General features: G+C 70.4%; 50 protein-coding genes and 1 pseudogene (1 of these 51 cut by a window edge). 36 read left to right on the top strand and 15 right to left on the bottom strand.

The window, feature by feature from the left end; all coding sequences use genetic code 11:
* Positions 1–401 carry the 3' portion of an ABC transporter substrate-binding protein gene (locus ABD932_RS01525; RefSeq protein ID WP_345008220.1) on the top strand. Its footprint begins 1,180 nt before the window's first position, so only the last 401 of its 1,581 coding nucleotides appear in the window; its start codon lies beyond the left edge, outside the window; its stop codon occupies positions 399–401.
* Positions 402–503: 102 nt separating this feature from the next.
* On the opposite strand, the gene ABD932_RS01520 is transcribed toward ABD932_RS01525, so the two are convergent.
* Both ABD932_RS01520 and ABD932_RS01515 read right to left on the bottom strand, forming a co-directional pair.
* Positions 504–1,175 carry a response regulator gene (locus tag ABD932_RS01520; protein WP_030946450.1) on the bottom strand — a complete coding sequence of 224 codons (672 nt, stop codon included), beginning with the start codon at positions 1,173–1,175 and terminating at the stop codon, positions 504–506.
* Positions 1,176–1,189: 14 nt separating this feature from the next.
* Positions 1,190–2,203 carry a RecB family exonuclease gene (locus ABD932_RS01515; protein WP_345008219.1) on the bottom strand — a complete coding sequence of 338 codons (1,014 nt, stop codon included), beginning with the start codon at positions 2,201–2,203 and terminating at the stop codon, positions 1,190–1,192.
* Between the two features lie 176 nt (positions 2,204–2,379).
* On the opposite strand from ABD932_RS01515, the gene ABD932_RS01510 reads away from it, so the two are divergent.
* The 3 genes from ABD932_RS01510 (at position 2,380) to ABD932_RS01500 (ending at position 5,955) form a co-directional block, all read left to right on the top strand.
* On the top strand, positions 2,380–4,137 hold the full coding sequence (locus tag ABD932_RS01510; protein ID WP_345008218.1) for a site-2 protease family protein: 1,758 nt from the start codon (positions 2,380–2,382) through the stop codon (positions 4,135–4,137).
* Between the two features lie 59 nt (positions 4,138–4,196).
* A complete protein-coding gene (locus tag ABD932_RS01505; protein ID WP_093909072.1) occupies positions 4,197–5,099 on the top strand; it encodes a tRNA (adenine-N1)-methyltransferase in 903 nt (300 codons plus the stop codon).
* A gap of 277 nt (positions 5,100–5,376) precedes the next feature.
* Positions 5,377–5,955, top strand: a complete 579-nt coding sequence (locus ABD932_RS01500; protein ID WP_345008217.1) for a hypothetical protein — start codon at positions 5,377–5,379, stop codon at positions 5,953–5,955.
* Positions 5,956–6,013: 58 nt separating this feature from the next.
* On the opposite strand, the gene ABD932_RS01495 is transcribed toward ABD932_RS01500, so the two are convergent.
* Complete coding sequence (locus ABD932_RS01495) at positions 6,014–6,319, bottom strand: ferredoxin (protein ID WP_345008216.1); 306 nt, start codon at positions 6,317–6,319, stop codon at positions 6,014–6,016.
* A gap of 247 nt (positions 6,320–6,566) precedes the next feature.
* Between ABD932_RS01495 and arc the strand changes: the two genes are divergently transcribed.
* The 6 genes from arc to prcA all read left to right on the top strand — a co-directional run bounded on the left by arc (position 6,567) and on the right by prcA (position 12,781).
* Complete coding sequence (gene arc / locus ABD932_RS01490) at positions 6,567–8,333, top strand: proteasome ATPase (protein ID WP_345008215.1); 1,767 nt, start codon at positions 6,567–6,569, stop codon at positions 8,331–8,333.
* A gap of 245 nt (positions 8,334–8,578) precedes the next feature.
* Entirely contained in the window at positions 8,579–10,090 is a 1,512-nt protein-coding gene (gene dop, locus ABD932_RS01485; protein ID WP_345008214.1) for a depupylase/deamidase Dop, read from the top strand.
* Between the two features lie 189 nt (positions 10,091–10,279).
* Positions 10,280–10,498: a ubiquitin-like protein Pup gene (locus ABD932_RS01480; protein ID WP_030955201.1), complete on the top strand. Its 219-nt coding sequence runs from the start codon at positions 10,280–10,282 to the stop codon at positions 10,496–10,498.
* Between the two features lie 49 nt (positions 10,499–10,547).
* Positions 10,548–11,153 carry an endonuclease VII domain-containing protein gene (locus ABD932_RS01475; protein ID WP_345008213.1) on the top strand — a complete coding sequence of 202 codons (606 nt, stop codon included), beginning with the start codon at positions 10,548–10,550 and terminating at the stop codon, positions 11,151–11,153.
* A complete protein-coding gene (prcB, locus tag ABD932_RS01470; protein WP_345008212.1) occupies positions 11,105–11,950 on the top strand; it encodes a proteasome subunit beta in 846 nt (281 codons plus the stop codon). The genes ABD932_RS01475 and prcB overlap by 49 nt, the downstream gene beginning before the upstream one ends.
* 60 nt (positions 11,951–12,010) lie before the next feature.
* A complete protein-coding gene (gene prcA, locus ABD932_RS01465; RefSeq protein ID WP_345008211.1) occupies positions 12,011–12,781 on the top strand; it encodes a proteasome subunit alpha in 771 nt (256 codons plus the stop codon).
* 81 nt (positions 12,782–12,862) lie between these two features.
* Here the strand turns inward: prcA and ABD932_RS01460 are convergent, their stop codons facing one another.
* The gene (locus ABD932_RS01460; protein ID WP_345008210.1) at positions 12,863–13,879 is read right to left on the bottom strand and encodes a LacI family DNA-binding transcriptional regulator; all 1,017 of its coding nucleotides are present in this window, start codon (positions 13,877–13,879) and stop codon (positions 12,863–12,865) included.
* A gap of 98 nt (positions 13,880–13,977) precedes the next feature.
* On the opposite strand from ABD932_RS01460, the gene ABD932_RS01455 reads away from it, so the two are divergent.
* The 11 genes from ABD932_RS01455 (at position 13,978) to ABD932_RS01405 (ending at position 25,408) form a co-directional block, all read left to right on the top strand.
* A complete protein-coding gene (locus ABD932_RS01455; RefSeq protein ID WP_345008209.1) occupies positions 13,978–15,237 on the top strand; it encodes an MFS transporter in 1,260 nt (419 codons plus the stop codon).
* Between the two features lie 9 nt (positions 15,238–15,246).
* Positions 15,247–16,608, top strand: a complete 1,362-nt coding sequence (gene pafA, locus ABD932_RS01450; RefSeq protein WP_067429457.1) for a Pup--protein ligase — start codon at positions 15,247–15,249, stop codon at positions 16,606–16,608.
* Positions 16,609–16,737: 129 nt separating this feature from the next.
* The gene (locus ABD932_RS01445; RefSeq protein ID WP_345008208.1) at positions 16,738–17,739 is read left to right on the top strand and encodes an FKBP-type peptidyl-prolyl cis-trans isomerase; all 1,002 of its coding nucleotides are present in this window, start codon (positions 16,738–16,740) and stop codon (positions 17,737–17,739) included.
* A 64-nt stretch (positions 17,740–17,803) separates the two neighbouring features.
* On the top strand, positions 17,804–18,175 hold the full coding sequence (locus ABD932_RS01440; protein WP_030053355.1) for an FKBP-type peptidyl-prolyl cis-trans isomerase: 372 nt from the start codon (positions 17,804–17,806) through the stop codon (positions 18,173–18,175).
* Positions 18,176–18,344: 169 nt separating this feature from the next.
* A complete protein-coding gene (locus ABD932_RS01435; protein WP_345008207.1) occupies positions 18,345–19,298 on the top strand; it encodes a helix-turn-helix transcriptional regulator in 954 nt (317 codons plus the stop codon).
* 18 nt (positions 19,299–19,316) lie between these two features.
* Complete coding sequence (locus ABD932_RS01430; RefSeq protein WP_345008206.1) at positions 19,317–20,345, top strand: helix-turn-helix transcriptional regulator; 1,029 nt, start codon at positions 19,317–19,319, stop codon at positions 20,343–20,345.
* Positions 20,346–20,410: 65 nt separating this feature from the next.
* Positions 20,411–20,671: a hypothetical protein gene (locus ABD932_RS01425; RefSeq protein WP_345008205.1), complete on the top strand. Its 261-nt coding sequence runs from the start codon at positions 20,411–20,413 to the stop codon at positions 20,669–20,671.
* Positions 20,672–20,691: 20 nt separating this feature from the next.
* Positions 20,692–20,886, top strand: coding sequence for a hypothetical protein (locus tag ABD932_RS01420; RefSeq protein WP_031486675.1), 195 nt, complete (start codon positions 20,692–20,694; stop codon positions 20,884–20,886).
* 260 nt (positions 20,887–21,146) lie between these two features.
* Complete coding sequence (tatA, locus tag ABD932_RS01415) at positions 21,147–21,443, top strand: Sec-independent protein translocase subunit TatA (protein ID WP_250085377.1); 297 nt, start codon at positions 21,147–21,149, stop codon at positions 21,441–21,443.
* 47 nt (positions 21,444–21,490) lie between these two features.
* The gene (gene tatC, locus ABD932_RS01410) at positions 21,491–22,441 is read left to right on the top strand and encodes a twin-arginine translocase subunit TatC (RefSeq protein WP_345008204.1); all 951 of its coding nucleotides are present in this window, start codon (positions 21,491–21,493) and stop codon (positions 22,439–22,441) included.
* Between the two features lie 114 nt (positions 22,442–22,555).
* On the top strand, positions 22,556–25,408 hold the full coding sequence (locus ABD932_RS01405) for a DEAD/DEAH box helicase (protein ID WP_345008336.1): 2,853 nt from the start codon (positions 22,556–22,558) through the stop codon (positions 25,406–25,408).
* A gap of 82 nt (positions 25,409–25,490) precedes the next feature.
* On the opposite strand, the gene helR is transcribed toward ABD932_RS01405, so the two are convergent.
* The 6 genes from helR to ABD932_RS01375 all read right to left on the bottom strand — a co-directional run bounded on the left by helR (position 25,491) and on the right by ABD932_RS01375 (position 35,803).
* Positions 25,491–27,683, bottom strand: coding sequence for an RNA polymerase recycling motor ATPase HelR (gene helR, locus ABD932_RS01400; RefSeq protein WP_345008203.1), 2,193 nt, complete (start codon positions 27,681–27,683; stop codon positions 25,491–25,493).
* A 107-nt stretch (positions 27,684–27,790) separates the two neighbouring features.
* Complete coding sequence (locus ABD932_RS01395) at positions 27,791–29,029, bottom strand: glycosyltransferase (RefSeq protein WP_345008202.1); 1,239 nt, start codon at positions 29,027–29,029, stop codon at positions 27,791–27,793.
* Positions 29,030–29,181: 152 nt separating this feature from the next.
* Complete coding sequence (atzF, locus tag ABD932_RS01390) at positions 29,182–30,843, bottom strand: allophanate hydrolase (protein WP_345008200.1); 1,662 nt, start codon at positions 30,841–30,843, stop codon at positions 29,182–29,184.
* Positions 30,844–30,861: 18 nt separating this feature from the next.
* Positions 30,862–34,374 carry a 5-oxoprolinase/urea amidolyase family protein gene (locus ABD932_RS01385; protein WP_345008199.1) on the bottom strand — a complete coding sequence of 1,171 codons (3,513 nt, stop codon included), beginning with the start codon at positions 34,372–34,374 and terminating at the stop codon, positions 30,862–30,864.
* Positions 34,371–34,982: an urea amidolyase associated protein UAAP2 gene (locus tag ABD932_RS01380; RefSeq protein WP_345008197.1), complete on the bottom strand. Its 612-nt coding sequence runs from the start codon at positions 34,980–34,982 to the stop codon at positions 34,371–34,373. Before ABD932_RS01380 ends, ABD932_RS01385 begins: the two co-directional genes overlap by 4 nt.
* Entirely contained in the window at positions 34,979–35,803 is an 825-nt protein-coding gene (locus tag ABD932_RS01375) for an urea amidolyase associated protein UAAP1 (RefSeq protein ID WP_345008195.1), read from the bottom strand. The genes ABD932_RS01380 and ABD932_RS01375 overlap by 4 nt, the downstream gene beginning before the upstream one ends.
* A gap of 495 nt (positions 35,804–36,298) precedes the next feature.
* On the opposite strand from ABD932_RS01375, the gene ABD932_RS01370 reads away from it, so the two are divergent.
* From ABD932_RS01370 to ABD932_RS01345, 6 genes are all read left to right on the top strand, one after another.
* Positions 36,299–36,934: a TetR/AcrR family transcriptional regulator gene (locus ABD932_RS01370; protein WP_345008193.1), complete on the top strand. Its 636-nt coding sequence runs from the start codon at positions 36,299–36,301 to the stop codon at positions 36,932–36,934.
* 349 nt (positions 36,935–37,283) lie between these two features.
* Entirely contained in the window at positions 37,284–38,879 is a 1,596-nt protein-coding gene (locus tag ABD932_RS01365; RefSeq protein WP_345008191.1) for a sensor histidine kinase, read from the top strand.
* Complete coding sequence (locus ABD932_RS01360) at positions 38,876–39,283, top strand: roadblock/LC7 domain-containing protein (RefSeq protein WP_031486688.1); 408 nt, start codon at positions 38,876–38,878, stop codon at positions 39,281–39,283. The genes ABD932_RS01365 and ABD932_RS01360 overlap by 4 nt, the downstream gene beginning before the upstream one ends.
* Positions 39,280–39,678, top strand: a complete 399-nt coding sequence (locus ABD932_RS01355; RefSeq protein WP_126390376.1) for a DUF742 domain-containing protein — start codon at positions 39,280–39,282, stop codon at positions 39,676–39,678. The genes ABD932_RS01360 and ABD932_RS01355 overlap by 4 nt, the downstream gene beginning before the upstream one ends.
* Positions 39,659–40,279, top strand: a complete 621-nt coding sequence (locus ABD932_RS01350; RefSeq protein ID WP_345008186.1) for a GTP-binding protein — start codon at positions 39,659–39,661, stop codon at positions 40,277–40,279. Before ABD932_RS01355 ends, ABD932_RS01350 begins: the two co-directional genes overlap by 20 nt.
* 184 nt (positions 40,280–40,463) lie before the next feature.
* Positions 40,464–41,957, top strand: a complete 1,494-nt coding sequence (locus tag ABD932_RS01345; protein WP_345008184.1) for a cytochrome P450 — start codon at positions 40,464–40,466, stop codon at positions 41,955–41,957.
* A gap of 482 nt (positions 41,958–42,439) precedes the next feature.
* On the opposite strand, the gene ABD932_RS01340 is transcribed toward ABD932_RS01345, so the two are convergent.
* Entirely contained in the window at positions 42,440–43,387 is a 948-nt protein-coding gene (locus ABD932_RS01340) for an RluA family pseudouridine synthase (protein WP_345008182.1), read from the bottom strand.
* Between the two features lie 67 nt (positions 43,388–43,454).
* Between ABD932_RS01340 and ABD932_RS01335 the strand changes: the two are divergent.
* Positions 43,455–44,035, top strand: a pseudogene (locus ABD932_RS01335) (GNAT family N-acetyltransferase).
* 21 nt (positions 44,036–44,056) lie between these two features.
* Here ABD932_RS01335 and ABD932_RS01330 read toward each other — a convergent pair.
* Positions 44,057–45,616, bottom strand: coding sequence for an amino acid permease (locus ABD932_RS01330; protein ID WP_345008180.1), 1,560 nt, complete (start codon positions 45,614–45,616; stop codon positions 44,057–44,059).
* Between the two features lie 234 nt (positions 45,617–45,850).
* Here ABD932_RS01330 and ABD932_RS01325 point away from each other — a divergent pair, with 234 nt between their 5' ends.
* From ABD932_RS01325 to ABD932_RS01315, 3 genes are all read left to right on the top strand, one after another.
* Positions 45,851–46,474, top strand: a complete 624-nt coding sequence (locus ABD932_RS01325; protein WP_345008178.1) for a PadR family transcriptional regulator — start codon at positions 45,851–45,853, stop codon at positions 46,472–46,474.
* 165 nt (positions 46,475–46,639) lie between these two features.
* Positions 46,640–47,707: an ATP-binding cassette domain-containing protein gene (locus tag ABD932_RS01320; protein WP_345008176.1), complete on the top strand. Its 1,068-nt coding sequence runs from the start codon at positions 46,640–46,642 to the stop codon at positions 47,705–47,707.
* Entirely contained in the window at positions 47,704–48,480 is a 777-nt protein-coding gene (locus tag ABD932_RS01315) for an ABC transporter permease (RefSeq protein WP_345008174.1), read from the top strand. Before ABD932_RS01320 ends, ABD932_RS01315 begins: the two co-directional genes overlap by 4 nt.
* Before the next feature lie 146 nt (positions 48,481–48,626).
* On the opposite strand, the gene ABD932_RS01310 is transcribed toward ABD932_RS01315, so the two are convergent.
* Positions 48,627–49,472 (bottom strand): siderophore-interacting protein, encoded by an 846-nt coding sequence (locus tag ABD932_RS01310; protein WP_345008172.1) that lies wholly within the window; start codon positions 49,470–49,472, stop codon positions 48,627–48,629.
* Positions 49,473–49,623: 151 nt separating this feature from the next.
* A complete protein-coding gene (locus tag ABD932_RS01305) occupies positions 49,624–50,553 on the bottom strand; it encodes a 5'-3' exonuclease (protein WP_345008335.1) in 930 nt (309 codons plus the stop codon).
* Between the two features lie 246 nt (positions 50,554–50,799).
* Here ABD932_RS01305 and ABD932_RS01300 point away from each other — a divergent pair, with 246 nt between their 5' ends.
* The 4 genes from ABD932_RS01300 (at position 50,800) to ABD932_RS01285 (ending at position 55,513) form a co-directional block, all read left to right on the top strand.
* Complete coding sequence (locus tag ABD932_RS01300; protein ID WP_345008170.1) at positions 50,800–51,876, top strand: quaternary amine ABC transporter ATP-binding protein; 1,077 nt, start codon at positions 50,800–50,802, stop codon at positions 51,874–51,876.
* Positions 51,869–53,695 (top strand): ABC transporter permease/substrate binding protein, encoded by a 1,827-nt coding sequence (locus ABD932_RS01295; RefSeq protein WP_345008169.1) that lies wholly within the window; start codon positions 51,869–51,871, stop codon positions 53,693–53,695. Before ABD932_RS01300 ends, ABD932_RS01295 begins: the two co-directional genes overlap by 8 nt.
* Positions 53,696–54,224: 529 nt before the next feature.
* The gene (locus ABD932_RS01290) at positions 54,225–54,794 is read left to right on the top strand and encodes a helix-turn-helix domain-containing protein (RefSeq protein WP_345008167.1); all 570 of its coding nucleotides are present in this window, start codon (positions 54,225–54,227) and stop codon (positions 54,792–54,794) included.
* Entirely contained in the window at positions 54,794–55,513 is a 720-nt protein-coding gene (locus tag ABD932_RS01285) for a helical backbone metal receptor (RefSeq protein WP_345008165.1), read from the top strand. Before ABD932_RS01290 ends, ABD932_RS01285 begins: the two co-directional genes overlap by 1 nt.
* Here the strand turns inward: ABD932_RS01285 and ABD932_RS01280 are convergent.
* Entirely contained in the window at positions 55,425–56,549 is a 1,125-nt protein-coding gene (locus ABD932_RS01280) for a TDT family transporter (RefSeq protein ID WP_345008163.1), read from the bottom strand. The two genes, ABD932_RS01285 and ABD932_RS01280, sit on opposite strands and share 89 nt — an antisense overlap.
* Before the next feature lie 70 nt (positions 56,550–56,619).
* On the opposite strand from ABD932_RS01280, the gene ABD932_RS01275 reads away from it, so the two are divergent.
* Positions 56,620–57,543, top strand: coding sequence for a LysR family transcriptional regulator (locus tag ABD932_RS01275; RefSeq protein WP_345008161.1), 924 nt, complete (start codon positions 56,620–56,622; stop codon positions 57,541–57,543).
* Positions 57,544–57,671: the final 128 nt, after the last annotated feature.

Below are 57,671 nucleotides of genomic sequence, written 5' to 3'. Positions count from 1 at the left end.
GCGGCCTGTTCGACGCCGACGTGCAGTCCGTCGCGTTCGACCAGTACGAGAAGGACATCGCCGACGGCAAGTACGGCGTGTACGTCAAGGGCTGGATCCCGGACTACCCGGACGCCGACAACTTCACGTCCCCCTTCTTCGGCAAGGGCAACGTGCTGAGCAACAACTACAGCAACAAGTCGATCACCGGCACGCTCATCCCGCGCACCGCCGCCGAGAGCGACCGCTCCGCCACGGACGACGAGTTCGGCCAGCTCCAGGACATCGTGGCCAAGGAACTCCCCGTCCTCCCGGTCTGGCAGGCCAAGCAGTACGCCGTCACGCACGAGAACGTCTACGGCCTGGAGTACTGCCTCGACGCCTCCACCGTGTTCCGCTTCTGGGAACTCAGCAAGGACTGACGGACGGCCCTACTCGCCGCACATGCACAAGGGCGCCCCTTCTCGGGAAGGGGCGCCCTTCGCGTCGTGACGCGGGCTGCCGGCCGTGACGCGGGCCGCTGCCTACTGCGCGCCGGGGCGCACCAGTCCGCTCTCGTACGCGTACACCGCGGCCTGCACCCGGTCCCGCAGCCCCAGCTTGGTGAGCACATGCCCGACGTGCGTCTTCACGGTGGTCTCGCTGACGAACAGATCCGCGGCGATCTCCGCGTTGGACAGGCCCCGCGCCACCAGCTTCAGCACCTCCACCTCACGCTCGGTGAGCGTGTGCAGGGTGTCCGGCACCGGCTCGTCGCCCGACGGCAGATGCGTGGCGTACTTGTCGAGCAGCCGGCGCGTGATGCTCGGCGCGAGCATCGCCTCACCGGCGGCCACCACACGGATCGCCTGCACCAGCTCGTTGGCCGGGGCGTCCTTCAGCAGGAAGCCACTGGCGCCCGCCTTCAGCGCTTCGACCACGTACTCGTCGAGATCGAAAGTCGTCAGCACCAGCACCTTCGCCGGGCCGTCCCGCCCGGGCCCGGTGATCTGCCGCGTCGCCTCGACCCCGTCCATCCGGGGCATGCGGATGTCCATCAGGACCACGTCGGGCTGCAGGGCCCGCACCTGGTCGAGGGCCTGGAGGCCGTCACCGGCTTCGCCCACGACCGCAATGTCCTGCTCGGCCTCCAGGATCATCCGGAAGCCGGTGCGCAGCAGCGGCTGGTCGTCGACCAGTAGGACGCGGATGGCCACGTAAGTCTCCTTCGCTAGTCCGGCCCCATTCTGCCCTGCGGGCCGCCACCCGACTCGGCCACCCTCACCGGCAACGGATAGGGCGGGGGAGTGCCGCCGAATTCCGGGCAGTGGGCCTGGTGGTCGCACCAGCCGCACAGCTTGGTCGGCCGGGGACGCCACTCGCCCGTCCGAGTCGCCAGCCGGATCGCCTCCCACAACGCGTGCAGCTTGCGCTCGACCCGCTCCAGATCCGCGAGGACGGGGTCGTACGTCAGCACGTCACCGCTGCCGAGGTAGACGAGCTGGAGCCGACGCGGGACGACGTTCTTCAGCCGCCACACCACGAGCGCGTAGAACTTCATCTGGAACAGCGCACCCTCGGCGTACTCGGGCCGGGGCGCCTTGCCCGTCTTGTAGTCGACGATCCGCACCTCGCCGGTCGGCGCCACATCGACACGGTCGATGATGCCGCGCAGCCGCAGCCCCGAGTCCAGCTCGGCCTCCACGAACAGCTCACGCTCGGCGGGCTCCAGCCGGGTCGGATCCTCGAGACCGAACCACCGCTCGACGAGCTGCTCCGCCTCCTTGAGCCACGTCGCCAGCCGCACGCCCTCGGGATCGTCCGCGAACAGCTCCACGACCTCCGGCCTGCTCTCCCGCAGCCGCTCCCACTGGCCGGGCACGAGGGACTTCGCACGCGGAGCCGTCCGCTCGGCCGCCGGCGCGTCGAAGAGCCGCTCCAGCACCGCGTGCACCAGCGTGCCCTTGGTCGCCGCCGCACTCGGCTTCTCGGGCAGCCGGTCGATCACCCGGAACCGGTAGAGCAGCGGGCACTGCATGAAATCACTGGCACGGGAGGGCGACAGCGAAGCCGGCGGTATGGCCGCCCTGGCGGCGCCGTCGGCCGCCGTGACCGCGCCCGCACCCGCCTCGACCGTCGTCACCGTACTGTCCGCCCCCGCCGGGTACCCGTCCGCCACCGGCCCGCTCACCGGCGCGACGTCACCGCCGCGGTCCCCCGCGGCACCCTCCGTGCTCGTCTCCATGCCCACAGACCTTACGGCCCGCCACTGACAGTGACCCAGCCGCCGCCGTTCACCGCTGCGACGGAGGGGAAAACAGAGGGGGTGCCGGGGAGAAACGCGCCACCACGGCCGCATACCATCGACCCGAGACCCTTCCGCCCGCCAGGCGCGGATGACGCTTCGAACGAGGGGACACCGTGGACGAGAGCGGCAGCGGGCAGCCGCGGTCCGGCGACGAGGAATCGGCCGAGCGCCACGCACCACCTGCGACCCCGGCCGCGGGCCCCACACGCCCCGGCACCCCTCGACGCGCCACAGGCACCGACAAGCCCTCGACACCGCCGACCGACGAACCGACCATGGTGGTGCGGAGGTTGGACCTCTCCCAGAAGGACACCACCGGGGACGCGCCGGACGGACACGGGGGAGAGGCGCACGCGCCGAAGGCGAAGGCAGCGAAGGGCGAGGAAGCCAAGGGGCAGCAGCCCCGGCAATCCGATGCCGACGGCCCGGAGCCCGGGGCCGCGGACTCACGGGACCGTGACGCCGACGGCAACAAAACCGGGCAGGAGAACGCCGCCCGGCATGACACCGACGCCCGTACGCCGGCCGACACCGCCCCCCACTCCGACGTCCGCACGACGCCGGGCACCTCGCCCACCCCCGACTCCGACCACGCCGTACCGACGACGAAGAGCGCCTCGCAGGACACCGCGACCGACCACCACCCGCCCACCCACACCGCCCCGGACCACCGCACCTTCGCCGACAGCGGAGCCAAGGGACAACCGCCCCGGGCGCCGGAGCCGCGCGGCGGGCTGCTCATGGGGCGCCCCTTCGGAGTGCCCGTCTACGTCGCCCCCAGCTGGTTCCTCGTCGCCGCCCTCATCACCTGGGTGTTCGGCGGACAGCTCGACCGCGTACTCCCCGAGCTGGGGGCCGCCCGCTACCTCGTCTCCCTCTTCTTCGCGGTCGCCTTCTACGCCTCCGTCCTCGTCCACGAGCTCGCCCACACCGTCGCGGCCCTCCGCTTCAAACTGCCCGTCCGCCGCATCCAGCTCCAGTTCTTCGGCGGCGTCTCCGAGATCGAGAAGGAGGCCGAGACACCGGGACGCGAGTTCGTCCTCGCCTTCGTCGGCCCGCTGCTCTCCCTCGTACTCGCCGGCGTCTTCTACGCCGCCATGCAGCCGGTCGAACCCGGCACCGTCCCCGGCGTCCTGCTGGCCGGCCTGATGGTCTCCAACCTCATCGTGGCCGCCTTCAACCTGCTCCCCGGCCTGCCCCTCGACGGCGGCCGCATGCTCCGCGCGATCATCTGGAAGATCACCGGCAAGCCGATGACCGGCACCATCGCCGCCGCCTGGGTCGGCCGCGCCCTCGCCGTCTCCGTCCTCATCGGACTCCCGTGGCTCACCCAGTCCGGCGCCCTCGGCTCCGACGCCGTCGACAACGTCGGCATGGACACCGTCATGGACGCCCTGCTCGCCGCCATCCTCGCCGCGATCATCTGGACCGGCGCCGGCAACAGCCTGCGCATGGCCCGCCTACGCCAACACCTCCCCGAACTGCGCGCCCGCGCCCTCACCCGCCGCGCCGTACCCGTCGAGACCGACACCCCCCTCTCCGAGGCCCTGCGCCGCGCCAACGCCGCAGGCGCCCGCGCCCTGGTCGTCGTCGACGCCGACGGCAACCCCCTCTCCCTCGTCCGCGAGGCCGCCATCGTCGGCGTACCGGAACACCGCCGCCCCTGGGTCGCCGTCAGCGGCCTCGCCCAGGAACTGACCGACGGCATGCGCGTCTCGGCCGAGCTCGCGGGAGAAGAACTCCTCGACGCCCTCCGCGCGACCCCGGCCACCGAATACCTCGTCGTCGAGGAGACCGGCGAGATCTACGGCGTCCTGTCCGCGGCCGACGTGGAGCGCGCCTTCGTGAAGGCCATGGCCCGCCCCAGCTGAACAACCCCAGCCACGCACGCGTGGTCGGCGGCCCCCCGAAACGCCGGTAGGCTGTTCACATGTCCGAACCGACCGGTGCCGCCCGCAGGCGCGGGCCCTTCAAGGTCGGGGACCAGGTTCAGCTGACCGACCCCAAGGGCCGCCACTACACGTTCACGCTCGAAGCCGGGAAGAACTTCCACACCCACAAGGGTTCCTTCCCGCACGACGAACTGATCGGCGCACCCGAGGGCAGCGTTGTCCGCACCACCGGGAACGTCGCCTACCTCGCGCTGCGCCCCCTGCTCCCCGACTACGTCCTGTCCATGCCCCGCGGTGCCGCCGTGGTCTACCCCAAGGACGCGGGGCAGATCCTCGCCTTCGCCGACATCTTCCCCGGCGCACGCGTCGTCGAGGCAGGCGTCGGCTCCGGCTCGCTCAGCAGCTTCCTGCTGCGCGCCATCGGCGACCAGGGCATGCTGCACTCCTACGAGCGCCGCGAGGACTTCGCCGACATCGCCCGGCAGAACGTGGAGCGCTACTTCGGCGGCCCGCACCCCGCCTGGCAGCTCACCGTCGGCGACCTCCAGGACAACCTGAGCGACACCGACGTCGACCGCGTCATCCTCGACATGCTCGCCCCCTGGGAGTGCCTGGAGGCCGTCTCCAAGGCGCTCGTCCCCGGCGGTATCGTCTGCTGCTACGTCGCGACCACCACCCAGCTCGCCCGGACCGTCGAGTCCATCCGCGAGATCGGCTGCTTCAACGAGCCGACCGCCTGGGAGACGATGATCCGCAACTGGCACATCGAGGGCCTCGCCGTCCGCCCCGACCACCGGATGATCGGCCACACCGGCTTCCTGCTCACCGCCCGCCGCCTCGCCGACGGAGTCGAGCCGCCCATGCGCCGCCGCCGCCCCGCCAAGGGCGCCTACGGCGAGGACTACGAAGGCCCGAACGCCGACGGAGGCTCCGGCCGCTGAGGCGGCCCCGTGCCGCAACCAACGTACAAGCGCTGTGGTCGAGTTCCCGGAACACCTCCGGAACTCGACCACAGCGCCTTTCCGTTGACGCGCGACCACGGAACGACCACTCGGACAGTCAAACGACAACTCCGACAGTCATACGACATCCCGCCGCACTCCCGAGCGCCCGTCATCCGGCACGGGAACTCCACACCCCCCGCCGTTCCACAGCACTGTGACGTGTGGCACGATGCTGGGCACCCCACCGGCACAGCCCTCACAGGAGACGCTCCTAGTGCAGCAATCCGCCGTCCCGGAACTGGCACACACCCACACCCGCCCGATCCACTGGCTAGCCACCGCCACAGCGGTGGCCGGAGTCGTGGCCCTCTCCTCGGTCCTCCAGCCCAACTCGGCGACAGCGGCCCAGACAGCCGGCCCGGAGGCGAGGAAAGTTCCCGCCGCCACCACACCCCTTGACCCCACCGGCGTCGACTACCCGCTCCAATGCGGGCCGGTGAAAGCGGTCGTGGTGAAAAAGGCGACAGGAGACCTGGACGGCGACGGCAACCCCGAGACCGTGGCCGTCGTGCACTGCGACTCCCCCATGGGCACACCGCCCGACGGCGTGTACGTCCTCACCCGGTCCGCCGAGACGGCCGCACCCCGCATCGTCGCGACCCTCGTCAACCCCAAGGACAGCATCACCGTCAGTGACATCGCAGTCCGTGACGGAGCCGTCGTCGGCGAACTCCTCGGCTACTCGACGGACGACGTACCGCGCTGCTGCCCGGACGTGAAGAACAGCGCGAAGTGGCAGTGGAAGAACGGCGCGTTCGTCCGCTCGACACCCGCCGGTGCCCACAGCGTCTGACCTATGCCACCGGCACGTGTGAGAAATCAGACAGTCGTAACCGCCCGTATCCGCAAGGTCACTCGGCGTCCGGACCGAACACCTCGACCCTGTCCGAAACCCGACGCACATGGATGCACTCGCCCGGACACTCCTTCGCCGAGTCCACCACATCCGTGAGAAGCGGCAGCGGTACGGGCGTTGTGGCCCCCTTGGCCTGCAGAAGCTCGTCCTCGCCGCTCTTCACATAGGCCAGACCGTCGATGTCCAGCTCGAACACCTCGGGCGCGTACTGGGCGCAGATGCCGTCACCAGTACAGAGATCCTGGTCGATCCAGACCTCCAGCGCCTCGCCCTCGACCCCGGCCGCCTGCTCCACGCTCATCTCTCCTGCCGTCTTTCCTGCCCCGAGCCGTACGGGAATCCGGCCAGCTCTGACGGGTGTTGAACGCTTTGACCCTACCTGGGCCTGGGTTCCAATCATGTGCGGTGGGTATTCCCCTGGCGTGAGGGAGAGCGCAAGGGTGAAGATCGGACACACCCCGACCGTCTTTGTGATCTAGGGGTTTCAATCGACACCCACCCAGGTAGGGTCTGGAAGCGTCCAGCTCCCCTTGGAGGAGGTGAGGACCGTGGCAGCCCACGACGACGACATGAACCGCGGCATCCGCCCGGGACGAGGGTCCGACGACCCGGCCGGGCAGATCGCCTACCTTGAGCAGGAGATCGCCGTCCTGCGACGCAAGCTCGCCGACTCTCCGCGACACACGAGGATTCTCGAAGAGCGGATCGTCGAGCTGCAGACGAACCTGGCCGGCGTATCCGCCCAGAACGAGCGACTCGCGAACACGCTCCGTGAGGCCCGAGACCAGATCGTGGCCCTCAAGGAAGAAGTCGACCGGCTCGCACAGCCACCGGCCGGCTTCGGTGTCTTCCTGCAAGCCAACGAGGACGGCACCGCCGACATCTTCACCGGAGGCCGCAAACTCCGCGTGAACGTCAGCCCCAGCGTCGAACTCGAAGACCTCCGGCGCGGCCAGGAACTGATGCTCAACGAAGCCCTCAACGTGGTCGAGGCCATGGAGTACGAGAGCGTCGGAGACATCGTCACCCTCAAAGAGATCCTCGAGGACGGCGAGCGCGCCCTCGTGGTCGGGCACACCGACGAGGAACGGGTGGTACGGCTCGCCGAGCCACTGCTGGACGTCACCATCCGTCCCGGCGACGCCCTCCTGCTAGAACCCCGCTCCGGCTACGTCTATGAAGTCGTACCGAAGAGCGAGGTCGAAGAACTCGTCCTCGAAGAGGTCCCGGACATCGGCTACGAGCAGATCGGCGGCCTGGGCAACCAGATCGAGATGATCCGCGACGCGGTCGAGCTCCCCTACCTCTACCCCGACCTGTTCAAGGAACACGAACTGCGCCCCCCCAAGGGCGTCCTCCTCTACGGACCCCCCGGATGCGGCAAGACACTCATCGCCAAGGCCGTCGCCAACTCGCTGGCCAAAAAGGTCGCCGAAGTCACCGGCCAAGCCCAGGGCAAGAGCTTCTTCCTCAATATCAAGGGCCCCGAACTCCTCAACAAGTACGTCGGTGAGACCGAGCGGCAGATCCGCCTCGTCTTCCAGCGCGCACGAGAAAAGGCCAGCGAGGGCACACCCGTCATCGTCTTCTTCGACGAAATGGAATCCCTCTTCCGCACCCGCGGATCCGGCGTCAGCTCGGACGTGGAAAACACCATCGTCCCCCAGCTCCTCGCCGAGATCGACGGCGTGGAAGGCCTGCAGAACGTGGTCGTCATCGGCGCCTCCAACCGCGAGGACATGATCGACCCCGCCATCCTGCGCCCCGGTCGACTCGATGTGAAAATCAAGATCGAGCGCCCGGACGCCGAAGCCGCCAAGGACATCTTCGGCAAGTACCTCACCGAACGCCTCCCGCTCCACTCCGAAGACCTCGGCGAACACAGCGGCAGCAGGACGAGCACGGTCCAGAGCATGATCCAGACCGCGGTCGAGCAGATGTACGCCGAATCCGAGGAAAACCGCTTCCTGGAAGTCACCTACGCCAACGGCGACAAGGAAGTCCTCTACTTCAAGGACTTCAACTCCGGCGCCATGATCGAAAACATCGTGGGCCGCGCCAAGAAAATGGCGATCAAGGACTTCCTCGAACACAACCAGAAGGGCCTGCGCGTCTCCCACCTCCTCCAGGCATGCGTGGACGAGTTCAAGGAGAACGAGGACCTGCCCAACACCACCAACCCCGACGACTGGGCCCGGATCTCCGGAAAGAAGGGCGAACGGATCGTCTACATCCGCACCCTCATCACCGGAAAGCAGGGCGCGGACACCGGACGCTCCATCGACACGGTGGCCAACACCGGTCAGTACCTGTAAAACACAGGGCGGCTGCGGGTGCCCTCACCGGGTACCCGCAGCCCACTGTTTTTCCGGCCACCACCGGAACACAAGGCGTGCAAGGCAATGACGCAAATGATCTCCCCACCAGCGCAAAGGCGTTCTAGGCTCTTCCGTACCGCAGAGTCGCGCAGTGCGGGGACGGGCACCGCACACGCAACCGAGCGCCAGCGGTATCTGCGCGGCGCCCACGACCGAGGGTGCCGCCGGGCAAGGAGGGCCGCATGACCGTACGGCGAGTAATGGGCATCGAGACGGAGTACGGGATCTCCGTCCCCGGCCACCCCAACGCCAATGCCATGCTCACCTCATCCCAGATCGTCAACGCCTACGCGGCGGCGATGCACCGGGCCCGCCGGGCCCGCTGGGACTTCGAGGAGGAGAACCCGCTGCGCGACGCGCGAGGCTTCGACCTCGCCCGCGAGGCCGCCGACTCCAGCCAGCTCACCGACGAGGACATCGGCCTCGCCAACGTCATCCTCACCAACGGAGCGCGACTCTACGTCGACCACGCGCACCCCGAATACAGCGCGCCCGAGGTCACCAACCCCCGCGACGCCGTCCTCTGGGACAAGGCCGGCGAACGCATCATGGCCGAAGCAGCGGAACGCGCGGCACAGCTGCCCGGCGCCCAGCCCATCCACCTCTACAAGAACAACACCGACAACAAAGGCGCCTCCTACGGCACCCACGAGAACTACCTGATGAAGCGGGAAACCCCCTTCTCGGACATCGTGCGCCACCTCACCCCCTTCTTCGTCTCCCGCCAGGTCTTCGCCGGAGCCGGCCGCGTCGGCATCGGCCAGGACGGCCACGAACACGGCTTCCAGCTCAGCCAGCGCGCGGACTACTTCGAGGTCGAGGTCGGACTCGAGACCACCCTCAAGCGCCCCATCATCAACACCCGCGACGAGCCCCACGCCGACGCCGAGAAATACCGCCGCCTCCACGTGATCATCGGCGACGCGAACCTCTCCGAGATCTCGACCTACCTGAAACTGGGCACGACAGCCCTGGTCCTCTCCATGATCGAGGACGGCTTCATCGCCGTCGACCTGGCCGTCGACCAGCCCGTACGCACCCTCCATCAGGTCTCGCACGACCCGTCCCTCAAGCGCCTCGTCACCCTGCGCAGCGGCCGCACACTCACCGCCGTCCAGCTCCAGATGGAGTACTACGAGCTCTCGCGCAAATACGTGGAGGAGCGCTTCGGCGCGGACGCGGACGAACAGACCAAGGACGTCCTCACCCGCTGGGAGGACACCCTCAACCGCCTCGAACGCGACCCCATGAGCCTCGCCGGCGAACTGGACTGGGTCGCCAAACGAGAGCTCATGGAGGGCTACCGCCGCCGCGACAACCTCGACTGGGACGCCGCCAGGCTCCACCTCGTCGACCTCCAGTACGCCGACGTACGCCCCGAGAAGGGCCTCTACAACCGTCTCGCGGCCCGCGGCCGCATGAAGCGCCTCATGGACGAGGAAACCGTCGAACGGGCCAAGGCGAAGCCACCGGAGGACACACGCGCGTACTTCCGCGGACGCTGCCTGGAGCAGTACGCAGACGACGTCGCCGCGGCCTCCTGGGACTCCGTGATCTTCGACCTGCCCGGCCGGGACTCCCTCCAGCGCGTTCCAACCCTCGAACCGCTTCGCGGAACGCGAAATCACGTCAAGGAGCTCCTGGACCGCTGCCGCACGGCGGAAGACCTGGTCAGGGTCCTGTCAGGCGGCTGACCGGACACCCGGACGGCACCGGCCGAACAGGGTGGAAAACCCGGCCGCCGGGAATCATCGAGGTGGCCCCCGTACGTTGGAGAAACTGCGGGGCCGATGTCAGACCCGGCTTGTAGGGTCTGATCATCACCGATCGGCAGGAAAGCCGACCTGTCGACCATGTCGGGCGAAATGAGCGGGGTGAGGGATATGGCAACCAAGGACACCGGCGGCGGACAGCAGAAGGCCACGCGCTCTACTGAGGAGGTCGAGGAGCAGGCGGCCGAGACGCAGGCTTCTGAGGACCTCAAGGAGCGGCAGGAGAAGCTGAGCGACGACGTCGACTCGGTTCTCGACGAAATCGATGACGTACTCGAGGAAAATGCCGAGGATTTCGTGCGAAGCTTCGTGCAAAAGGGTGGCGAGTAAAGGCGATTCGGTCACTTTGCCTTCGAACTGAAGGTTGCGGGGGATTCGGGTGGCTGACGAGCCGAACGCCAAGAAGTGCACGGGCTGCAAACGGGACCTGCCTTTCGCCGCCTTCGCGCGGGACAGGAATCGGAGTGATGGCCTCCAGGTGCGATGCCGGGAGTGTGTGGCGGAGTACAGCGCCGCGCACTACCGGCGTCGCCGGGAGGCCATGGGGAAGTCGGTGCGGGAGAAGGTGGAGGTTCCGGCCGGGCACAAGCTCTGCCGGACATGCGGAGAAGTGAAGCCGCACAGCGAGTGGCATCGCAACGCCACCGCGTCTGACGGCTTGGCGACTCGCTGCAAGGCGTGCCGTGCAGTGCAAGGGCGGCAGGACCACTTGAAGCGGCAGTACGGCATCACCGAAGCCGAGCGCGACGAGTTGGTGGTCTCTCAAGGGGGCGTCTGCTGCATATGTTTGGCGGCTCTGCCCGAGCATGTGGATCACTGCCACGAGACGGGTAGGGTCCGTGGCGTACTGTGCTTCAGCTGCAACGCTGCACTGGGGCAGTTCAAGGATCGGCCCGACGTGATAAGGCGGGCTGCTGCATACGTGGAAGGAATCGCGTGGAAGCCAACACTCGTAGCACCGGGCGTCTACCAGCTGCCTTCCTGACGCCTGGGTCGTCCTCCTTCATGGACTTTCTCTCCGAGCACCAGCCGGAGCTGCTGCCCGGCAAGCGCCAACTGCCGCCCACTCAGGGTGTGATCGAGGCGCCGCACGGCACCACGATCGTGGCCGTGACGTTCCCCGGTGGTGTCGTCCTCGCCGGTGACCGGCGCGCCACCATGGGCAACGTCATCGCCCAGCGCGACATCGAGAAGGTGTTCCCGGCCGACGAGTACTCGGCCGTGGGTATCGCCGGTACCGCCGGTCTCGCCGTCGAGATGGTCAAGCTTTTCCAGTTGGAGCTGGAGCACTTCGAGAAGGTCGAGGGTGCGCAGCTGTCGTTGGAGGGCAAGGCGAACCGGCTGTCGACCATGATCCGGTCCAACCTGGGGATGGCGATGCAGGGGCTGGCCGTGGTGCCGCTCTTCGCGGGGTATGACGTGGATCGGGAGCGGGGGCGGATCTTCTCGTACGACGTGACGGGCGGCCGTTCCGAGGAGACCGGGTTTGCGGCCACGGGCTCCGGTTCGATCTTCGCGCGCGGCGCCATGAAGAAGTTGTTCCGTGCCGACCTGAGCGAGGCCGAGGCGACGACGCTGGTGGTGCAGGCTCTGTACGACGCGGCTGACGACGACTCGGCGACCGGTGGTCCCGATGTCGCCCGCCGGATCTACCCGATCGTCACCGTGATCACCGAGGACGGCTTCCGCCGGCTCGACGATGACGAGTCCTCCGAGATCGCCCGCGCCATCCTGGAGCGGCGTCTGGAGCAGCCCGACGGCCCGCGGGCCGCGCTGCTGTAGGCGGCGGCTCGGTCTTATCAAGGTGATCCTGTGACTTCGACAGAAAGGGACGGATAACCGGTGTCGACGCCGTTCTATGTCTCACCCCAGCAGGCGATGGCCGACCGGGCGGAGTACGCCCGTAAGGGCATCGCCCGTGGTCGCAGCCTGGTCGTGCTGCAGTATGCCGACGGCATTGTCTTCGTCGGTGAGAACCCGTCCCGCGCGCTGCACAAGTTCAGCGAGATCTATGACCGGATCGGCTTCGCGGCGGCCGGTAAGTACAACGAGTACGAGAATCTGCGGATCGGCGGTGTGCGGTATGCCGATCTTCGTGGTTACACCTATGACCGTGATGATGTGACCGCGCGTGGTCTGGCCAACGTCTACGCCCAGACGCTGGGCACGATCTTCTCCTCGGCGGCTGAGAAGCCGTATGAGGTGGAGTTGGTCGTTGCCGAGGTGGGTGAGACGCCGGAGGGTGACCAGATCTATCGGTTGCCGCACGACGGGTCGATCGTGGATGAGCACGGTTCGGTCGCGGTCGGTGGTAACGCGGAGCTGATCAGTAACTATCTGGATCAGCGCCATCAGGACGGTATGAGCCTCGCTGAGGCGCTCAAGCTGGCCGTGCAGGCTCTGTCGCGTGAGTCGAACGGTACGCAGCGGGAGATTCCCGCGGAGCGTCTGGAGGTCGCGGTGCTGGACCGTACGCGTCCGCAGTCGCGGAAGTTCAAGCGGATTGTCGGTCGGCAGCTCGGTCGGCTGTTGGAGGCCGGTGGTGCGGCCACGGAGGCCGAGAGCGCTGACAGTGAGGACGGTTCGGAGGATTCCGGCGGTTCCGAGGAGTAGTCCGAGCGGTTCACCTCGTTCGCCCCCTTCTGTGCCCTGGCCGCTCGCTCGGCCGGGGCACAGGTGCGTTCGGGGTGGGGGTCAGGGCGCGCTGGGCGGCGCTGTGGAGCCTCGTACGACGAGTTCGACCGGGATGTCGCCGCCTTCGGGTTCGCGGCCTTCCAGGACGGCCAGGAGGGCTTGCATGCCGCGTTCGCCGAAGAGCTCGGCGTCGAGTCGGACGGTGGTGAGTTCGGGGTCGATGGCGGTGGCGAGGGCGAGGTCGTCGAGGCCGGTGACGGAGATGTCGTCGGGGATGCGCAGGCCGAGGCGGCGTGCGGCCTTGTAGGCGCCGGCGGCGAGTTTGTCGTCGTCGCTGACGATGGCGGTGGGGCGGGGGCCCGGGGCGGCGAGTGCGGTGGTGGTGGCGGCGAGGGCGTCGTCGATGGAGATGGGGGCGCGGACGGTGAGCAGTGAGGTGCCGGGTACCTCGGCGACGCGTGTGGCCAGTTCGCGTGCGCGTACGTCGAAGGTCCAGGACGGCACGTCGGCGGCGAGGTGCAGGATGCGGCGGTGGCCGAGGCCCAGTAGGTGGGCGGCGACCTGGCGGACGCCGTCGGCGATGTCGAGGTTCACGGTTGCGGCGCCGAGGCTGCCGTCGGGGTCGCTGTCGAGCATGACCAGGGGGAGTTGGTCGCCGTGGATGGCGGTGAGGGCGTCGGCGGCCATGGAGGAGGCGATGACGCCGTCCAGGGCGGCTTGGGCGGAGGCGAAGGGGTCGCGGGCGGGGCCGATGCCTTCGGGGGAGGGGTAGAGGACGACGCCGAAGCCGTGTTGGGCGGCGACGCGGGCGGCGCCGGTGTAGACGCCTGCGAAGAATTCGGTGGTGAGGGCGGGGACCACCAGGAGTACGGTGCGGGTGTGGCCGAGGCGGAGGTTGCGGGCCGCGAGGTTGGGCCGGTAGCCGAGTTCGCGGGCTGCCTGGCGTACGCGTTCCGCTGTGGTCTCGGAGACGCGGCCGCGCCATTTGTCGCCGAGGACGAGGGATACCGCGGCCTGGGAGACGCCTGCGGCTTGGGCTACGTCCCGGCTGGTGGGGCGGGTGCTGCCGTGTGCCACCGTCCGTCTGCTCCTTCGTCTGGACTCGTGAACAGCGCACATGGTACGTATGACGGAGGACGTTATACGTAAAACCTGAGTGGAGGGCGGCGCGGCTGATGACCGGCGCATACGTGGAGATCCTCAGGGCGAGGCATGCGGCGCGGCTGCTCGTGGGCACGCTCGTGGGCCGGTTGCCGAACGCTGTCGCCGCGCTCGCCATCATGCTGTTCGTGCGCGCGGAGGGCGGTTCGTACAGCCTGGCCGGGGGTCTGGCGGCCGTGTACGGGGTCGCCAACGCCGTGGGGCAGCCGTTGCTGGGGCGGCTGGTGGACCTGTTCGGGCAGCCGCGGGTGCAGCTGCCGGCCGCGGTGGCCTCGGCCCTCGCGATGGCGGTGTTCGCCTTCGTGGGCATCGGCCCGCTGCCGCTGGCCTATGCGGCCGTTGCGGCCTCCGGGCTGTTCGCGCCGCCGCTGGAGGGCGGTCTGCGGGCGCTGTGGTCGTCGGTCCTGCACAAGGAGGGCCAGGTGCACGCGGCGTATGCCATGGACGCGGTGGCGCAGGAAGTCATGTTCACCGTCGGACCGTTGTTGCTGACGCTGTGCACGTCGTTGTGGTCGGCGCAGGTGGCGCTGCTGGTCCTGAACGTCGTCGGGGTGCTGGGGGCGCTGTGGGTGGTGGTGTCGCCGCCCTCGCGCGCGTGGCGTTCGGCTCCGCGTGAGGCGCATTGGCTGGGGGCGCTGCGTTCGGCGGGGCTGGTGGCGTTGCTCGCCGCCTTCCTGTTCGTCGGGATGGCGATGGGGTCGATCGCGGTGGCGGCCGTGTCGTACGCGGACGACCATGGCGGTGACGCGGTGTACGGCTGGCTGATGGCGGGTCTGGGGCTGGGTGCGCTGGTGGGTGGCACGGTGTACGGGGCGCGGCAGTGGGGTGGGGATCCGGCGCGGCGACTGCGGGTGCTGGTGGCGCTTCTGGCGGTGTGTTATCTGCCGCTGATGCTGATGCCGGGAGTGGTCGCCATGACGCTGCTGGCCGTGCTGGCGGGTGTGTTTCTGGCGCCGTGCATCGCCTGCGCTTTCGTGTTGGTCGACCGGCACGCGCCGCGTGGGACGGTCACCGAGGCGTTCTCCTGGCTTGTGACGACGTTCACCGTGGGGGCGTCGGTCGGAACGGGTCTGGCGGGGCCGGTCGTCGAGGCGGGCGGGGCCCTGTGGGGGTTCGCCGTGCCGGGTGCCGCGGGGGCGGTGTCGTTGCTGGTCCTGCTGGGCACGGGGCGGGTCCTCGCAGCTCCCGCCAGGGGTGCGGTGGTTGCGGCTTCATCGGAAAATGATCCAAACCGTGCTGTCGAACCCCGTTTCAGCTCAGGGGATCGGGCGTAATGTTCAGTCATGGACCGCCGCATTTTCGGGCTGGAGAACGAGTACGGCGTCACGTGCACGTTCAGGGGACAGCGCCGCCTGTCGCCTGACGAGGTGGCGCGGTACCTCTTCCGCCGTGTCGTGTCATGGGGCCGCAGCAGCAATGTCTTTCTGCGAAACGGCGCCCGCCTGTATCTCGACGTGGGATCGCATCCGGAATACGCGACACCGGAATGTGACAACGTGACCGAACTGGTCACCCACGACAAAGCGGGCGAGCGCATTCTCGAAGGACTCCTGGTGGACGCCGAACGACGCCTGCACGAGGAAGGAATCGCGGGCGACGTCTACCTCTTCAAGAACAACACCGACTCGGCGGGTAACTCCTATGGTTGCCACGAGAACTATCTCGTCGCACGCCACGGGGAGTTCTCCCGGCTCGCGGACATTCTCATCCCGTTCCTTGTCACGCGTCAGCTGCTGTGCGGCGCGGGCAAGGTTCTGCAGACCCCGCGTGGTGCCGTGTACTGCGTCAGCCAGCGCGCGGAGCACATCTGGGAGGGCGTCTCCTCGGCGACGACCCGTTCCCGGCCGATCATCAACACGCGCGACGAGCCGCACGCGGACGCGGAGCGCTACCGGCGCCTGCACGTCATCGTGGGCGACTCGAACATGTCCGAGACGACCATGCTGCTCAAGGTCGGCGCGACCGACCTGGTGCTGCGCATGATCGAGGCGGGCACGGTGATGCGGGACCTGACCCTGGAGAACCCGATCCGGGCGATCCGCGAGGTCAGCCACGACATCACGGGTCGCCGCAAGGTGCGTCTGGCCAGTGGCCGGGAGGCCTCGGCGCTGGAGGTGCAGCGCGAGTACTACGAGAAGGCCGTGGACTTCTGCGAGCGCCGTGGCATCCGTACCGGCACGGTCGAGCAGGTCCTGGAGCTGTGGGGTCGCACGCTGGACGCGATCGAGGCCGAGGACCTGGACCGGATCGGCACCGAGATCGACTGGGTGATGAAGTACCAGCTCATCGAGCGGTACCGGGCCAAGCACAACATGACCATGTCGCATCCGCGGGTCGCGCAGATAGACCTCGCCTACCACGACATCCACCGCCGTCGCGGCCTGTACTACCTGCTGGAGAAGAAGGGTCAAGCCGCGCGTATCTGCAACGACTTGAAGATCTTCGAGGGCAAGTCGGTTCCGCCGCAGACCACTAGGGCCCGGCTGCGCGGCGACTTCATCCGCAGGGCCCAGGAACAGCGCCGGGACTTCACTGTCGACTGGGTGCACCTCAAGCTGAACGACCAGGCTCAGCGCACGGTGTTGTGCAAGGACCCGTTCCGTTCGGTGGACGACCGGGTGGAGAAACTGATCGCCGGAATGTGAGCGAGGCGATTCCGGCTGATCTTCCGGAACGCAACACGGGCGCCGTACGTTTCCCGTACGGCGCCCTTCTCACGCCGTAGAGTTGCGCGCACGCCATCCACAAGATCGACCGATTACGAGGCCCCCACCGTGCGCCGACGCTCACTTCTCATCGCCGTACCCGCAGGAATGGTCACTCTCGCCGCTTGCGGCGACGACAAGGACGACTCGAGCAAGGCGAACGAGAGCGCCTCTCCCTCGACCCCGGAGACGTCGGCGGCGCCGTCGCCGAAGATCGTGGACGGGCCGCTGCCGGCGATCACTGCGGGCACGAAGTTCGGGCAGAAGCCGACGGTCGCCAAGGGCAGCGGTGACCCGTCGAAGGACCTCGCGGTGAAGACGGTCATCGCGGGCGGCGGCAAGGTGGTGGCCGAGAACGACTACATCCAGGCCGACTACCTCGGCCAGATCTGGAGCACGGGCAAGGTCTTCGACAACTCCTACGATCCCAAGACGCCGCTGCTCATCCAGCTCTCCCAGGGCCGCATCATCGACGGCTGGCGGTACGCCCTGAGCGGCAAGAAGGCCGGCAGTCGTGTCGAGATGGCTGTGCCTCCGACCTGGGGTTACGGCAAGGACGGCGAACCGCGGGCCGGGATCAAGGGCACGGACACGCTGGTGTTCGTGGTCGACATCCTGGACACGTTCAACGCCAAGAGCTCCGCCAAGGGCGACGTGGTCGCGCAGGACAACGTGGACCTGCCCAAGGTCGGCACCAACACCGACGGCAAGGCGCCCTCCCTGGAGGTTCCCAAGACGGACCCGCCCAAGAAGCTGGTGGCGAGCTACGTCATCGAGGGCGACGGCGACGAGGTCGCGGCGGAGAACTCCGTCCTCGTGCAGTACAAGGGCGTGCAGTGGGACACCGGCAAGGAGTTCGACTCGACGTACGCCAACAAGCAGCTGGCGTCGTTCTCGCTGCAGCAGGTCGTCAAGGGCTGGTCGCAGGGGCTGACCGGCAAGAAGGTCGGCAGCCGCGTGCTGATCGTCATCCCGCCGGACCTGGGCTACGGCGACAACCCGCAGCCGGGCAGCGGTATCTCCAAGGGCGCCACGCTGGTCTTCACCGTGGACATCCTGGCGAAGATGTGACGTCGCCCGAGGTGATGAAAGACTGGGACCGTTGTCTTTCCACGACAAGCATGGAGCGTAAGACGTGAGCATCGACAAGCCCGAGATCGACTTCCCGGGCGGCGAGCCGCCGGCGGACCTCGAGATCAAGGACATCTGGGAGGGCGACGGCGCGGTTGCGCAGGCAGGTCAGACCGTCACCGTCCACTACGTGGGTGTCGCCTTCAGCACGGGTGAGGAGTTCGACGCCAGCTGGAACCGTGGTACGCCGTTCCGCTTCCCGCTGGGTGGCGGTCGCGTCATCAAGGGCTGGGACCAGGGCGTGCAGGGCATGAAGGTCGGCGGCCGCCGCCAGCTGACCATCCCGGCGCACCTCGCCTACGGCAACCAGAGCCCGACCCCGGCGATCAAGCCCGGTGAGACGCTGATCTTCGTGGTCGACCTGCTCGGCGTCTGATCGTCGTATCCGGTCGTCGTTTCCGGTCGCCGCGTCTGATCGGCGGACGACCGGACCCGACTACCTGGGGCCCATGCCTGTCCGGGCATGGGCCCTCGGCTTTTGCCACGCCACTTCGGGGCGGTACGGTCATCGGTCGTAAGCACCATAGGGAAGGCGAAGGGCGTCGATGGCCATTGCCAAGGCAGAGCGGCTCATGAACCTGGCGCTGTGTCTGCTGGGGACGCGGCGACCGCTGAGCAAACGCGAGCTGCGTGAGTCCATCGAGGCCTACCTGGAAGCGGGTTCCGACGACTCCTTCAACAGGATGTTCGAGCGGGACAAGGACGATCTGCGCGAGCTCGGCCTGGTCATCGAGACGGTCGAGAATCTCGACGGCGACGTCGGCTATCTCGCCCGCCGCGACAGCAACCGCCTGCCGGCCATCACGCTGGACGCCGAGGAGGCGGCTGCCCTGGGGCTGGCCGCCAAGGTGTGGCAGCAGGCCCGGCTGGCGGGTGCGGCCAGTGGTGCCCTGCAGAAGCTGCGCGCGGCGGGGCTGCCGGAGGATGTCGACCCGTACGAGGCGCACGGCGCCCTGGAGCCCCGTATCCCGGTGCACGAGGCCGCGTTCGAGCCGTTGATGCTGGCCTGCCGCGACCGTCGTCCGGTCGTCTTCGACTACCGCAAGGCCACCGCCGCCCGCCCCGAACCCCGGCATGTCGAGCCGTGGGCGCTGGAGTGCTGGCGCGGCCACTGGTATCTGGCGGGCTGGGACCGTGACCGGGGTGCCGAGCGGGTCTTCCGGCTGTCCCGGATCACCGGCAAGGTGCGCAGCCGCAGCGGCCGGTTCACCGCCGAGGTGCCCGATGTCGTCACCGTGCGGGAGACGGTCGCGAGCTGGGCGGGGGAGACCGCCGACCGCTCCGCGCTGATCCGGCTGCGCACGGACGCGGGGTACCCCTTGCGGGCGAGGGCCACCTCGGTCCGGGAACTCGGGGACGGCTGGGACGAGTTGGAGATTCCGTACGGCCACGGGCTGGATGCCTGGCTGGTGGAGTTCGGGCCGGACGTGGTGGTCCTGGAGCCGGCGGAGCTGCGGGCCGATGTGGTGGACCGGCTGCGTGCCGTGGCCAAGGGCTGAGGGGGAGCGGAGCACACAGTGGCAGGCAAACCGGTCAGGCCAGCGAGCGCCATCGACCAGACCCGGCGGATGCTCTCCCTCGTGACGTATCTGAGGGAGCGGCCCGGTGCGCGTCTGGAGGACGTCGCGCGTGCCTTCGGCATCTCCGAGGACGAGCTGGTCTCCGACCTCGATGTGCTGCCCATGTGCGGCACAAGTTTCCGTGGCGGCGACCTGCTCGACATCGACACCGACGGCGAGCGCATCTGGTGGCACAACCCGGCCGCCCTCGGGGCGGAGGCGGCCGAGCCGCTGCGGCTCGCGGCCGACGAGGCGACCGCGCTGCTGGTGGCCGCCCGCGCCGTGGCCACGCTGCCGGGGTTGCGTGAGGGCGACCGGCAGGCGCTGCTGCGGGCGACCGCCAAGGTGGAGACGGCGGCCGGGGAGGCGGCCGGCGCCAGCTCCCGGCTGTCGGTGACGTTCGAGTCCGAGGGCGGGGTCTTCGCGGACGTCGACCGTGCGATCTCCGAGCGGCGCCGGCTGTGGATCCGCTACTACTCGCCGGCCCGCGACGAGGTCACCGAGCGCGAGATCGACCCGATCCGGCTGGTCAGCGTCGGCCACACCTATGTCGAGGCCTGGTGCCGCCGCTCCGAGGCGCGCCGCACCTTCCGGCTCGACCGGGTCGCCGAGATCAAGATCCTGGACGAGCCGTCGGCGCCGCCCGAGGTCGAGCTGCGGGACCTGTCGGAGGGGCTGGTGCAGCCTGCCGCGGAGGACCCGGAGGTCGTGGTCGAGGTCGGGCCGGGCGGGCGGTGGGTCGCCGAGTACTACCCGCACGACAGTGCGGATGAGCTGCCCGACGGCGGGCTGCGTATCACCCTGCGCACCCCCGACCCGGCGTCGCTGCGGCGTCTGGCGCTTCGGCTCGGCCGCGACGGCCGTATCGTCTCGCCGCCCGAGCTGGCCGACAGCGCCCGGCAGGCCGCCCGCAAGGCGCTGGCGGCGTACGACGGGATCGAGGCGCAGGGTGCTCACGGGGCGCACCCGGGCCGCGACGGACAGTAGGTCAGGCAGTTCGACAGGCAGGAGCAAGGGCTTTGAGTGAGTCGGCGACGTCTGCAGTGCCGGGGATGACGGTGGCGTCCGCTTTCGCCGGGATGAGAAGCGTGGCTCCGGTGGTGTTCAAGGCGGGCTGCCCGGACTGCCGGGGCCGCTTCGAACTCGCCGCGAGCGCGCTGCGCCTCGCCATCGGCGCGACCAGCCGTACGACCTTCTACTCCTTCACCTGCCCCGAGTGCGGCGCGGCCGTCCGCAAGCCGGCCGGCGAGCGGATCGTCGAGCTGCTGACGGGCGGTGGGGTCAGCACCCTGCGGCTGCACTCCGCGCTGTAGGACGGTCTAGGCTCGCCTTCATGTTCTGGCCGATGTTCGCGGTAGCTGTGGGTTTTCTGGGTCTCGCCGTGCTCGGCGTGCTCGCCGTGCGGGTCTTCCTGGAGGCGCAGCGCCTCGGCAGGCAGGTCACGGAGTCGGCGCGACGCATCAGCAGGGCGGCCGAGGACCTGGAGCGGGCGACGGTGAGCGCGGCCCGGGCTGTGGACTCCCTGTAGGTCCCTCAAGTATTGGGTGTGAGTCCTGCGCCGCATGCGTTTTGGGCCACTTCGCCCTGTCAACGCGGTGGCCCGGGCAGGTACGCTGCTGGTCGCGGCTCGGAGAACGAGGCCCGGTCCGCGGACAGGGAGTACGCACGGGGATTGCCTCACGTTTACCCCTGAGCGTTACGATCGCTGACATCACGATCGTTCGGACACATGTCCGACCGGTCGGACAGCATCCCACCCCAGTCGCCTCGGTGAGAAGGTCAAGACTTATGTTCGGAAAGCTCGGAGCCCCCGAGATCATTCTCATCCTCGTCGTCATCATCCTGCTGTTCGGCGCGAAGAAGCTTCCGGACATGGCGCGCTCGCTCGGCAAGTCCGCCCGCATCCTGAAGAGCGAGGCGAAGGCGATGAAGGACGACGGCAAGTCCGCCGCCCCGGCCGACCCGCCGAACAACAACACCGGCGACGACCAGCAGCCCCCGGCTCAGCGCATCATCCAGTCCGCGCCCGGCGACGTGACCAGCTCGCGGCCGGTCAACGAGCCGACGGACACCACCAAGCGCTGACGCAGGGCCGGTGACCGCCGGCCCGCCGCACGAGATGGGAACGTGGGTTGCTGAAGTCTGCCCGCAAAGAGGAGAAGGATCCCGAGGGGCGGATGCCCCTCGCGGAACACCTTCGTGAGCTCCGCAACCGGCTTGCGAAAGCGCTGCTCGCGATCGTCGTCATCACGGTCGTCGCCGCCTTCTTCTATCAGGACATCATCAACTTCTTCACCAAGCCGGTCCTTGAATCGGTCGGCTGCCCGAAGTCGTTCGAGGAACTGGCCAAGACGGCGCGCGACGAGAACCCGTGTGCGCAGATCACGATCAACGGTCTGCTCGCGCCGTTCACGCTGGCCCTGAAGGTGTCCCTGATGGCCGGTGTCGTTTTTGCCGCACCGGTCTGGTTGTACCAGCTGTGGGCCTTCGTCGCCCCCGGCCTGCACAAGCACGAGCGGAAGTACGCCTACGCGTTCGTCGCCACGGGCTTCCCGCTCTTCCTCGCCGGCGCCTTCTTCGCCTACAAGGTGCTGCCCAAGACCGCCGACGTCCTGATCGAGTTCACGCCGTTCGGCGTCGACAACCTGCTGCCGCTGGACGACCTGCTCGACCTCGTCACGCGCATGGTGATCGTCTTCGGTCTCTCCTTCGAGCTGCCCCTGCTGCTGGTGATGCTCAACTTCACCGGTGCCATCACCGGCAAGCGCATGCTCGGCTGGTGGCGCGGCATGATCATGGGCATCACGGTGTTCGCGGCGATCGCGACGCCGAGCACCGACCCGCTGACGATGATGGCCCTTGCAGGACCCATCTGGATCCTGTACTTCGCAGCGGTCGTCGTCGCCCTGGTCAACGACCGTCGCAGGGCCCGCCGCGAGGCCATGGGCCCCGCCGACGACGAGGCCTCCGACCTGGACCTGACCCCCGACGACATCGGCGAGGTCGAGACCGTCTCCGCGGCCCGGGCGCTGCCCGAGCAGGCGAGCGGTGAGCGGGTCAACGGCTACGACGACGTGACCTGACCACGGCGATTGCCGAACTGTGCGGCCGGGGCGCCTACGGGGCGCACCCGGCCGCTTCCGTTGCGCGGCCGTGAGCTGCGCGGATCCCGGGTTTGCCGGGTGCGGATCCGGATAATGATCGTCCTGTTGTCAGTGGGGCCCGGTACGCTCGAAAGCACGATGACAGAGGACCTCTCTCCGGCTGAGCGGTACACGGCAGCGCGCAAGCGTGCTGCCGAGCAGGCCACCGCGCTCGCCTCCTTCCGCGAGATGTACGACTTCGGCCTCGACGCCTTCCAGATCGAGGCCTGCCAGGCGCTCGAAGCAGGGAAGGGCGTGCTGGTCGCCGCGCCCACCGGCTCCGGCAAGACGATCGTGGGCGAGTTCGCCGTCCACCTCGCCCTGATGCAGGGCAAGAAGTGCTTCTACACGACCCCCATCAAGGCGCTGTCCAACCAGAAGTACGCCGACCTGTGCCGCCGTTACGGCAACGGCATGGTCGGTCTGCTCACCGGCGACAACAGCGTCAACCCGGACGCCGCCGTGGTCGTGATGACCACCGAGGTGCTGCGGAACATGCTGTACGCCGGGTCGCAGACCCTCCTCGGCCTCGGCTATGTGGTCATGGACGAGGTGCACTACCTCTCCGACCGCTTCCGCGGCGCCGTATGGGAGGAAGTGATCATTCACCTTCCCGAGTCGGTCACCCTTGTCTCCCTGTCGGCGACCGTGTCGAACGCCGAGGAGTTCGGCGACTGGCTCGACACCGTCCGTGGCGACACCGAGGTGATCGTCTCCGAGCACCGGCCCGTGCCGCTGTTCCAGCACGTGCTCGCCGGGCGCCGGATGTACGACCTGTTCGAGGAGGGCGAGGGCCACAAGAAGGCCGTCAACCCCGACCTCACACGGCTGGCCCGCATGGAGGCGACCCGGCCGTCGTACCAGGACCGCAGACGCGGGCGCGCCATGCGCGAGGCCGACCGGGAGCGGGAGCGCAGACAGCGCTCCCGGGTGTGGACGCCGGGTCGCCCCGAAGTCATCGAACGGCTCGACGCCGAGGGACTGCTGCCCGCCATCACCTTCATCTTCAGCCGGGCCGCCTGCGAGGCCGCCGTCCAGCAGTGCCTGTACGCGGGCCTGCGGCTGAACGACGACGAGGCTCGGGAAAAGGTCCGTGCCCTCGTCGAGGAGCGCACCGCCTCCATCCCCACCGAGGATCTCCATGTCCTCGGCTACTACGAGTGGCTGGAGGGCCTCGAGCGCGGTATAGCCGCCCACCACGCGGGCATGCTGCCGACCTTCAAGGAGGTCGTCGAGGAGCTGTTCGTACGGGGCCTGGTGAAGGCCGTGTTCGCCACCGAGACACTCGCGCTGGGCATCAACATGCCCGCCCGGTCGGTGGTGTTGGAGAAGCTCGTCAAGTGGAACGGCGAGCAGCACGCCGACATCACCCCGGGTGAGTACACGCAGCTGACCGGTCGGGCGGGGCGGCGCGGTATCGACGTCGAGGGGCACGCCGTCGTGCTGTGGCAGCGCGGCACGAGCCCCGAGCACCTCGCGGGACTGGCCGGTACGCGCACGTACCCGCTGCGGTCCAGCTTCAAGCCGTCGTACAACATGGCGGTCAACCTCGTCGAGCAGTTCGGCCGGCACCGCTCGCGCGAGTTGCTGGAGACGTCCTTCGCGCAGTTCCAGGCCGACAAGTCGGTCGTCGGGATCTCGCGGCAGGTGCAGCGCAACGAGGAGGGACTCGAAGGCTACAAGGAGTCCATGACCTGCCATCTCGGGGACTTCGAGGAGTACGCGCGACTGCGCCGCGAACTCAAGGACCGCGAGAACGAGTTGGCCCGGCAGGGGGCGGCCGAGCGGCGCGCGGAGGCCGCGGTCGCGCTGGAGCGGCTCAAGCCCGGTGACGTCATCCATGTGCCGACGGGCAAGTACGCCGGGCTCGCACTGGTGCTGGATCCCGGGCTGCCCGCCGGGCGCTCGAACGGGCATCGCGGTTTCGAGCACCACGACGGGCCGCGGCCGCTGGTCCTGACCGCCGAGCGGCAGGTCAAGCGGCTGGCGTCCATGGACTTCCCGGTGCCCGTCGAGGCGCTGGAGCGGATGCGGATCCCGAAGTCCTTCAACCCGCGCTCCCCGCAGTCCCGTCGGGACCTCGCGTCCGCGCTGCGCACCAAGGCCGGGCACATCGCACCGGAGCGGCACCGCAAGCGGCGGTCCCAGGCGGCGGACGACCGGGAGATCGAGCGGCTGCGCAAGGCGCTCCGGGCGCACCCCTGCCACGGCTGCAACGACCGTGAGGACCACGCCCGGTGGGCCGAGCGCTACCACCGGCTGCTGCGGGACACCTCGCAGCTGGAGCGTCGTATCGAAGGCCGTACGAACACGATTGCCCGTACGTTCGACCGGATCGTGGCGTTGCTGACCGAGCTGGACTATCTGCGCGGCGACGAGGTCACCGAGCACGGCAAGCGGCTCGCCCGGCTGTACGGCGAACTCGACCTGCTGGCCAGCGAGTGCCTGCGCGAGCACGTGTGGGAGGGGCTCGGGCCGGCCGAACTGGCCGCGTGCGTCTCGGCGTTGGTGTACGAGGCGCGGGTCGGGGACGACGCGATGGCGCCGAAGCTGCCGTCGGGCAAGGCCAAGGCCGCGCTCGGTGAGATGGTCCGGATCTGGGGGCGGCTGGATGCCTTGGAGGAGGATTTCCGGATCACCCAGAGCGAGGGTGTGGGCCAGCGCGAGCCCGACCTCGGCTTTGCCTGGGCTGCCTATATGTGGGCCAGTGGCAAGGGGCTGGACGAGGTGCTTCGGGAGGCTGAGATGCCGGCCGGGGACTTCGTGCGGTGGTGCAAGCAGGTGATCGATGTGCTGGGTCAGATTTCGGCGGCGTCTCCTGTGGAGGGGTCGACTGTGGCGAAGAACGCGCGGAAGGCTGTGGACGGGTTGCTGCGAGGGGTTGTCGCCTACTCGTCGGTGGGGTGACGGATTTTCGGGCGGGTGCGGGGTTCCTTGCGGCTGGTCGCGCAGTTCCCCGCGCCCCTCAGGGCGTTCCCACCCCCGTCGATCAAGAAGTACTGGTGAGAATCACCAGTTGCTGAGTTGCGCGCGTCATTGCCACATAGCGGTCCACCGCGCCCGAGATGCCTTCGCCGAACTCCTCCGGGTCGATGAGCACCACCAGGTCGAACTCCAATCCCTTCGACAACTCCGGCGTCAGTGACTGGACGCGGTCCGTCGGGCGGAACGTCGGGGCGCCGATGACGCAGGCGGTCCCTTCGATGTGTGCGGCGAGCCAGTTGGCCAGGACCGAGTCGAGGTCCGAGACCGATCCGTACGCGACCGGGACGCCGCTGCTGCGGATGGACGTCGGCACGTTGGCGTCGGGGAGCGCGGCGCGGATGACCGGCTCGGCCTCCGTCATGATCTCTTCCGGTGTGCGGTAGTTGATGGTCAGCGAGGCCATGTCGATCCGGTTGAGGCCGACTCGCTCCAGGCGTTCCTCCCAGGACTCCGTGAAGCCGTGCCTGGCCTGGGCGCGGTCTCCGACGATGGTGAAGCTGCGGGAGGGGCAGCGCAGCAGGAGCATCTGCCATTCGGCGTCGGTGAGTTCCTGGGCCTCGTCCACGACGATGTGCGCGAACGGGCCGGCGAGCAGGTCGGGGTCGATGGTGGACAGCTCGGACTCGTCGACCAGGCTGACCTGGGCGTCCTGGCCGCGCAGCATGGTGACCAGGCCCTCGCCGTCGTCACCGTCGGCGCCCGAGTTGGACACGGCCTCGATCAGGTTGTCGACGACCTGCGTCATGCGCTCACGCTGGGCGGCGAGGACCGCCTTGTGCCGGCGCTTCTGCCGGGCCGTCTCCGGGTCGCCCAGCCGCTGTCGTGCCGCGTCCAGGAGCGGCAGGTCGGACACCGTCCAGGCTTGCGGGTCCGTGCGCTGGAGCTTGTGCACCTCGTCGCGGTCGAGCCAGGGCGCGCACATGCGCAGGTACGCCGGCACCGACCACAGGTCGCCGACCAGGTCCGACGCTTCGAGCAGCGGCCAGGCACGGTTGAAGGCCGTCAGCAGCTCCCTGTTCTGCGACAGGGACCTGCGGAGCAGGTGGGCCGGGACGTCGCCGTCCTGCGCCGAGGCCTCGTCGTCGTGCTTGTCGACCAGGATCGTGAGCAGTTCCTCCCAGACCTGGTCGCGCGCCTCGTTGTGCGGCGTACCGGGTTCCGCCGCCTCGAACGCCGCGGTCCAGTCGTGGGCGCTCAGCCAGATGTCGGACCAGTGGGTGGTGACCGTCATGCCCTTGGCGGGCGGCTCCTCGTAGAACCGGACGGCCTTCTCGATCGCGTTCACCAGCTCCGCGGAGGACTTCAGCCGGGCCACCTCCGGGTCGGCCTCGACCCCCGCCGCGGCCCCCTCGGTGACGAGGTCGCGCAGGATGCAGGTCTGCACGCCCTCCTCCCCGAGGCTGGGCAGGACATCGGCGACGTAGGCCAGGTAGGGCCGGTGCGGGCCGACGAACAGGACGCCGCCCCGACGGTGACCGAGGCGCGGGTCGGAGTGCAGCAGGTAGGCGGAGCGGTGCAGGGCGACGACCGTCTTCCCCGTGCCCGGCCCGCCGTCGACGACGAGTGCGCCGCGGGAGCTCGCGCGGATGATGGCGTCTTGGTCGGCCTGGATGGTGCCGAGCACGTCGCGCATCCGGGGCGAGCGGTTGCTGCCCAGGCTCGCGATGAAGGCGGACTGGTCGTCGAGTGCGGCGTGCCGTTCGAGGCCGTCCGGGGTGAACACCTCGTCCCAGTAGTCGCTGATCCGGCCGCGGGTCCAGCGGTACCTGCGGCGGCTCGCCAACCCCATCGGACGGGCGTGGGTGGCGCCGAAGAACGGCTCGGCCGCGGGTGAGCGCCAGTCGACCAGCAGCCGGCGGCCGGCGCTGTCGGTGAGGCCGAGGCGGCCGATGTACACGGGCTCGGCGTCGCCCGCGCTCACCATGTGCCCGAGGCACAGGTCCAGGCCGAAGCGGCGCAGGGTGCGCAGGCGGGCGGTCAGCCGGTGGATCTCCGCGTCCCGGTCCATGGCCTGCCGGCCCAGCCCGCCGGGTGCCCTGCGCGCCGCGTCGAGCTGGTCGGACACCTCGGCGATCGACTGCTCCAGGCACTGCGCGAGAGCCGTGAAGTACCGCTCGTCGTCGGCGATCAGTGTGGGGTCGGCCTTGGCGGAGAGACGGTCGGGAAGGTCGAACGCGCTGGTGGTCAGGGGGGTCACTGCGATGGGCTCCGATCTGGGGTCGCTTACGACCGTTGTGTGCGGCAAGGCGCGTGGAGAGCGGTGTGGGCGGTGTTCCGGGTCCTGGCTCGGCGTTCCCGCGCGGTTCACGCGGACGCGGGCTGCCTGTCCCGGCTGATCTCGTCGAGGAGGAGCTGCGCGGCGACAGCCGCCCCGTCGGTGCGCATCGAGGCGGCGACGGCGCTTGCCCGGGTGCGGGTCTCGGGAGCCAGGGCCACGCTCAGCGCGGCCGACAGGGACTCGAAGGTCGGGGTCGGGCCGTCGTGTGCCGCGCCGATGCCGAGGTCGGCGACCCGCCCGGCCCAGTACGGCTGGTCCACCAGCTGAGGTACCACCACCTGGGGCGCGCCGGCCACGGCGGCTGCGGTCGTGGTGCCCGCGCCGCCGTGGTGCACCACGGCCGCCACCCGGCGGAACAGCGCCTGATGGTTGACGTCGCCGACGACGAAGCAGTCGTCCCGGTCGTCGACCAGGGCCAGGTCGGCCCAGCCTCGCCCGACGAGTACGCGGCGGCCCTGTGCGCGTACCGCCTCGACGGCCACCTGCGCGACATCCCGCGACTCGCGCATGGGCATGCTGCCGAAGCCCACGTACACCGGGGGTGCGCCGGCCTCCAGGAACCCCAGGAGTTCGGCGGGCAGCGGGCGTTCGTCCGGCAGGATCCACGCTCCGGTCTGTACGACATCGAGGTCCGCCGGCTCCGGCCACGGGCCCAGGACCGGATCCGCCGCCAGCCATGGCCGGTCGGTGAAGACGTGGCTGCGGACGTCGTCGATCGGCGGCCGGCCGATCGACACCCGCAGGGCGTTGACCCCTGGGCCGTACAGCCTGTTGAAGCTCTGGGCGTTCCAGTCCCACCGTTCCCGCCGGTCGGTCATGTCCGGCGGGAACGGTCCGCCCAGCGGGTGCGGTTCGTGGTGCGGTGACGGCAGCATGGTCGGGAAGTAGGTCACGTACCTGAAGGGGATGCCCAGCTGCTCGGCCACCGCCTGCGCGCCGGCCACGGCCGGGACCAGGCCGGTCGCCACCACCGCGTCGCATCCCTCGGCCGCCGAGGAGACCGCCTCGTACTGCGCGGCGACCAACGCGGCCGCGCGCTGGGGCAGGCCCTCCGGTACGGCCGGCGTCGACCTCGTCACGAGCGTCCGTACCGGCTCGGCGGCCGGCACCAGCTCCACCCCGACACCGGCCAGCAGTTTCGCGAACTCCTCGTCCGGCGGCGCGCACACCCGCGCCTGAACGCCGAGTTCCCGCAGCCGCACCGCCAGTGCCGCCATCGGTTGGACATCCCCGCGCGACCCGTACGTCGACAACAACACACGCACTGTGTGAATCCCCCATTTCCGCAGCCTCTGGCCTTAGGTCGATGATTCTGCGGGAGGAGGGGGGCCTTGCCGCAAGCCCCCCAGTGCGCTATAAGTTGAGAGTGGCAAGGAGTGCATGACCTCCTTGCCTTTGCTGTTTCCGGTACCCGAGGTCAGGAGCGGCCGCCCCCGAGGTACGCCCGCCAGCCCCCGTACGACGTGATGTCCTCGGCGTCCGTGAGCGCCCCCGGCTCGCACAGGAACCCGGGAACATGGCTGCCGTCCTCCAGCCGCACGCGCCCCAGGGCCATCGGCCGGGGCAGCTCCGCGAGGAGCCGGCCGAGCCCCTCCGCCGGGAGCCGCCACACCTCGGCCTCGATCGCGGCACCGCCCTCGCCCACGTGGACCAGGCCCGGCTTGGGCGGGGTCGTGGACAGGGCGTGCAGGCGATAGACGGGCGCCGTGGCGGTCGTGCGGTCGAACCGGGCGCCCAGGGCGAGGAGCTGGGGGTTCAGGGGCTGGTCGGAGAGATGGGCGCCGACCACGGCGAGGCTCACGTCCGGGCGGAGCAGATCCGCGATCCGAGCGAGCCGCTCGTCCCTGAACGCCGGGCCGATCAGCATCACGCCGAAGGGCAGGCCGTTCACCTCACCGGCCGGGACGGCGACCGCGGCCAGGTCGAAGAGGTTCGTGGAGTTGGTGAAGCGGCCCAGGCGGGCGTTGGCGCCCAGCGGGTCGGCGGCCACCTCGGCGAGGGTGGGGTGGCCGGGCGTGGTCGGGAGCAACAGGGCGTCGGCGTCGGCGAGTTCGGCCTCGGCGCGGGCGCGCAGGACGGCCAGTCGGTCCTGGTCGGCGAAGAGCCGGTGGGCAGGGATGTCGCGGGCGCGGGTGACGATGCCGGCGACGGTGGGGTCGAGGGTGTCGTCCCCCGCTGCCAGCGCCTTGTCGACAAAGCTCCCCACGGCCGTGTAGCGCTCGGCGACGAAGGCCCCCTCGTACAGCATGGCGGCGGCTTCGGTGAAGGGCGCGAGGTCGAGGGTGCGGATGTCGGCGCCGGTTGCGGCAAGCTGCCGTACCGCGGCCTCGTAGGCCTCGGCCCAGCCCTGGTCCAGCTCACCGAGCTGCTCCACGGGCGGGACCGCGATGCGCCATGGCCCCGGTGTGCGCTGGGGGAGCGGGGGCAGGGCGCGGCCGGGCGGGGACGCCATGAACGACAGGGCCTGCTCGGCCTCCGGCAGCGTCCGCGCGAACACCGTCACGCAGTCGATCGACGCACAGGCCGGGACGACGCCCTCCGTCGGGACCAGACCCCGGGTCGGCTTGAGGCCGACGATGCCGTTGAAGGCGGCCGGGACCCGGCCCGAGCCCGCCGTGTCCGTGCCGAGCGCGAAGTCGACGATGCCGAGCGCCACGGCGACGGCCGAGCCGGCGCTGGAGCCGCCGCTGATCCTGGCCGGGTCATGGGCGCCCCGCACCGCGCCGTAGGGGGAGCGGGTGCCGACCAGGCCCGTCGCGAACTGGTCGAGGTTCGTCGTGCCGAGGACGAGCGCGCCCGCGGCACGCAGGCGGGCGACCACGGGGGCGTCGGCCTCGGGATCGTAGGCGTACGAAGGGCAGCCCGCGGTGGTGGGCAGGCCCTGGACGTCGATGTTGCCCTTGACGGCGAACAGGCGGCCCGCCAGCGGGAGTTGTTCCCCCGCGGCCACGCGGTCGTCGATGATCCGGGCCTCGCCCTCGACAGCGGCCCGCGGGCGCAGATCGATCCAGATCTCGGGGCGGTCCACGGTTTCGATCCGGGCGTAGGCGGCGCGGACACGGGACAGTGCGCTCGACATTCTCGTTCTCCTCGCGATTCAGGTCGCGGCGGGCGCGAGGACGACCAGTGCCGTCCCCGCCTCCACCTGGTCTCCGGGCCTGGCCAGGACCTCCACGACCACGCCGGCCATCGGCGCGTGCACCCTGGACTCCATCTTCATCGCCTCCAGGGCGAGCAGCGGCTGCCCGGCCGTCACCACGTCACCCGGCCGGACGTTCAGCTGCCAGACGGACGCGGTGAACTCGGCCTCGACGAGACGCCCGCCCGGCGGGACGGTCACCTCGACCGCGGGCGCGGCCGGCGCCGCCGTCTCGTCCACCCGCGCGAACTCGCCGGCCGCCTCCCACGCATCCCGCTCCGCCGCGAAGGCGGCCCGCTGCCGGCCCCTGAACTGCGCGATCGACCCGGCGTTCTCCGCCAGGAAGGCCCGGTACCCGGCGAGCGAGAAGGTGCCCTCCTCGATGCGCGGCACGAACCGCCCGGACGTGATGTCCGCCCGCAGCTCCAGCAGCTCCTCGGCATCCACCGGGTACCACCTGATCCGGTCGAAGAACCGCAGCAGCCAGGGCGACCCCGGCTCGAACGCCCCGCGCTGCTGCCAAGGCGACCACACCTGGGTCGTACGGCCCACGAACTGGTAGCCGCCGGGTCCCTCCATGCCGTAGACGCACAGATAGGCGCCGCCGATGCCGACCGAGTTCTCCGCCGTCCAGGTACGCGCCGGGTTGTACTTGGTGGTCACCAGACGGTGCCGCGGGTCCAGCGGGGTCGCCACCGGAGCGCCCAGGTACACATCGCCCAGCCCCAGGACCAGGTACTCCGCGTCGAAGACCGTGCGGTACACGTCCTCGACCGACTCCAGGCCGTTGACGCGGCGGATGAACTCGATGTTCCACGGGCACCAGGGCGCGTCGTCGCGTACGCCCGCCATGTAGCGGGCGATGGCCTCGCGGGTGGCCGGGTCGTCCCAGGAGAGGGGGAGGTGGACGGTGCGGGAGGGGACGACGAGCTCGTCGGTGGGCGGGAGGGACGCGACCATCTCCCGTACCTCGGCGAGGAGTTCGTGCTGCGGCAGCCGGTTCGGGTCCGTCTGGATCTGCAGGGAGCGGATGCCCGGGGTCAGGTCGGTGATGCCGTCCCGGTGGGCCTCGGCGACCGTCTCCATCAGCGCGTGGACCCGCATGCGCAGGGCCAGGTCCAGCTGCATCGGCCCGAACTCGACCAGCAGGTTGTCGTCGCCGCTGCGGCGGTACGTCACATCCCCGTCCCGGGCCAGTACGCCGCCGTCGACGATCACGGGTCGTTCCCGGCCCGCCACGTCCACCGGCACGAACCGCGCCGTGTCGCCCGGGCGCAGCTGTCCCAGCTTCCAGCGCTCACCGCTGATCACCGTCGCCGGGCACACGAACCCGCCCAGCGACGGCCCGTCCGGGCCCAGCAGCACCGGCATGTCGCCGGTGTAGTCCACGGCGCCGACGGAGTACGGCGTGTCGTGGATGTTGGACGGGTGCAGGCCCGCCTCACCGCCGTCGGCGCGCGCCCAGCGCGGCCTCGGGCCGACGAGCCGTATGCCGGTGCGCGCCGAGTTGAAGTGGACCTTCCAGTCGGCGGCGTAGAAGTCACGGATGTCGTCCTCGGTGAAGAACTCCGGCGCGGCGTGCGGACCTTCGACGGCCGCGATGTGCCATACGGCCCCGAAGGACGGGCGGTCCGGCACGGGAACCGGCGTTCCGGCCACGACCGTCCCGCCGTGAAGCACGTCACCCGTGCGCAGCGCACGCCCGCCGTGCCCGCCGAACCGGCCGAGCGTGAAGGTGCTCGCGCTGCCCAGGAAGGCGGGGACGTCGAGGCCGCCCGCGAGGAGGACGTACGTCCGCAGGCCGTGCTCGGTGGGCGCGCCGACCTCCAGTACGGCCCCCGCCGGCACCGTCACCGGCTCCCACTGCGGCACCGGCGTGCCGTCGACGGTCACCGGGGCCGGGGCGCCGGTCACACACACCGTGGTGGCGTGCGTGAACCTCAACGCCGGTCCCTGGAGCGTGCATTCGAGCCCCGCGGCGCCCTCGTGGTTGCCGAGCGCCCGGTTGCCGAGCCGGAAGGACAGGTCGTCCATCGGGCCGCAGGGCGGTACGCCGACCTGCCAGTAGCCGGTGCGGCCCGGCCAGTCCTGCACGGTGGTGAGGGTGCCGCCGGAGACGACCTCGATGCGGGGCGTCGGGTCGGTGACGGCCGCGAGGGTCGCCGTCGAGTGGGCGGCCTCGCGGAAGCGGCGGTCGGCGAGGGCCGCCCGCACCAGGCCGAGGTTGGTCTCGATGCCGTCGACGCGGGTGCGGGCGAGGGCCTCGTCCAGCCGCTTCAGCGCGTGGGCTCGGTCGGGGCCGTACGCGATGATCTTCGCGAGCATCGGGTCGTACGACGTCGTCACCTCGGTGCCCGTCTCGACCCAGCCGTCGACCCGCACCCCGCTCGGGAACTCCACCCTGGTCAACAGGCCCGCGCTGGGCCGGTGTTCGCGCGAGGGGTCCTCGGCATAGAGACGGGCCTCGACGGCGTGGCCGCGCGGGGTCCCCGGTTCGCGGACCACGTCGCGCTCGCCGCGCGCCAGGCGCAGCATCCAGGCGACCAGGTCGACGCCGTAGATCTCCTCGGTGACCGGGTGCTCGACCTGGAGGCGGGTGTTGACCTCCAGGAAGTACGCCTCCTCGCGGGCGGCGTCGTACACGAACTCGACGGTTCCGGCGGAGCGGTAGCCGACGGAGGCGCACAAGTCACGGGCGGAGGTGGTCAGTTGCTCGCGGATGTGCGGGGGGAGCCCTGGTGCCGGGGCCTCCTCCACCACCTTCTGGTTGCGCCGTTGCAGCGTGCAGTCCCGGTCGCCGAAGGCGACCACCTCGCCGTCGCCGTCGCCGAAGACCTGCACCTCGACATGGCGGGCGTGCTCGACGAGCCGCTCCAGGAAGACGCCGGCGGAGGAGAAGGAGGCGGCGGCGACACGCTGCACGCGCTCCCAGGCCTCGGTCAGTTCGTCGGCGGACCGACATGCCGACATGCCGATACCGCCCCCGCCGCCGGTCGCCTTGAGCATGACGGGGTAGCCGATGACCTGCGCCTCTTCGAGCGCCTCGGCGAGTGACCCCAGCAGCCCCGTGCCCGGAGCCAGTGGCACGCCCGCCGCCTGCGCCGCCGCCCGTGCCGTGTGCTTGGCGCCGAACAGGTCCAGCTGCTCGGGTGTCGGGCCCACGAACACGATCCCGGCGTCCTCGCAGCGCCGCGCGAACGCCGCGTCCTCGGACAGGAAGCCGTAGCCGGGGTGGATCGCCCCGGCCCCGCTGTCCTTGGCCGCCTTCAGCACCAGGTCGGCGTCGAGATACGACTCCTTGGCGGGCGCCGGGCCGAGCCGTACGGCCTTGTCGGCGAGCCGGACGTGGGGCGCCGAGCGGTCCGGGTCGGAGTACACCGCGACCGTGCGCAGGCCCACTTCGCGGGCCGTGCGGATGATGCGGACGGCTATCTCGCCCCGGTTGGCGACGAGCAGCGTGTCGAAGCTCATCCAGCGGCCCCGATCGTCATCTCCACCGCGGTCGGCTCGAAGCCGTTGCAGGGGTTGTTGATCTGGGGGCAGTTGGAGACGAGGACGAGGACGTCGCGCTCGGCGCGCAGGGTCAGGGAGAGCCCCGGTGCCGAGATGCCGTCGACGATGCCGAGGGTGCCGTCCTTCTCGACCGGCACGTTCATGTACCAGTTGATGTTGGAGACCAGATCGCGCTTGCCGAGGCCGTACTTGGCGCCCTCGGCGAGGAAGTTGTCCACGCAGGCGTGCTGGGACCAGGTGTGATGGCCGTACCGGAGCGTGTTCGACTCCTTGGAGCAGGCGCCGCCGACCGTGTCGTGCCGGCCGACCTCGTCGGCGACGACCGTCATCAGCGGGGTGTGCTCGTTCGACATCAGCACGCTGCCCGTGGTCAGGAAGATGCCGCCCTGTGCGTGGATGGTGTCGGGCGCGCTGTAGCGGACCGACGTGTCCTGGGCGTCGTACACAAGGAAGTCGACGGCCTGGTTGCCGTGCAGGTCGGTGATGGTCAGCGTCTCGCCCTCGCGGACCACGGACGACCACGCGGAGCGGGCGGGAACGACGGTCGTGCTCGTGTTCGTGCTCATGCGAGCCCCCTCGCGGCAAGGAATTCGGCGGTGTTGAGGAAGGCGCGGCGGCCTTCGGGGGTGGCGTCCCAGAGCGGGTCGCCGGGGGCGGTCGGCGCCGCGCGCCAGGCCAGCACCTCCAGCGGGGTGCTGACGTACTCGGGGCGCGGGTCGGCCGGATGCGGCACGTTGGCGATCAGCACGGTCACGTCCTGCTCGGCTCGCAGGGTCACGCCGGCGCCGGGACCGGCAGAACCCGTGAAGTCGAGGGTGCCGTCCTCGCGGACCTGGACGCCCTGGAAGAAGGACAGTGACGGGGGCAGGTCCCGGGGCTCCAGGCCGTTCTTCGCGGCCGCGAGCTTGAACAGTTCACGGCCCGCGGGGGAGGGGGACTGCGGGGTGCCGGCGCCGTAGCGCTCGGTGTTGCGGACGAGGGTGGACGTCCCGCACAGGGCGTCGTGGCGTCCGGAGGTGTCGGCGACGACGCTGGCGAGCACACGGCCCTGGTCGGACAGCAGCAGGCGGCTCTCGCCCAGGTAGGCGTTCCACTGCACCTTCACCGTGTCGGCGACGTTCAGCCGCTCCCAGGGGCGGTCGGCCACGTACAGCAGCAGGTGCGCGCAGGCGTCGCCGCGCAGGTCGGTCAGCCGCAGCTCCGTGCCGCGGGCCAGCACCCGGTGCGTGTAGTTGCCGCCCGCCACCGTCTCGGCCCACACCAGATGCCCCGCCTCACAGGGCGGCACCGGCCACTCCCGCGCCGGCACGACGGGCATCGCCTCGGCCCGGGTGCCCTCCTGGGCGCGGGCGTGGTCACGGGCTCCGTAAGTGGTCTCTGTCGCCATGCGCGGGACCTCCGGTTCGGGTGTCGGCCTGCGGGCTTTTCTGTCGCCCGACAGAAATTAGGGGTGGGGCGGGTCGGCGGGATTGCGGGGGTGTTGCCGGGTGGTTACCGAGGGCTCGTGGGGGGAGGGGGTGCGGGGGTCGGAACTCTTGCGGCCCGTGCCGCCTGCCAGGCCTGAACACTCGCGGGCCGCGCCGCTTCCCAGCCCTGGTCTCTCGCGAGTCGCGCCGCTTCCCAGTCCTGGTCTCTCGTGAGTCGCGCCGCTTCCCAGTCCTGGTCTCTCGTGAGTCGCGCCGATCTCCAGGCCTGAACTCCCCTGTGCGCCGCCGCTCCCCAGGCCCCGCGCACCCCGCCAAGGTCCCCACCCCCACCAGCGCCCACTCCCCGGCCGGCCCCTGTCACCTTCGGGCAAGCGGCAGCCCCTCGCAAGGCGTCCGGACGCCGCCGAAAGCCTCGCCTAGATCGTCGTACGCCCCGATGTGCGAGGATCGAACCCATGGGTACGTCAGGTGGGCCGGGAAGCCGACGGGTCGGCAGGCCGCGGGCCGCTCAACGGCCGGACAGCGGGCTGGAGCCGCGCGCCGAACTCCTCGCGGCCGCCGCCGAGTTGTTCACCACCCGGGGCTACGCCGCCACCACCACCCGCGCCGTCGCCGAGCGCGCGGGCATGCGGCAGGCGTCGATGTACCACTACGTCTCCGGCAAGGAGGAGCTCCTCGCCGAGCTCCTGGAGTCCACGGTCACACCCTCGCTCGCGTACGCCCGTGAACTCCTCGCCGACGACGCGGCCCCGGCCGAGGACCGGCTGTGGCGGCTGTGCCGCACGGACGTGGAGCTGCTGTGCGGCGGCCCGCACAACCTCGGCGGGCTGTACCTGCTGCCCGAGGTGCGCGCCGAGCGCTTCGCCGGCTTCCACGCCGTGCGCGCCGAACTCAAGGACGCCTACCGCCAGTTGCTCGCCGCCACGGCGGCGGGCGGCACGCTCGCCAAGGGTGAGCTGGACCTGCGTACGGATCTGCTCTTCGGTCTGATCGAGGGCGTCATCCTCGTCCACCGCTCCGACCCGGAGCGCCCGGTGTCGGTGTTCGCCGAGGCGACGGCGGACGCCGCGCTGCGTATCGCGGGGATCTGAGCCCCCGGGCGAACGGGGTCCGAATCGCCCTCGGGCAGACGCCCGGAACCCGGTCCTTCACCCGTCACGGTGAGTATTCTTCGTACGCCCGTACGCCGTGACGCACCGTGTGCGAATGTAAGCCGAGCGTATAAATGGGGCTGAGGGTACTCCTGTCGCGCAGCCCATTTCAGGTGCTTGCTGAATATGACACGGCGATGATCCGGTCGGACTAAGCTCGCCCGCAGCGCACCGAGTTGAGGCGTATTCGTGCGCTTGTTCCCAAACATGCAGAAGATTCCGACATACCCATGACGTACCCCGCTGCAAGCTCCCCCTACACCCACCCGATTCATTTCAGAGGGCCCACATGGTGAGCGTTCAATCCCCGCCCCGTCGCCGTGAACTCCCGTACGCGCGCGTCCTGTTGCTGCCCGCCATAGTGATGGCCGCGGCAACCGGAGCCGCCGTCGCCCTGGTGGCGGAACCGGCCCGGACGGCCGTCGGCGTGTGCGGTGCCGTGGCCCTGCTGCTGGTGCTGGCATCCGCGGCCGAGGTGATGCGCCGCGGCCGCGCCCTGCGTGACGAGCGGACCGAGCACGCCCGTCACACCGCGTATCTGGAACGGCGTGTCGCCGCCCACGACGAGGAGATGGCCCGCCTCGCACGGGAGGTCACGCCCGCCGCGATCTACCGGCTGCGCTGTGGCAATTCACCCCATGAGGTGATGCGCGACCTCGCCGAGATCGATCCGTCCTACGCCCAACTCTCCCCTTCGCAGCTCGCGTTGGTGAGGTCGATGCTCGACATCGTCGACTACGAGGAAGCCCTGCGCGACTCCGCCCAGCGCTCCTTCGTCAACATCGCCCGCCGCGTCCAGGCGATCGTCCACCAACAGGCCGTGGAACTGCGGGAGATGGAGGAGGACCACGGCCGCAACCCCGAGGTCTTCGACGACCTCCTGCGCATCGACCACGGCACCATGCTGATCGGCCGCCTCGCCGACTCCATCTCCGTGCTCGGCGGCGGCCGACCGGGCCGTCAGTGGCCCAACCCCGTCCAGCTGTACAGCGTGCTGCGCGGCGCCATGTCCCGGATCCTGGAGTACCGCCGCATCAAGCTGGACTCCATCGCCCAGGTCAACATCCGCGGCATCTCCGTCGAACCGGTCATCCACGCCGCTGCCGAACTCCTCGACAACGCCACGCGCTACTCGCCGCCGCAGACCGAGGTGCACGTCACCGCCACCGAGGTGCAGACCGGCATCGCGATCGAGATCGAGGACGCCGGCGTCAGCCTCAGCGAGGAGGCCCGCGCCCGGGTCGAGGGCATGCTGGAGCGCGCCAAGGTGGGCGGAGACCTCCAGGAACTCGGCGAGTCCCCGCGACTGGGCCTGGCCGTCGTCGGCCGCCTGTGTACGGCGTTCAACATGCAGGTCTCCCTGCGCACCTCCGCGTACGGCGGTGTCCGTGCCGTCCTGGTGATCCCGCGCGAGATGCTCACCACCGACGCCGCGCCCGGTTACGCGCACGGCATCGGCGCCGTGTCGGCGCCCAAGCTCGGACCCGGTGCGCTCGAGGGTCCCAAGCGCACACCCAAGAAGCGGCGCCCCACCAGCCCGAAGATCCCCGCCGCGGTCTCCATGGAGGACGACGTCCCCGTGGTCACCGAATGGACCGCGGGTGGGCTGCCCCAGCGCCGCAGCCGGGTCAAGACCCCGCTCAGCAAGCGGCTCGCCGAGCAGGCGGCCATCGAGCGGGCCGAACGGGAGGGCAGGCCGACCATCTGGTCGACGCCGAAGCCCGAACCCGTGCCCATGCCCGAGCCGGAGGTGGACGAGCCCGCCCCCGGTGCGTGGGTCGAGGCGTTCTGGAACGGACTCAAGGACAAGCCCGACCCGTACACACTCCAGCCGCGAACCCAACCGGCCCGCCGCGAGGCCGACGACGAGGGGGACCCCAAGTGATCCAGCAGCGCGCCAACTTCGACTGGATGCTCAAGGAGCTCCACGACGGCGTTCCGGGCATCGAGATGATCGTGGTGCTCTCCGCCGACGGCCTGCGCATCGCCCGCTACGGCGGCGACCCGGACACCGCCGACCGCGTAGCCGCGGCCTGTGCCGGTCTGCAGAGCCTGGCGAGCGCGGTCGCCACGGAGATCCCGAACAGCGACGGCAAGATGAAGATGGTCCTCATCGAGATCAACGGCGGCTACTTCTATCTGATGGCCGCCGGCGCCAACGCCTATCTCGCCGTCCTGTCCGACACGTTCGCCGAGCCCGGGCTGATGAGCAACCGCATGTCCGACCTCGTCGGCCGCATCGGCGCCCATCTCACGAGTCCGTCGAGGCGCAACGGTCAGACCGTATGACTCCTCCGCAACGCCAGCGGCGATACCCCAACGGACAACCGCCCCCACCCCCGCCCCAGCCGGGGCAGAAGAAGAACCCGGAACGGCTCTTCGTGGTGGCCGGAAAGGACGGCGCCGAGCGCGCCGAGTTCGACCTGGTCACCTTAATCGTGGCGAGCGCCGACCCACCGCCCTCCGCCGCGCCCGAGCAGGCGGCGCTGCTCCGGCTCTGCACGACCCCCCTGTCCGTGGCCGAACTCTCGGCCTATCTCAGTCTGCCGTTCAGCGCGATGACGGTCCTGCTCACCGACTTGCTGACGGCCGACCTGGTGACGGCGCGCGCCCCGATCGTGCGCCAGGCCGTCGCCGACCGGTCCCTTCTCGAAGCGGTGATGCATGGACTTCAAAGGCTCTGACACCATCCCCGGTCCACGGACCGAGGACCAGCTGCCGCACACGGCCGAGGCCGCGGTCAAGATCGTGATCGTGGGCGGCTTCGGGGTCGGCAAGACGACGATGGTCGGCTCGGTCAGCGAGATCAGGCCGCTGACCACCGAAGAGACCATGACGCAGGCCGGCATCGGTGTCGACGACAACTTCGGCTCGGACACCAAGACGGCCACCACCGTCGCCATGGACTTCGGCCGCATCAGCATCACCGACCAGCTCGTGCTGTACCTCTTCGGCACGCCCGGCCAGGAGCGCTTCTGGTTCCTGTGGAACGGGCTGTTCGAGGGCGCGCTGGGCGCGGTCGTGCTGATCGACACCCGTCGGCTCGAAGTCAGCTTCGACGTCATAGGGCGACTCGAGGAGCGCGGCGTGCCGTTCGTCGTCGCCGTCAACTCCTTCCCCGACGCGCCCCGTTACGGCATCGCCGACCTGCGCGCGGCGCTCGACCTCGACGAGGAGATCCCGATCGTCGAGTGCGACGTACGCCGCCGGGCCTCCAGCCGTGACGTCCTGATGACCCTGATGCACTTCCTGCACTCGCTCGCCGTGTCGGGCGCGCTCAGGTAGCGCGCCCTCACGCGGCCGCGTTCAGGCAGGCCCGCTCGCCGGAGCGTCCCCACCCCCTTTGTGTCCGGCAGCCCTGGCACCTGCCCGTATCCAGACCCGCTCATCCAGACCCGCTCATCCATACCCGCCGTATCCGCATGCGCTTTGACTCCCCAGACACCGGATCCACTTCGGAGCGACCACTGTGACGCGTGAATCCCATTCCACGACCGGTACGCACGACGCCTTTCCCTCCCCGCCGCCAGGCTGCCCGGCCCATGGACTCGGCCCCGGAGCACTGCACCGGCTCCACGAGGCGGAGGACCTGGGCGAGCTGTACGAGCAACTGCGTGAGCAGCACGGCCAGGTGGCGCCGGTACTGCTCCACGACGATGTGCCGATGTGGGTGGTCCTCGGCCACACCGAGAACCTGCACATGCTGCGCACGCCCTCGCAGTTCTGCCGGGACAGCCGTATCTGGAACCCGCTGCTGGAGGGCATGGTCAAGCCCGACCACCCGCTGATGCCGCTCATCACCTGGCAGCCGATCTGCTCCCACGCGGAGGGCGACGAACATCTGCGGTTGCGCGGTGCGGTCACCGGCGCCATGTCCACCATCGACCATCGCGGTCTGCGCCGCCACATCAACCGTTCCACTCAGCGCCTCGTCAACCGGTTCTGCGAGGAGGGCCGCGCCGACCTGGTCGACCAGTACGCCGAGCATCTGCCGATGGCCGTGATGTGCGAGATCCTCGGCATGCCCGACGAGTACAACGACCGGATCGTCGAGGCCGCCCGCGACATGCTCAAGGGCACCGAGACCGCGATCGCCAGCAACGCGTACATCATGGACGCCCTGATGCGGCTCACCGTCAAGCGCCGGGCCCAGCCGCAGGAGGACTTCACGACCCACCTGATCAACCACCCGGCGCGGCTGACCGACGAGGAGGTCGGCCAGCACCTGCGCGTCGTGCTCATCGCCGCCTACGAGGCCACCGCCAACCTCCTCGCCAACGTGCTGCGCGTCGTCCTCACCGACCCGCGGTTCCGGGCCCAGCTCAGCGGCGGCCAGATGACGGTGCCGGAGGCGGTCGAGCAGTCCCTGTGGGACGAGCCGCCGTTCAGCGCCGTTCTGGGCTACTTCGCCAAGCAGGACACGGAGTTGGGGGGCCAGCGCATCCGCAAGGGGGACGGGCTGCTCTTCGCCCCCGCCCCGGGCAACGTCGACCCGCGAGTACGCCCCGATCTCTCCGCCAACATGATGGGCAACCGTTCCCACCTGGCCTTCGGCGGCGGCTCGCACGAGTGCCCCGGCGCGGACATCGGCCGTGCCATCGCCGAAGTCGGCGTCGACGCGCTGCTCATGCGGCTGCCTGACGTGGAACTCGACTGCGCCGAGGACGAGTTGGAGTGGCGGCAGTCGATGATGTCGTCCCACCTGGTGGCACTGCCGGTCCGCTTCGCGCCGAAGCCGCCGCAGGACGTCCTGCAGAAGCCGGGCCACGCCTCGGTCCCGGCCCAGCGCGCCACCTGGCAGGTCGGCGCCCCCCAGGCCGCCCAGCCGGCACCCGCCGCGGCCACCCAGCCGACCGACGCGCAGCCGCCCGCGCCGACGCCGGAAGCGGCTCCGGTGGCACCGGAACCGGCTCGGCCGAAGGGGCCCTGGCGGCGGTTCCTGCGGTGGTGGCGGGGTAACTGAGCGACCGGTTGGGGCTCGGTGCCTGGCGCTTGTCCGGGAGGGGGCTCGGTGCCCTGCTCGGATCGGTAGGGGGCTCGGTGCGTGGCCTGTCCGGCGGGGCCGGTGTCCGGCCTTGGTCCGACAGAGGGCTGGGTGCGCGCCCCGGTCAGGCGGGGTCCGGCACCGGGTCCCGGTCCGGTAGCGGAGTCGGCGCGCTGCCCAGACCGGTAGGGGGCTGGGTGCGCGCCCCGGTCAGGCGGGGTCCGGCACCGGGTCCCGGTCCGGCAGGGGAGTCGGCGCGCTGCCCAGACCGGTAGGGGGCTCGATGCGTGGCCCCGTCAGGCGGGGTCCGGTGCCCACCCCGGTCCGGCAGGGGAGCCGACACCCTGCCCAGACCGGTGAGGGCCTCGGGGCCCGGTCCAGACCGGCAGGGTTCGGTGTCCGGCCCCGGTCCGACAGAGGGCTCGGCCTCCGGCCCATGCCGACAGGGCCTCGCCGTACGGCTACCGCGCCGCCCACCCGGCGTACGACGCCCAGGCCTCAAGGGTTCGCGCACTGCGGAACCGGTGGGCCACCCCCGTCACCGGATCGGTGAACTCCAGCGCCCGTGCCAGCAGTTGGAGCGGGCGCCGGAAGTCGTCGGCCGGGGTGGGGGCGGTCACCTCGGGGTACAGCGGGTCGCCGAGGAGTGGTATGCCGAGGGCGTTCATGTGGACCCGTAGCTGGTGGGTCTGCCCCGTGGTGGGCGTCAGCCGGTAACGGGCGAGCCCGTCGCGCTGCTCGACGACCTCGACGTGCGTGACGGCGTTCGGCTCGCCGTCGACCTCCCGGGCGGCGAGCACCCCGCGTTCCTTCAGGATGCGGCTGCGCACGGTCCGGGGCAGGGCGAGCCCGGGATCGTACGGCGCGACGGCTTCGTACTCCTTGTGCACCCGCTTGTCGCTGAACAGCGTCTGATACGCGCCGCGTTCCTCGGGCCGCACCGTGAACAGCAGCAGTCCGGCGGTGAGCCGGTCGAGCCGGTGCGCGGCGCCCAGCGCGGGGAGGCCCAGCTCCCGGCGCAGCCGCGCCAGCGCGGTCTCGGTGACATGGCCGCCGCGCGGCGTCGTGGCCAGGAAGTGCGGCTTGTCGGCGACGACGATGTGGTCGTCGCGGTACACGACGTCCACCGCGAAGGGCACCCGCACCTCCGCGGGCAGCTCCCGGTGGAACCACACGAACATCCCCGGCACATACGCCGCGTCCGCCGCCACCGCCTTCCCGTCCGCGCCGACGACCTGCCCGGCGTCGAACATCCCGGCCACGACCCCGGGCCCGGCCCCCGAAAGCCGCTCCACCAGATGCTCCCGCACGGTGGCCCACGCCCCCTCGAAGGGCAGCCGCACCCGCACCGCGTCGACCCCGTCGCGCTGCGGCAGGGGAGAGGGCGGGGGCTGGGTACGGCGTCTCATCACGATCAAGCGTACGGCGCCGGAAATTATGTTGGACCCGCCCGGACGCGTTGGCAGGATCCCGCACATGCCTTTGCTGACCAGCCCCGTGCTGCCCGCCGGAACCCTCGCCCGCCTCCCGCAGCCCACCCTCCCCACCGGCGACGGCCTCCTCCTGCGCCCCTGGCGGGCCGAGGACGCGCCCGCCGTGCACGCGGCTTCCAGGACCCGGTGATGCATCAGTGGTACGTCCGGGCCGCCGACTCGGTGGACGAGGTCGGCGGCTGGATCGAGGAGTGGCTGAAGGCGTGGGCGGAGGAACGTGCGCCCCAGTGGGCCGTGGTCGACGCGGACGACGACCGCCTGCTGGGGCGCGTCGCCCTGCGCGAGATCCACCTGGACGGGGCCATGGCCGAGGTCGCCTACTGGACCACCGCCCGGGCCCGGGGCCAGGGCGTCGCGGCCCGCGCCACAACCACCCTCGCCCGCTGGGCACTCGACGACATCGGCTTCCACCGCCTCGAACTCCTCCACGCCGTCCGCAACGAGGCGTCCTGCCGGGTCGCCGCCAAGGCCGGCTTCCGGCTGGAGGGCACCAAGCGCAGCTCCGTCCTGCACCGGGACGGCCGGCACGACATGCATCTGCACGCGCGCGTGCAGGGCGACTGAGCCCCGGGCGGACGGACCGGCCTAGCCGGCGGCCTCGGATGCCGTCGTCTCCGGGGCCGTGCTCACGGGCGCCGTCCGCCGCCGGTACATCCGGAAGCCGACACCCGCCACCACCGTCACACCGAGGAACAGCACGGTGAAGTACTGGAAGTACCAGTGCCCGCCCGCCGGGTCGTACACCGCCGCCCGTGGCCAGGCGAGGTTGACGGTCATGGCGAGGCCGTACAGCAGGGCCAGGGCGTTGAGCGGGACGCCCCAGCGGCCGAGGGAGAACAGGCGGGCGCCCGTCTCGTCGGTGCCGGTGGCGGTGAAGCGGCCGCGCAGGCGGGCGACCAGGAGGGGGCCGGTGACCATCGCGTACGCCAGGTACAGCATCACGATGCAGGTCGTGCCGATGGCCAGGAACGCCTCCGGCGAGGCGAAGTTGAGCAGCAGCAGGGCCGCCGCGAGGACACCGACCACCACCGCGGGTGCGTTGGGCATCCCGGTGCGCGGGTCGACCTTCGCGAGGCGCCGGGAGAACGGGAGTTGGCCGTCGCGGGCCATCGAGAACAGCATCCGGCAGGCGGCCGTCTGGATGGCGAGGGTCGCCACGGTGATCGCCACCACCACGTCGGCCAGCAGCACGCGGCCCACCCCGTCGCCCAGGCTGCTGGTGAGGACGTAGCTGAGCCCGTCGACCGCCAGCCGGCCGTCCGTGAGGCTGGGGGCGGCGAGCAGTCCGCCGAGGACGAGCAAGCCGCCGAGCAGGCCCGCGGCGCCCAGCGCGGTCAGGATCGTGCGGGGCGCGGTGCGGCGCGGGTGGTGCGTCTCCTCGCTCATCTCGCCCGCGCTGTCGAAGCCGATCATCACGTACGCCGCCGTGAACGAGCCCACCAGCAGCGCGCCCAACAGGCCCGACTGGGCGGCGCCTTCGGTGTGGAAGGTGATGCCGGGGGAGCGCTCGGAGTGGGTCAGCAGCAGCGCGATGATCAGTACCGCGCCGATGATCTCGGCGGTCACACCGACCCGGTTCACCAGCGACAGCACCCGGTTGTCCAGGAGGTTCACGACCGTGGTGAGGGCCAGCAGGATCACGCCGAGCAGTGCCGCGTTGGCCGCGCCGTCCGCCGAGGTCGGCGCGGGGTCGGTGCCGATGAGCTGGAAGCCGGACCAGATCGCGGGCAGCACCATCTGCAGCGCCAGTGCCGCGGCCGCGACCACCACGATCTGCCCGATCACCATGATCCAGCCGGCGAACCAGCCGAAGGTGACGTTCGACAGCCGCGACGACCACTGGTAGATCGCGCCCGAGATCGGATAGCGCGCGGCCAGCTCCGCGAAGCACGCGGCCACCAGCAGCTGCCCGACGAGCACCGCGGGCCAGGCCCAGAAGAAGACGGGGCCGCCGAACGCGTACCCGAAGGCGAAGAACTGGAAGACGGTCGTCAGGACGGAGATGAAGGAGAAACCGGCCGCGAAGGACGCGTACCGGCCGAGGCTGCGGTGCAGTTCCTGGCGGTACCCGAACTCGGCGAGGGAGCGCTCGTCAGAGTCCAGCGGCGGGTCGGGGCGTGGGGCGGCGGGGGCGGTGCTCGTCATGGCGGCAACCTGCTTTCGCACAGCGGCGCGAGAATTCCTGTCGGGCGACAGAAATTAGGGAGGGGCTGTTTCGAACGCATGACGTGCTCATGTCCGAGTCGATCCTAATTTCTCACGACTGGCGCCGGTGGCCTCTTGCGGCACCTCTGCGAACGCGATATATCGTGTCTATTGACCTCTTCGGCGAAGTCGCGATATGTTCGGCCACGGATATTCGGAAGCGAGGTGGTCATCATGACGAGGAAGCGCCGCAAGCTCACCAATCCGCTGGCGCTCGCCGTGATGACGACCCTGTGGCAGAAGCCGATGCATCCGTACGAGATCGCCCAGACCCTGCGCAGCCAGGGCAAGGACGCCAGCACGAAGACCAACTACGGCTCGCTGTACACGGTCGTGCAGAACCTCGAGAAGCACGGCTTCGTCGAGGTGACCGGTGTCGAACGCCAGGGCAACCGCCCCGAGCGCACGGTCTACGGGCTCACCGAGGCCGGGCGCGAGGAGATGACCGAGTGGCTGTCCGACCTGCTCGCCATCCCGGCGAAGGAGTACCCGATCTTCGAGACGGCCCTCTCCCTGATGCCGACGCTGCCTCCCGATGAGGTGGTGCGGCTGCTGGAGATGCGGCTGAGCTCGCTGGAGGTGCAGGTGGCCGGCGGCCGGGGCGCGCTCGAGAAGCTCTACGAGACGCTGCCGAGGCTCTTCCTCGTCGAGGTCGAGTATCAACTGCACATGGTCGAGGCACAGGTGGAGTGGATCAGCGGTTTCCTCGAGGAGATCAAGAAGGGCTCGTTGCCCGGCGTCGAGGAGTGGCGGCGCTTCCATGAAACGGGGGAGTTGCCGGCCGAGTTCACATCATGAGAAAGACCCCGGCAGGGCTGTTGCAGCAGCTCCGCCGGGGTCGCGAACCCCGAAACGGATCCGCCGTGCGGCGCAGCCGGGTCATCGAGGTGCGGCACACCCAGGATAGCCCGGCGCTCCTCACGCGGATCGATCACGAGTCCGCTCATCAGGAGAGCAGTCGTCATGAGCACTGTCAGCCGTGCCGCCCGTCATTCCCGTGCAACCCGTGCGCCCGCGGTCCAGGCGCGCCAACTGATCAAGACCTACGGCGATGTCACCGCCCTCAACGGCATGGACATCACCGTCGAACCCGGCACCGTCTTCGGCCTCCTCGGGCCCAACGGCGCCGGCAAGTCCACCACCGTCAAGATCCTCACCACCCTGGCCCGCCCCGACTCCGGCTCGGCCACCGTCGCCGGACACGACGTGCTGCGCCACCCGGACCGGGTGCGGCGTGCGATCGGTGTGGTCGCCCAGAACTCCGGCGCCGATCCGGTCGCCACCGGCCGGGAGAACCTCCGACTCCAGGGACGGCTCTACGGTCTGAGCCGCGCCGACCTCGGCCGTCGCGTCGCCGAACTGCTCGACCGCTTCCGGCTCGCCGACGCCGCCGACCGCCCCGTCAAGGGCTACTCCGGCGGGATGCGCCGCCGCCTCGATGTCGCCCTCGGCCTGGTGCACCGGCCCGAGGTGCTCTTCCTCGACGAGCCCACCACCGGCCTCGACCCCGAGACCCGCGCCGCGATGTGGGACGAGATCGGCCGGCTGGCCGGCGAGGACGGCCTGACCGTGCTGCTCACCACGCACTACCTGGAGGAGGCCGACCGGCTCGCCGAGCGCATCGCCATCGTCGACCGGGGCCGGGTCGTCGTCGCCGGTACCCCGGACTCCCTCAAGGGCGAACTGCGCGGTGACGCCGTCCATGTGGAGCTGCGCGGCGCGGTCGGTGAAGCCGGCCGTACGCTGCTCAGGGGCGCCCTCGGCGGGTTGCCGGGTGTGCACGAGGTGCTGGTGGACGGGCGCCGCGTCAGCGTCCGCGCCGACGAAGGGGCCGCCGCGATGCCCGCGCTGCTGGCCGCGCTCGAACGCGCCGGGGTCGGCGTCGCCACCGCGACCGTCGCCCGCCCGTCCCTCGACGACGTCTACCTGCGGTACGCGGGCCGCCGTTACGCGGAGGCCGAGGCCGACAGCGCCGTGGACCTCGTGCTCGCCGGAACCGGAACCGCAACCGGCAGCGGAGGTGCGCGATGAGCACCGCCGTCACCCAGACCTGGTACATGACGCAGCGTCAACTCATGGTGTTCGTACGGCAGCCTGCGTACGCCGTCATCACCCTGATCCAGCCGGTGATCTGGCTGTTCCTGTTCGGCGGCCTCTTCAAGGAGGTCGTCGAGCTCGGCGGCTTCGGCACCACCTCGTACCTCGACTATCTGGTGCCGGGCGTGGTCGTGATGAGCGCTCTCGGCTCCAACATGTGGGCGGGGATGGGCACGCTCGACGAGATCCAGCGGGGCACCCTCAACCGGTTCCTGACCACTCCGGTCAGCCGGGCCGCCCTGATGAACGGCAACGTCGTCCACAACGGCCTGGTCACCGCCCTGCAGTCGGTCGTCATCGTGCTGCTCGGCCTGCTGGGCGGCGCCGACTACCCGGGCGGCGTCGTCGGCATCGCCGTCCTGGTGCTCGCCTCGGTTCTGCTCGGGACGATCTTCGGGGCACTGTCCAACGCCCTGGGCATGCTGGTGCGCGAGCGGGAGTCGATCATCGGCATCAACACCTTCCTGCTGCTGCCGCTGACCTTCCTGTCCTCCGCCTTCATGGCGCCGTCGCAGATGCCCGGCTGGATGCGCCACGTCGCCGACTTCAACCCGCTCGACTGGGCGATGGTCGCGGGCCGTTCGGCCCTGTCCGCGCACCCCGACTGGGGCGACGTCCTGCTCCGGGGCGGCGGGCTGCTGGCGCTGGCGGTCGCGGCGGTGTGGCTGTCGATACGGACGTTCCGGTCCTACCAGCGGTCGGTGTGAGCATCCCGGACACGGCGAAGGGGCGGCACTCTCGCAGTGCCGCCCCTTTGGGGCCTGCAGACTTGGGGCCAGGGACTTGGAGCCCAGGGACTTGGAGTCCACGGATTCGGAGCCTACGGACGTCCCCGCGGACCGCCCGTAAGAACCTAGGCGGCCGGCGCCGCCCCCTCCTGCTCCGCCTCGATCCGCGCATTCCAGTCCCGCTTGGAGGCCTGCCAGCCGTCCTCGTTGTGGCCGAGCCGCCAGTAGCCGGAGATCGACAGGTCCTCCCGGGGCACGCCGTGCTCGACCCGCAGCAGGTGGCGCAGCTGCTTCACGAAGTGGGCCTCGCCGTGCACGAAGGCGTGCACCCGGCCCTCGGGGAAGTCCAGCGTGCGGACGGCCTCGACCAGCGCCTCGCCGACGGGACGGGAGCCGCGGTGCAGCCAGATGACCTCCACATCGGAGTCGATCTTCTGCTCCTCCTCGGGGCCGGCGATCTCCACGAAGGCATACGCCGTGGCGCCGTCGGGCAGCGACTCCAGGGAGCGGGCGATCGCGGGCAGCGCGCTCTCGTCGCCGACGAGCAGATGCCAGTCGGCGTCCGGGTCGGGGGCGTAGGCACCGCCGGGGCCCATGAACCGCACGACCTCGCCCGGCTGGGCGCGCAAGGCCCACGGGCCGGCCAGGCCCTCGTCGCCGTGCAGCACGAAGTCCAGCGTCAGCTCACGGTGCTCGGGGTCCCAGGCCCGCACGGTGTACGTCCGCGTCACCGGCCACTGCTCGCGCGGCAGCTCCTCGCGGATGCGCTCCAGGTCGAAGGGCTCTGGGTAGCTCACACCGGCGGGAGAGAACAGGATCTTGACGTAATGGTCCGTGCAGGTGTCCGCCGCGAACTCGTCGAGCCCCTCACCGCCCAGCACCACACGCTGCATGTGCGGGGTCAGCCGTTCGGTACGGATGACCTGCGCGGAGTGGGGCTTCCGCGGCTTGCGGGCAGGGCGTAGCGCCATCACTGGCCTCCCTCGTTCCAAGCTTAGGTTTACCTAAGTTAGCACCTCTGCCTGGCGAATGCCGCTATGGCCGTTCATGAAAGGGTGCATGTCGTGCACACAGGGACCGAATTCCCCGCACCGTGAACCCCATTCACCCCGATCGTGCCCTTCACGCCCCCAGCGTCCCGAGCAGCCGCTGCAGCGACCCGCCGAGCCCCCACCGCACGGCCAGCTCGTCCAGTCCGGCCGAGTCCCGGGGCGCGCGCGGCAGTGTCGTGTCGACATCCGGCAGCGGCACATCGCCCGCGACCCGCACCACCGTCGGCGCGACGGCGACGTACGGCCGGGACTCGTCCAGCCGCTTGCGCTGCGAGGGCGTGAGCTTCGCCTTGGGGTCGTCGACCGCGGCCATGATCCCGGCCAGGTCGCCGAACTCGGCCAGCAGCTTCGCGGCCGTCTTCTCGCCGATCCCCGGCACGCCCGGCAGGCCGTCGCTGGGGTCGCCGCGCAGCAGCGCCAGATCCGCGTACCCCCGGCCGTCCACGCCGTACTTCTCGCGCAGCCACGCCTCGTCGGTGAGCTGGAGCGTGCCCACGCCCTTGAGCGGGTACAGCACCCGCACCCCGCGCGCGTCGTCCACCAGCTGGTACAGGTCGCGGTCGCCGGTGACGATGTCGACCGGACCCTGCGCCCGCGCCGTGAACGTGCCGATCACATCGTCGGCCTCGTACCCCTCGACCCCCACGCGCGCGATGCCGAGCGCGTCGAGGACGGCCTCGATGACCGGCACCTGCGGCGACAGCGTGTCCGGCACCTCCTCCTCGTCCGGACCGACCTCGTGCTCCTCGGCAACGCGGTGCGCCTTGTAGGACGGGATCAGGTCGACCCGCCACTGGGGCCGCCAGTCGGCGTCCATGCAGGCCACCAGCGCGTCCGGGCGGTGGTCCTTGACCAGGCGGTCGATGAAGTCGAGGAGCCCGCGCACGGCGTTCACCGGCGTGCCGTCCGGGGCCTTCACGGAGTCCGGGACGCCGAAATAGGCGCGGAAGTAGAGCGAGGCGGTGTCGAGGAGCATCAGTCGTCCGGTCACGCCACGCATCATGCCGTAAGCCACTGACAGTCACGCCGTACGGCATCGACGGTCACGCCGTACGGCACTGACGGCGATCCCCGGGCACGCTGTCCTGCGCAACGAGTTGCGCCGTATGCCATTTCTGTGGCCTGGACCACTTGTGCGTTTGTGCCCGGAGAACCCGGGCAGGCGCGGCCTCGGAGTGACGCCGGTTGCGCGTTCAACCGCCCGGCCCGTCGCTCCCTTCATCTGCCGTCGAGACAAGAGGTACCTGTGTCAGCCAGGCTTGAGGCCGAACATCTCCACAAGGTGTTCGGCAGACGACCGCAAGAATCTGTCGAGCGGCTCCGGCAAGGGGCCGACCGGGAGGAGCTGCGCGCCGACGGCATCACCGCCGCCGTGATCGACGCCTCCTTCACCGTGGAGCCGGGCCAGATCTTCGTCGTCATGGGCCTGTCCGGATCCGGCAAGTCCACCCTGCTCCGCATGCTCAACGGGCTGCTGGAGCCGACCGCGGGCCACGTCCGCTTCGACGGCCAGGACCTGACCGCGCTGAGCGACCGCGAGCTGCGCCAGGTCCGCGCGAAGAAGATCAGCATGGTCTTCCAGCACTTCGCGCTCTTCCCGCACCGCAGCGTGCTGGAGAACGCCGCCTACGGCCTGGCCGTGCAGGGCGTGCCCCGCGCCGAGCGCGAGAAGCGCGCCGGCGAGGCGCTGGCCCTGTGCGGACTGGCCGGGTGGGAGAAGTCCTGGCCCGACGAGCTGTCCGGCGGTATGCAGCAGCGCGTGGGCCTGGCCCGCGCCCTCGCCACCGACGCCGACCTGCTCCTCATGGACGAGTCCTTCAGCGCGCTCGACCCGCTGATCCGCCGCGACATGCAGGACCAGCTGCTCGAACTGCAGCGCACCTTGAAGAAGACGATCGTCTTCATCACCCACGACCTGAACGAGGCCATGCGACTCGGCGACCGCATCGCGGTCATGCGTGACGGCCGTATCGTCCAGACCGGTTCGGCGGAGGACATCCTCCTGCGCCCGGCGAACGACTACGTCGCCTCCTTCATCCAGGACGTCGACCGCTCCCGTGTGCTGACCGCGAGCGCGCTCATGGACACCTCGGTCACCGCCGGCGCCCCCCTCTGCGCCTGCGAGACCGCCACCCGGGACACGACCTTCGCGGAGCTGTGCGCGATCAGCGCCCGGCTGTCGCACCGGGTCTCGGTCGTGGACGAGGACAACAAGGTCATCGGCGTCGTGCCGCGGCAGCGGCTGGTCGGCTTCCTCGGCGACGAGAGCGCCGACCCCGCGCCCTGCGACAACCCGGAGGGCAAGGTGATCGCCCATGCCTAGGCTGCGTCTCGGCGACTGGGTCGACTCCGGTGTGGACTGGCTCGTCGCCCACATGGGCTGGCTCTTCGACGCGATCAAGGCGGTCGTGGAGGGCATGTACGACGGCGTCAACGCCGTCCTGACCGCCCCCGAGCCCCTGCTCCTCGCGGGCATCTTCGCCGTGCTGGCCTGGTGGCTGCGCGGCCTGGTCGCGGGCGTCCTCGGCTTCGCCGGGTTCGCGCTGGTCGACTCGCTCGACCTGTGGGACCGGGCCATGTCGACGCTGGCCCTGGTGCTGGTGGCGACGGTCATCGCGCTGGTGATCTCGATCCCGCTGGGCATCTGGGCGGCCCGCTCCAAGGCGGTCAGCGCGGCCGTACGGCCCGTCCTGGACCTGCTCCAGACGATGCCGTCGATGGTGCTGCTGATTCCCGCCATCCTCTTCTTCGGCCTGGGCACCGCCGCCGGTGTCATCGCCACCCTGATCTTCGCGCTCGCCCCCGGCGTCCGCATGACCGAGCTGGGCATCCGGCAGGTCGACGCGGAACTGGTCGAGGCCGCCGAGGCCTTCGGCACCACACCCCGCGACACCCTGCTCAGGGTCCAGCTGCCGCTCGCCCTGCCGACGATCATGGCGGGCATCAACCAGGTCATCATGCTGAGCCTGTCGATGGTCGTCATCGCCGGCATGGTCGGCACCGGCGGCCTCGGCGGCGCGGTCAACGAGGCCATCGGTCAGCTCGACATCGGCTTCGGCTTCGAGGCGGGCGTCGGCATCGTCGTCCTCGCCATCTACCTGGACCGCATCACCGGCGCGCTCGGCGCGCAGATCTCCCCGCTCGGCCGCCGCACCGCCGCCAAGGCCCGCGCCGCGGGCGGCACCAAGGTCTGGAACCACCGCCCCCGCCCGGTCGTCGCCGTCGCCGGCGTGGCCGTCCTGGCCCTGGTCGCGGGCGGCATGGGCGTCTTCGGCCCCACCGCCGGCACCGCCGAGGCCTCCGCCACGAACGTCGGCAAGGGCAAGGAGATCAAGCTCGGCTACATCCCGTGGGACGAGGGCATCGCCTCGACGTACCTGTGGAAGGAGCTCCTGGAGCAGCGCGGCTTCAAGGTCACCACCACCCAGTACGCCGCGGGCCCCCTGTACACCGGCGTCGCCACCGGCCAGCTCGACTTCCAGACGGACGCCTGGCTGCCCACCACCCACGCCGAGTACTGGAAGAAGTACGGGAACCAGCTCGAGGACCTCGGCTCCTGGTACGGCCCCACCTCGCTGGAGCTCAGCGTCCCGTCGTACGTGAAGGGCGTCGACACCCTGGAGGACCTCAAGGGCAACGCCGCCAAGTTCAAGGGCAAGATCATCGGCATCGAGCCGAGCGCCGGAATGATGGGCATGCTCAAGGACAAGGTCCTCAAGGAGTACGGCCTGGAGGGCGAGTACGAGGTCGTGGACGGCTCGACGCCCGCGATGCTCGCCGAGCTCAAGCGCGCGTACGCCAAGAAGGAGCCCGTCGTCGTCACGCTCTGGTCGCCGCACTGGGCGTACAGCGACTACGACCTGAAGAAGCTCAAGGACCCCAAGGGCGCCTGGGGCAAGGGCGACGGTGTGCACACCCTCGCGCGCAAGGGCTTCGCCGCGGACAACCCCGAGGTCGGGAAGTGGCTGAAGGACTTCTCCATGACCGAGCAGCAGCTCACCGGCCTGGAGTCGCAGATCACGAAGGCAGGCAAGGGCAAGGAGCAGGACGCCGTCCGCACCTGGCTGAAGCAGAACCCGGGCCTGCTGGACAAGTGGGCCCCGGTCGCCGGATCGGAGCAGAAGAGCCAGGCGGCCGGGTGACCTGACGGGCCCGGACCGCCGCCCGAGGGGTGGGTCACGCCGTACGTTTTCCCCTCACGTGCGGCGGGCCCACCCCTCGCGGCATGTCCGCATAGTCCTACGGCATGCCTACGAGAAGGATCCGGCCAACCACGCAGCGCTACCTCACCACCTGAACTCGGGCGCACCAACTCCCCACGGCCGACCTCGACTTAACGCTCCGGCAGGGAGCCCGGGACGACGCCGTGACCAGGCGATCCCACCGCAGGAGCAGAGGGAACACGGAGGGTCGCCGGAGCATTGAACGGAACACCGGCTCTCTTGTGCTGAGCGGGAGTCAGGGGTGGCATGGGGGTACACGGCGCAGTGGGGGAGCCGATCCGCTGGCGCGAACCGATGGGTCGTACTCCCCCCGATGCCTCGTCGATGTGACGGGCGCATGAAACGGTTTGCCGAACATGCGTAGGGTGCAAGGAACTCAACAGACGGTGTGCGCCGGACAGCGGGCGCGAGGACAGTGGACCGACGAGCGAAGGAGGGAGCCGGAGCGATGGGCGACCACAAAGAACAGACCCTTCGGGTGGGCGCGGCCGTGCGGCGGCGACGCCGCGCGCTGGACCTCACCCTCGCCGTCGTGGCCGAGCGCAGCGGCCTGTCCGTGCCCTTCCTGAGCCAGGTCGAGAACGACCGGGCACGCCCCAGCAGAAGCTCCCTCGAAAAGGTCGCCGACGCATTGCGTACGACCGCCGTCGAGCTCCTCGCCGCCGCCGACCCGGCGTGCAGCGTCGACGTCGTCCGGGCCGACGCCACCGAACTCGCGCCGGAACCACGCGTGCGGTCCCTGGTGCGCGGTCACCATCAGATGCACGCCTCGGAGTTCACCGGCGACCACGAGGCGGGCCGCGAAATCCAGTACCGCAACGACCAGTTGATGTACGTCGCCGACGGCGCCGTGGAGATCGAGGCGGAGGGCCGCGCCTATCGCCTGGGCCGCGGCGACACCCTGTATCTCACCGGCGGGGTGCGCCACCGCTGGCGGGCGACCGTGCCGGACACGCGGGTGGTCGTCGTCGCGGTGGCGGAGCACATCGAGGCGGTCCGGGACCGGCCGGGGCGCTGATGCGCGTCGTCTCCCTGGTGCCGTCCCTGACGGAGGCCGTGGCCGTCTCGGCCCCCGGCGTCCTCGTCGGCGCCACGGACTGGTGCAGCCATCCCGCCGGCCTGGACGTCACCCGCGTGGGCGGCACCAAGAACCCCAAGGCCGACCGCGTCATCGACCTCGCCCCCGACCTGGTGATCGCCAACGAGGAGGAGAACCGCGAGCCCGACCTCGCCGCCCTCCGCGCGGCCGGCGTCGAGGTCCTGGTGACCGAGGTACGGGACGTGCCGCAGGCCTTGCGGGAGCTGGCCCGCGTGCTGGCGGCCTGCGGGGTGAGGGCACGTCCGCGGTGGCTGGACGAGGCGGAGGAGGCGTGGTCGTCCCTCCCGCCCCCGGAGCGCCGTACGACGGCGGTGGTCCCGATCTGGCGGCGGCCCTGGATGGTGCTGGGCCGCGACACCTTCGCGGGCGACGTCCTGGCCCGCCTCGGCGTGGACCACCTGTACGCCACGCACGAGGACCGCTACCCGCGCATCCCCCTGGACGACCTGCGAGCGGCGGCCCCGGACGTCGTCGTCCTCCCGGACGAGCCGTACCGCTTCACGGCCGACGACGGCCCGGAGGCCTTCCCCGGACTGCCTTGCGCGCTGGTCAGCGGACGGCACCTGACGTGGTACGGGCCGTCGCTGGCAGAGGCACCGCGGGTGCTGGCCGAGGCGCTGCGAGCAGCGCACCGCTGAGCAGACCGCGCGCGGTGCACACGGCGGCGACGGCCCAGGCGCCGACGAGCACGACGTACAACCCGACGGCGAGCCCGTCGTAGACCACGAGCCCGGTGTGCCGGCCCAGTGCGGCGGCGCCGGTGACACAGGTGCCGACCGGGAAGGTGAACGCCCACCAGGTCATCGCGAACCCCATGCCGTGCCGCCGGGCGCGCAGGACATGGGCGGTGGCGAGCCCGGCCCACAGGAGCGCGAAGCCCATGACGGGCACGCCGTAGAGGACGGCGAGCACGCCGAAGCCCCCGCTGTAGGGGCCCGGGACGACGCCTGGTGCGACGTCCGCGAAGCTGCCGACGGCGGTGGTGGACTGCCCGAGCGGCCCCAGCACCAGGAACAGGGTCGGCGTGAGGGCGAGGGGCAGCGGACCGCCGGTGATCAGCCGGGCGAAGACCAGCGGCAGCATGAGCAGGGTGGCGAGCAGACTGAGCCCGAACAGCGCGAAGCAGGCGAGCAGCATCGTCTCCCGGGCCTGCCCCGGCGGCAGATGCGGCACCAGCAGCGGCCCCAGCGCGGCCGACACCATCGGCGCCACGAGCGGCAACAGCCATACGGGCGTGGCCTGCGACGGCTCGATCCGATGGCGTACGGCCATGAGGTACGGGACGGCGACGGCGGCCGCCAGCCCGACGACCGTACCGGCGCCGAACAGCACCGCGTCGAGCGCGACCGCCGCCCCGGTCCCGATCCAGTCCCGGCCGACGGTGACGGCACCGCCGCCGACGGCGAGCAGGGCCATCGCCAGGCAGCCGTAGAAAGGCGCCGTGGCCGGGTCGAGGAGGTGGGCGCGGGCCTGGTCGCGGTGGTGGGTCCAGTGCAGGGCGCGGGCGGCGAGCAGGGTGACGAGCAGGACGAGGGAGAGCGCCCAGACGGCTGCGCAGGTCGTGCGCAGGCCGGGGAGCTGAAGCGGCAGCGCGGCTCCGGCGGTGGCGACGGCGGCGGTGCCCATGACGGAGGCGTACCAGTTGGGTCCGAGGTGACGGACGGCGGTGACCATGCGCTCAGCGTCGCTCCGGTCTTCGTCCCCCACCAGGGAGTTTGCCTCTATGGGCACATAAACTGGCCTTATGACAGAGGCGGCGGAGGGGCAGTTTCGCGCGGGATCCCTGGCGCATCGCGTTCCGGATCTCGGCGCGTTGGAGCTGTTGCTGGCGGTGGCGCGGCTCGGCAGTCTCGGCGGGGCGGCCCGTGAGCTGGGGATCACCCAGCCGGCGGCGAGCAGCCGGATCCGGTCGATGGAACGCCAGCTCGGCGTGGCGCTGGTCGACCGCTCACCGCGAGGCTCCCGGCTCACCGACGCCGGGGCGCTGGTCACGGACTGGGCGCGGCGCGTCGTGGAGGCGGCGGAGGCCTTCGACGTCGGGGCGCAGGCGTTGCGGGACCGGCGGGACTCGCGGCTGCGGGTCGCGGCGAGCATGACGATCGCGGAGTACCTGCTGCCGGGCTGGCTGCTCGCACTGCGCGCCCAGCGGCCGGACACGGCGGTGTCGCTGCTCGCCGGGAACTCGGCGGCCGTGGCGGAGCGGTTGCTGGCGGACGAGGCGGACCTGGGGTTCGTGGAGGGGCTGTCGGTGCCGACGGGGTTGGACTCGGTCGTCATCGCCCACGACAGCCTGATCGTGGTGACGGCGCCGGGGCATGTCTGGTCGCGTCGGCGGCGGCCGTTGGAGGCGTCGGAGTTGGCGGCTACGCCGTTGATCCTGCGGGAGGAGGGGTCGGGTACGCGTCAGGTGCTGGATGCGGCGCTGGGCGGGCTGGCCCGGCCGCTGATCGAGCTGTCCTCGACGACGGCGGTGAAGGCGGCCGCGGTGAGCGGGGCGGGGCCGGCGGTGCTGAGCGAGCTGGCCGTGGGGGAGGAGCTGTCGATGCGGCGGTTGGTGAGCATCCCGTTGGCCGATGTCACGTTGGCGCGCGACCTGCGGGCGGTCTGGCCGATGGGGCACAGGCCGGTGGGGCCGGCACGGGACTTGCTGTCGCTGACGCGGGGATAGTTTTCTCGCCCCCGCCGCCCCTACCCTTCCCGTCCTTCTGGGGCTCCGCCCCAGACCCCGCTCCTCAAACGCCGGAGGGGCTGGATTTCGCCGGACCAGGCAAATTCAGCCCGTCCGGCGTTTGAGGA

The organism is Streptomyces shaanxiensis (assembly GCF_039537145.1).
Lineage (GTDB): Bacteria > Actinomycetota > Actinomycetes > Streptomycetales > Streptomycetaceae > Streptomyces > Streptomyces shaanxiensis.
Note: the sequence above shows the minus strand (reverse complement) of the source record. Positions and strands in the feature narration are given on the sequence as shown.

Excerpts from the sequence above, each read along its gene's own strand:
- ABD932_RS01515 (WP_345008219.1), bottom strand. The coding sequence starts at position 2,203 with ATGGAGACGAGCACGGAGGGTGCCGCGGGGGACCGCGGCGGTGACGTC.
- ABD932_RS01505 (WP_093909072.1), top strand. The coding sequence starts at position 4,197 with ATGTCCGAACCGACCGGTGCCGCCCGCAGGCGCGGGCCCTTCAAGGTC.
- ABD932_RS01495 (WP_345008216.1), bottom strand. The coding sequence starts at position 6,319 with ATGAGCGTGGAGCAGGCGGCCGGGGTCGAGGGCGAGGCGCTGGAGGTC.
- dop (WP_345008214.1), top strand. The coding sequence starts at position 8,579 with ATGACCGTACGGCGAGTAATGGGCATCGAGACGGAGTACGGGATCTCC.
- ABD932_RS01480 (WP_030955201.1), top strand. The coding sequence starts at position 10,280 with ATGGCAACCAAGGACACCGGCGGCGGACAGCAGAAGGCCACGCGCTCT.
- ABD932_RS01455 (WP_345008209.1), top strand. The coding sequence starts at position 13,978 with ATGACCGGCGCATACGTGGAGATCCTCAGGGCGAGGCATGCGGCGCGG.
- pafA (WP_067429457.1), top strand. The coding sequence starts at position 15,247 with ATGGACCGCCGCATTTTCGGGCTGGAGAACGAGTACGGCGTCACGTGC.
- ABD932_RS01435 (WP_345008207.1), top strand. The coding sequence starts at position 18,345 with ATGGCCATTGCCAAGGCAGAGCGGCTCATGAACCTGGCGCTGTGTCTG.
- ABD932_RS01425 (WP_345008205.1), top strand. The coding sequence starts at position 20,411 with ATGACGGTGGCGTCCGCTTTCGCCGGGATGAGAAGCGTGGCTCCGGTG.
- ABD932_RS01420 (WP_031486675.1), top strand. The coding sequence starts at position 20,692 with ATGTTCTGGCCGATGTTCGCGGTAGCTGTGGGTTTTCTGGGTCTCGCC.
- tatA (WP_250085377.1), top strand. The coding sequence starts at position 21,147 with ATGTTCGGAAAGCTCGGAGCCCCCGAGATCATTCTCATCCTCGTCGTC.
- ABD932_RS01405 (WP_345008336.1), top strand. The coding sequence starts at position 22,556 with ATGATCGTCCTGTTGTCAGTGGGGCCCGGTACGCTCGAAAGCACGATG.
- atzF (WP_345008200.1), bottom strand. The coding sequence starts at position 30,843 with ATGTCGAGCGCACTGTCCCGTGTCCGCGCCGCCTACGCCCGGATCGAA.
- ABD932_RS01385 (WP_345008199.1), bottom strand. The coding sequence starts at position 34,374 with ATGAGCTTCGACACGCTGCTCGTCGCCAACCGGGGCGAGATAGCCGTC.
- ABD932_RS01380 (WP_345008197.1), bottom strand. The coding sequence starts at position 34,982 with ATGAGCACGAACACGAGCACGACCGTCGTTCCCGCCCGCTCCGCGTGG.
- ABD932_RS01375 (WP_345008195.1), bottom strand. The coding sequence starts at position 35,803 with ATGGCGACAGAGACCACTTACGGAGCCCGTGACCACGCCCGCGCCCAG.
- ABD932_RS01370 (WP_345008193.1), top strand. The coding sequence starts at position 36,299 with ATGGGTACGTCAGGTGGGCCGGGAAGCCGACGGGTCGGCAGGCCGCGG.
- ABD932_RS01365 (WP_345008191.1), top strand. The coding sequence starts at position 37,284 with ATGGTGAGCGTTCAATCCCCGCCCCGTCGCCGTGAACTCCCGTACGCG.
- ABD932_RS01355 (WP_126390376.1), top strand. The coding sequence starts at position 39,280 with ATGACTCCTCCGCAACGCCAGCGGCGATACCCCAACGGACAACCGCCC.
- ABD932_RS01350 (WP_345008186.1), top strand. The coding sequence starts at position 39,659 with ATGGACTTCAAAGGCTCTGACACCATCCCCGGTCCACGGACCGAGGAC.
- ABD932_RS01340 (WP_345008182.1), bottom strand. The coding sequence starts at position 43,387 with ATGAGACGCCGTACCCAGCCCCCGCCCTCTCCCCTGCCGCAGCGCGAC.
- ABD932_RS01330 (WP_345008180.1), bottom strand. The coding sequence starts at position 45,616 with ATGACGAGCACCGCCCCCGCCGCCCCACGCCCCGACCCGCCGCTGGAC.
- ABD932_RS01325 (WP_345008178.1), top strand. The coding sequence starts at position 45,851 with ATGACGAGGAAGCGCCGCAAGCTCACCAATCCGCTGGCGCTCGCCGTG.
- ABD932_RS01320 (WP_345008176.1), top strand. The coding sequence starts at position 46,640 with ATGAGCACTGTCAGCCGTGCCGCCCGTCATTCCCGTGCAACCCGTGCG.
- ABD932_RS01315 (WP_345008174.1), top strand. The coding sequence starts at position 47,704 with ATGAGCACCGCCGTCACCCAGACCTGGTACATGACGCAGCGTCAACTC.
- ABD932_RS01310 (WP_345008172.1), bottom strand. The coding sequence starts at position 49,472 with ATGGCGCTACGCCCTGCCCGCAAGCCGCGGAAGCCCCACTCCGCGCAG.
- ABD932_RS01305 (WP_345008335.1), bottom strand. The coding sequence starts at position 50,553 with ATGCGTGGCGTGACCGGACGACTGATGCTCCTCGACACCGCCTCGCTC.
- ABD932_RS01295 (WP_345008169.1), top strand. The coding sequence starts at position 51,869 with ATGCCTAGGCTGCGTCTCGGCGACTGGGTCGACTCCGGTGTGGACTGG.
- ABD932_RS01290 (WP_345008167.1), top strand. The coding sequence starts at position 54,225 with ATGGGCGACCACAAAGAACAGACCCTTCGGGTGGGCGCGGCCGTGCGG.
- ABD932_RS01285 (WP_345008165.1), top strand. The coding sequence starts at position 54,794 with ATGCGCGTCGTCTCCCTGGTGCCGTCCCTGACGGAGGCCGTGGCCGTC.
- ABD932_RS01280 (WP_345008163.1), bottom strand. The coding sequence starts at position 56,549 with ATGGTCACCGCCGTCCGTCACCTCGGACCCAACTGGTACGCCTCCGTC.
- ABD932_RS01275 (WP_345008161.1), top strand. The coding sequence starts at position 56,620 with ATGACAGAGGCGGCGGAGGGGCAGTTTCGCGCGGGATCCCTGGCGCAT.